The 45,358-nt window shown below is 59.9% G+C and carries 36 protein-coding genes (1 of these 36 only partly in view); 9 read left to right on the forward strand and 27 right to left on the reverse strand.

Annotated elements, in window-relative coordinates; translation table 11 throughout:
- Positions 1 to 3,512, forward strand: the 3' portion of a protein-coding gene (locus DQ393_RS01135; protein ID WP_112339983.1) for a hypothetical protein. It extends 3,235 nt beyond the left edge of the window; only the last 3,512 of its 6,747 coding nucleotides appear in the window; the start codon falls outside the window, past its left edge; its stop codon occupies positions 3,510 to 3,512.
- 139 nt (positions 3,513 to 3,651) lie between these two features.
- On the opposite strand, the gene DQ393_RS01140 is transcribed toward DQ393_RS01135, so the two are convergent.
- From DQ393_RS01140 to DQ393_RS01185, 10 genes are all read right to left on the reverse strand, one after another.
- Complete coding sequence (locus DQ393_RS01140) at positions 3,652 to 3,978, reverse strand: RcnB family protein (RefSeq protein ID WP_112339984.1); 327 nt, start codon at positions 3,976 to 3,978, stop codon at positions 3,652 to 3,654.
- Positions 3,979 to 4,115: 137 nt separating this feature from the next.
- Positions 4,116 to 5,726 (reverse strand): glycoside hydrolase family 43 protein, encoded by a 1,611-nt coding sequence (locus tag DQ393_RS01145; RefSeq protein WP_112339985.1) that lies wholly within the window; start codon positions 5,724 to 5,726, stop codon positions 4,116 to 4,118.
- An 81-nt stretch (positions 5,727 to 5,807) separates the two neighbouring features.
- The gene (gene mgrA / locus DQ393_RS01150; protein ID WP_112339986.1) at positions 5,808 to 6,839 is read right to left on the reverse strand and encodes an L-glyceraldehyde 3-phosphate reductase; all 1,032 of its coding nucleotides are present in this window, start codon (positions 6,837 to 6,839) and stop codon (positions 5,808 to 5,810) included.
- 70 nt (positions 6,840 to 6,909) lie between these two features.
- Positions 6,910 to 8,043 (reverse strand): Gfo/Idh/MocA family protein, encoded by a 1,134-nt coding sequence (locus DQ393_RS01155; protein WP_112339987.1) that lies wholly within the window; start codon positions 8,041 to 8,043, stop codon positions 6,910 to 6,912.
- An 11-nt stretch (positions 8,044 to 8,054) separates the two neighbouring features.
- On the reverse strand, positions 8,055 to 8,816 hold the full coding sequence (locus DQ393_RS01160; RefSeq protein WP_112339988.1) for a sugar phosphate isomerase/epimerase family protein: 762 nt from the start codon (positions 8,814 to 8,816) through the stop codon (positions 8,055 to 8,057).
- Positions 8,817 to 8,895: 79 nt separating this feature from the next.
- On the reverse strand, positions 8,896 to 11,358 hold the full coding sequence (locus tag DQ393_RS01165; protein ID WP_112339989.1) for a beta-mannosidase: 2,463 nt from the start codon (positions 11,356 to 11,358) through the stop codon (positions 8,896 to 8,898).
- Positions 11,359 to 11,415: 57 nt separating this feature from the next.
- Positions 11,416 to 12,507: an ABC transporter ATP-binding protein gene (locus tag DQ393_RS01170; RefSeq protein WP_112339990.1), complete on the reverse strand. Its 1,092-nt coding sequence runs from the start codon at positions 12,505 to 12,507 to the stop codon at positions 11,416 to 11,418.
- Between the two features lie 3 nt (positions 12,508 to 12,510).
- A complete protein-coding gene (locus DQ393_RS01175; protein ID WP_245430230.1) occupies positions 12,511 to 13,440 on the reverse strand; it encodes a carbohydrate ABC transporter permease in 930 nt (309 codons plus the stop codon).
- Between the two features lie 4 nt (positions 13,441 to 13,444).
- Entirely contained in the window at positions 13,445 to 14,350 is a 906-nt protein-coding gene (locus DQ393_RS01180; protein WP_112339992.1) for a carbohydrate ABC transporter permease, read from the reverse strand.
- Between the two features lie 211 nt (positions 14,351 to 14,561).
- The gene (locus tag DQ393_RS01185) at positions 14,562 to 15,797 is read right to left on the reverse strand and encodes an ABC transporter substrate-binding protein (RefSeq protein WP_112339993.1); all 1,236 of its coding nucleotides are present in this window, start codon (positions 15,795 to 15,797) and stop codon (positions 14,562 to 14,564) included.
- Positions 15,798 to 16,257: 460 nt separating this feature from the next.
- Here DQ393_RS01185 and DQ393_RS01190 point away from each other — a divergent pair, with 460 nt between their 5' ends.
- Positions 16,258 to 17,289: a LacI family transcriptional regulator gene (locus tag DQ393_RS01190; RefSeq protein WP_112339994.1), complete on the forward strand. Its 1,032-nt coding sequence runs from the start codon at positions 16,258 to 16,260 to the stop codon at positions 17,287 to 17,289.
- Between the two features lie 61 nt (positions 17,290 to 17,350).
- Here the strand turns inward: DQ393_RS01190 and gndA are convergent, their stop codons facing one another.
- A complete protein-coding gene (gene gndA, locus DQ393_RS01195; protein WP_112339995.1) occupies positions 17,351 to 18,778 on the reverse strand; it encodes an NADP-dependent phosphogluconate dehydrogenase in 1,428 nt (475 codons plus the stop codon).
- A gap of 273 nt (positions 18,779 to 19,051) precedes the next feature.
- Here gndA and DQ393_RS01200 point away from each other — a divergent pair, with 273 nt between their 5' ends.
- Positions 19,052 to 19,450: an SRPBCC family protein gene (locus tag DQ393_RS01200; RefSeq protein WP_112339996.1), complete on the forward strand. Its 399-nt coding sequence runs from the start codon at positions 19,052 to 19,054 to the stop codon at positions 19,448 to 19,450.
- Between the two features lie 124 nt (positions 19,451 to 19,574).
- Here DQ393_RS01200 and DQ393_RS01205 read toward each other — a convergent pair whose 3' ends face one another.
- The 7 genes from DQ393_RS01205 to DQ393_RS01235 form a co-directional block, all read right to left on the reverse strand.
- Positions 19,575 to 20,189 carry an ABC-type transport auxiliary lipoprotein family protein gene (locus DQ393_RS01205; RefSeq protein ID WP_112339997.1) on the reverse strand — a complete coding sequence of 205 codons (615 nt, stop codon included), beginning with the start codon at positions 20,187 to 20,189 and terminating at the stop codon, positions 19,575 to 19,577.
- Between the two features lie 38 nt (positions 20,190 to 20,227).
- Positions 20,228 to 21,598 (reverse strand): MlaD family protein, encoded by a 1,371-nt coding sequence (locus DQ393_RS01210; RefSeq protein WP_112339998.1) that lies wholly within the window; start codon positions 21,596 to 21,598, stop codon positions 20,228 to 20,230.
- A 9-nt stretch (positions 21,599 to 21,607) separates the two neighbouring features.
- Positions 21,608 to 22,471: an ABC transporter ATP-binding protein gene (locus DQ393_RS01215; RefSeq protein ID WP_112339999.1), complete on the reverse strand. Its 864-nt coding sequence runs from the start codon at positions 22,469 to 22,471 to the stop codon at positions 21,608 to 21,610.
- 12 nt (positions 22,472 to 22,483) lie between these two features.
- Entirely contained in the window at positions 22,484 to 23,638 is a 1,155-nt protein-coding gene (locus DQ393_RS01220; protein WP_210260629.1) for an ABC transporter permease, read from the reverse strand.
- Positions 23,639 to 23,794: 156 nt separating this feature from the next.
- Positions 23,795 to 25,012 (reverse strand): MFS transporter, encoded by a 1,218-nt coding sequence (locus tag DQ393_RS01225; RefSeq protein ID WP_112340001.1) that lies wholly within the window; start codon positions 25,010 to 25,012, stop codon positions 23,795 to 23,797.
- A 166-nt stretch (positions 25,013 to 25,178) separates the two neighbouring features.
- Positions 25,179 to 25,985 carry a UDP-2,3-diacylglucosamine diphosphatase gene (locus DQ393_RS01230; RefSeq protein ID WP_112340002.1) on the reverse strand — a complete coding sequence of 269 codons (807 nt, stop codon included), beginning with the start codon at positions 25,983 to 25,985 and terminating at the stop codon, positions 25,179 to 25,181.
- Positions 25,986 to 26,098: 113 nt separating this feature from the next.
- Complete coding sequence (locus tag DQ393_RS01235; RefSeq protein ID WP_162737061.1) at positions 26,099 to 26,854, reverse strand: glycerophosphodiester phosphodiesterase family protein; 756 nt, start codon at positions 26,852 to 26,854, stop codon at positions 26,099 to 26,101.
- A 229-nt stretch (positions 26,855 to 27,083) separates the two neighbouring features.
- Between DQ393_RS01235 and DQ393_RS01240 the strand changes: the two genes are divergently transcribed.
- Together DQ393_RS01240 and DQ393_RS01245 are read left to right on the forward strand one after the other, a co-directional pair.
- The gene (locus DQ393_RS01240) at positions 27,084 to 29,360 is read left to right on the forward strand and encodes an NADP-dependent malic enzyme (protein WP_112340025.1); all 2,277 of its coding nucleotides are present in this window, start codon (positions 27,084 to 27,086) and stop codon (positions 29,358 to 29,360) included.
- Between the two features lie 160 nt (positions 29,361 to 29,520).
- Complete coding sequence (locus DQ393_RS01245) at positions 29,521 to 30,273, forward strand: hypothetical protein (RefSeq protein WP_112340004.1); 753 nt, start codon at positions 29,521 to 29,523, stop codon at positions 30,271 to 30,273.
- Positions 30,274 to 30,311: 38 nt separating this feature from the next.
- On the opposite strand, the gene DQ393_RS01250 is transcribed toward DQ393_RS01245, so the two are convergent.
- The 3 genes from DQ393_RS01250 to DQ393_RS01260 all read right to left on the reverse strand — a co-directional run bounded on the left by DQ393_RS01250 (position 30,312) and on the right by DQ393_RS01260 (position 34,762).
- Positions 30,312 to 32,063: an ankyrin repeat domain-containing protein gene (locus DQ393_RS01250; RefSeq protein ID WP_112340005.1), complete on the reverse strand. Its 1,752-nt coding sequence runs from the start codon at positions 32,061 to 32,063 to the stop codon at positions 30,312 to 30,314.
- Positions 32,064 to 32,227: 164 nt separating this feature from the next.
- Positions 32,228 to 33,055 (reverse strand): TolB family protein, encoded by an 828-nt coding sequence (locus DQ393_RS01255; protein ID WP_112340006.1) that lies wholly within the window; start codon positions 33,053 to 33,055, stop codon positions 32,228 to 32,230.
- A 27-nt stretch (positions 33,056 to 33,082) separates the two neighbouring features.
- A complete protein-coding gene (locus tag DQ393_RS01260; protein WP_112340026.1) occupies positions 33,083 to 34,762 on the reverse strand; it encodes an NAD+ synthase in 1,680 nt (559 codons plus the stop codon).
- A gap of 189 nt (positions 34,763 to 34,951) precedes the next feature.
- Here DQ393_RS01260 and DQ393_RS01265 point away from each other — a divergent pair, with 189 nt between their 5' ends.
- Entirely contained in the window at positions 34,952 to 36,883 is a 1,932-nt protein-coding gene (locus tag DQ393_RS01265; RefSeq protein ID WP_112340007.1) for an LTA synthase family protein, read from the forward strand.
- A 92-nt stretch (positions 36,884 to 36,975) separates the two neighbouring features.
- Positions 36,976 to 37,512, forward strand: coding sequence for a DUF1003 domain-containing protein (locus DQ393_RS01270; protein ID WP_112340027.1), 537 nt, complete (start codon positions 36,976 to 36,978; stop codon positions 37,510 to 37,512).
- A gap of 2 nt (positions 37,513 to 37,514) precedes the next feature.
- Here DQ393_RS01270 and DQ393_RS01275 read toward each other — a convergent pair whose 3' ends face one another.
- The 5 genes from DQ393_RS01275 to rpiA form a co-directional block, all read right to left on the reverse strand.
- On the reverse strand, positions 37,515 to 37,940 hold the full coding sequence (locus tag DQ393_RS01275; protein WP_112340008.1) for a GFA family protein: 426 nt from the start codon (positions 37,938 to 37,940) through the stop codon (positions 37,515 to 37,517).
- 156 nt (positions 37,941 to 38,096) lie between these two features.
- Positions 38,097 to 39,470, reverse strand: a complete 1,374-nt coding sequence (locus tag DQ393_RS01280) for a class II 3-deoxy-7-phosphoheptulonate synthase (protein ID WP_112340009.1) — start codon at positions 39,468 to 39,470, stop codon at positions 38,097 to 38,099.
- A gap of 154 nt (positions 39,471 to 39,624) precedes the next feature.
- The gene (gene gor / locus DQ393_RS01285) at positions 39,625 to 41,010 is read right to left on the reverse strand and encodes a glutathione-disulfide reductase (RefSeq protein WP_112340010.1); all 1,386 of its coding nucleotides are present in this window, start codon (positions 41,008 to 41,010) and stop codon (positions 39,625 to 39,627) included.
- Between the two features lie 181 nt (positions 41,011 to 41,191).
- The gene (locus tag DQ393_RS01290; RefSeq protein WP_112340011.1) at positions 41,192 to 41,749 is read right to left on the reverse strand and encodes a DUF2059 domain-containing protein; all 558 of its coding nucleotides are present in this window, start codon (positions 41,747 to 41,749) and stop codon (positions 41,192 to 41,194) included.
- 13 nt (positions 41,750 to 41,762) lie between these two features.
- Complete coding sequence (gene rpiA / locus DQ393_RS01295) at positions 41,763 to 42,464, reverse strand: ribose-5-phosphate isomerase RpiA (RefSeq protein WP_112340012.1); 702 nt, start codon at positions 42,462 to 42,464, stop codon at positions 41,763 to 41,765.
- Between the two features lie 196 nt (positions 42,465 to 42,660).
- Here rpiA and DQ393_RS01300 point away from each other — a divergent pair, with 196 nt between their 5' ends.
- Positions 42,661 to 43,335 carry an HAD family hydrolase gene (locus DQ393_RS01300; protein ID WP_112340013.1) on the forward strand — a complete coding sequence of 225 codons (675 nt, stop codon included), beginning with the start codon at positions 42,661 to 42,663 and terminating at the stop codon, positions 43,333 to 43,335.
- 177 nt (positions 43,336 to 43,512) lie between these two features.
- A complete protein-coding gene (locus DQ393_RS01305) occupies positions 43,513 to 44,688 on the forward strand; it encodes a TIGR02281 family clan AA aspartic protease (RefSeq protein ID WP_181592265.1) in 1,176 nt (391 codons plus the stop codon).
- 118 nt (positions 44,689 to 44,806) lie between these two features.
- Here DQ393_RS01305 and tnpA read toward each other — a convergent pair whose 3' ends face one another.
- Positions 44,807 to 45,241, reverse strand: a complete 435-nt coding sequence (gene tnpA, locus DQ393_RS01310; protein ID WP_112340015.1) for an IS200/IS605 family transposase — start codon at positions 45,239 to 45,241, stop codon at positions 44,807 to 44,809.
- Positions 45,242 to 45,358: the final 117 nt, after the last annotated feature.

Genomic DNA, 45,358 nt, shown 5'->3' on the forward strand with positions numbered 1-45,358 from the left:
TTGCCCACACCGTCGCCAGCGGCCACGAGGCATTGACCAATACGCTCGATGACAAGAGCATGGCCTTTGCAATCTCGCTCGCCGAAAACCAGAACCGTTTCGAAAGCACTCTGGAAGAGCGCGCCAATGCCCTGCTCGATAGCGTCTCCGGCGCTGAAGCACGGGTTGCCGGCGCCTTCGGCGACAAGGCGGACGCAATCCGTGCCGCCTACAGCGAAAATCAGGATCGTCTCGATCGCTCGCTCGCAGTTCATACAGAAGCCCTGTCCGGCTTGCTCGGGAGCAGCAGCGATCGTATCGAAACCGTTCTCGGCTCCACGACGCGCCAGCTCGAAAATACGCTTGGTGTCGGTCTGTCTCAGATGGACGAGAACCTTGCTTCCGCCTACGAGCGCATGCGCTCGACACTGGAAGATCGCAGCAACGCGATCAGCCTGACTCTGCGGGACGCCCATGAGCAGATCGACAACACGCTTATGGAGCAGACGACAGCCATCGGCACCTCCATCGCCACAAGCGCCAGCATGCTCGAAATGTCGCTGGAGGACCGCGAGGCATCGCTGCGTCGGACCATCGATGCAAGCGCAAGGACATTGGAAGAACGCCTTAACAGCGGCGCGGGCGACGTTGCCGGCCGCATCCAGCAGGCCGCCGGCGACATCCAGCGTTCGGCCGAGACCTTCTCGTCCAACCTCAACCAGACGATCGAGGGCATGACCGGCCGCTTCGCCGAGACCGGCTCCCGCGTCGAGGCGAGCCTGTCGGCTCTTGAGAACCGGATCCACGAAGGCGTCACGGGCGTCACGGCCCAGGTCGACGCGGCCGGCAACCGTCTCTCCGAAACGCTGGCGAGCGGCGCCGCCCAGATCGACAATAGCGGCAGCCAGGCCGCGGCCCGCATCGAAGAGCGCCTGTCGACCATGGATCGCGCCCTCAATGTCGGCCTTGAAGCCGTCAACCGCACGATCGAGGGCAAGGCCGCCAATCTCGCGACAACGCTGCGCACGGCCGTTGCCGATGCAGCCCAGGGCATGGATACGGAGGCAACGCGTACGGCCGAGCTGCTTGCCAATACCGGCCAGCAGTTCGCGGACAACCTCGGCAATCACAGCGACGCGTTCGCACGCGCCATGACCGAGCGCTCCAACGATCTCGTCAATCGCGTCTCGGAAACACAGAACCGCTTGGCGAGCCAGGCCGCGGCTGTCGCCCAGACTTTCTCGGAAGCGGGCAACGCAATCGTCAACAAGGTTGCCGAAGCCGAAGGCCTCGTCAGCAACCAGGTCAACACGATCTCGCAAGCCCTGTCTTCGGCAGAACAGTCGCTGGAAGCGCGTGGCGCGGCCATCCGCAATACGCTGACCGGCGGCAGCGAGCAGATTGCCGCCACGATGGCACAGGTCGAGCGCGCGCTCGACGAGCGCAGCACGGCCATCCGCACCTCCCTGGAAGAGCGTGCCCGCGAGATCGACGCAACCCTTACCGGCGTCGACAACGCGCTGGAAGCCCGCGGCGCATCCATCCGCACATCGCTCGACGAGCGCACCCGCGAGCTCAATTCGATGCTGGCTGGACGCTCCACGGAGCTCTCCCGCCTCATCGACGAAAAAGCCCGTCCGATCGTCGATCGCTACGCGGCAACAGGCCAGGAAGCGGCAGCCCTGATCTCGGCAGCCGCCCAGGAAAGCACGGAACGCCTGCGCGCCGAAAATGCCGCCTTGATCAACGCGATCGCATCGCGCACGGAACATGCGGTCAATACGGTCAGTGCGCTCGAGAACAACCTGCTTGCAAGCGTCAACGGCATCATCGCCCGCCTCGCCGAGAACAATTCCGCGATCGCTGGACTGCTGACCAATGCCGCGACCGAGTTCGCGACCGTTGACGATCGTCTCACCGCGACGTCGACGCGCTTCGCCGAATCCGCGGCGAAAGCCGGCGAGATGGTTTCAGCCTCCAGCCGCCTTCTCGAAGGCAAGGTCGACAAGCTGTCCGAAATCACCGGCCAGACGCTGTCGCAGGTCGGCAGTATCGTCGGCCGCTTCGACGATCACTCCAAGGTTCTGACGCAGGCTTCCCAGCTTCTCGGTGCGGCACAGTCGAACCTCGTCTCGACGCTGGAAGAGCGTGAGACAGCATTGCAGAACCTTGCCGTCGGCCTCGTTCAGCGATCGGAAGAGATCGAGAACACCATGCGCGCCCTCGGCACCATGGTGGAAACCGCCTTCGACCGTGCCGAGCAGCGCTCCAATCAGGTCACCGGCAATCTGCGCCAGAGTGTCCAATCCTCCTTCGCAGACATCGGTCGTGTCCTCTCCGAGACGGAGAAGCGCGCCGAAGATGCCGCGGAGAACATGCGCGCCGCATTGCACAAGGCCGGCGAGGACGCGAGCCAGGCTGTCGAAAGCACCTTCGCCAATACCGAACGCCGCTCCAGCGAACTGACAAACCGTCTGCGCGGCGGCCTCACGGCGTCGCTCTCCGAGGTCGAGCAGATGCTCGCCGATGCCGGCAAGACTTCCGATACGGCCGCACAGCAGCTGCGCGAGACGCTGCGTGTCGCCGTCGATGACGCTATCGGCCGCTTCGCCGGTGCGACGGACGAGATCCGTCGCTCGGCCGGCGATATTCGCCGCGAACTCGACCTTACCCGCAGCGAATTGAAGCGCGGTGCCTTCGACCTTCCGGAAGAAGCGAAGGAAAGCGCTGCTGCCATGCGCCGCGCCGTCGCCGAACAGATCAAGGCGCTGCAGGATATCTCTCAGATCGTTGGCCGCTCGACGCAGCAGCTGGAGATTTCCGAGCCGTCGGCCCGCGCTCTGGCGGATGCACAGCCGGCCCAGCGCCCGCAGCCGGCGGCTCCCGCCCCGGCTCCGGCTGCCGCCGCTCCCCGACCGCAGCAGCCTGCCCCCCAGCAGCCGGTGCCGCAGCAGCCTTCGATTGAGTCCCTGGGTCTGCGCGGCTCCATCCCCGCAGAGCGTCCGGCGGCTCAGCCGCAACGTCCCGTCGAAACGCCGGCCCCTGCCCGCCAGGAAGCAGCCGGCGGCGGCTGGATCAGCGACCTGCTGCGTGGCGCCTCGCGTGACGAAAACGCCGGTCTGCAGCCGGCGCGCCAGGCAACATCGAAAGCACCGGCGGAACCGGCACCCGCCGCACGCAATCCGCGCCATGTCGTGGAATCGCTGAACTCGCTCTCGGTCGATATCGCCCGCGCCATCGATCACGACGCGTCGGTCGACCTGTGGCGCCGCTACCAGCGTGGCGAACGCGATGTGTTCACCCGCCGCCTCTACACGCTCAAGGGCCAGCAGACCTTTGACGAAATCAAGCGCAAGTATGACCGCGAGCCCGAATTCCGCACGGCAGTCGATCGCTACATCGCCGATTTCGAAAAACTGCTCGCCGATGTCCAGCGTACGGACCGCGATCGCACCGTCACGCAATCCTATCTCACGTCGGATACCGGCAAGGTCTACACGATGCTGGCCCACGCAGCCGGCCGCCTGAACTGAGGCAAAGATAAGAAACGAATACTCAATCCCCGGCTCGAGAGCCGGGGTTTTGATTCAATGCCTTCTTCCCATTTGACGGCATGAAAAAGGGCGGTCCCGAAGGCCGCCCCTGCTTCGCCTGCCAATGATTGCGCCCGATTTACCGGGCCTCATGCACCTTCGAAATCAGCCCGCTGGTAATGCCGACAAGCAGGAAGCTGTTCTTGAGGCGAACCCAGTGATAGCCGCGCGGAGGCGTGGACAGCCGGTAGGCGCGGTAGTCGATTTCCGTTGCGCGGCGGCGGTCGGAGGCCGACAGGCGGCGCCCCTTGACCCAACCGCCCTTGCGGATAACGACCTTCTTCTTCACCGCCTCTTTCTGAACGACGGCCTGCTTGCCGGCAGGAGCCGGCTTGACCTGCGCTGTCGCAGCCAGCGGCATCGCCAGAACGGAAGCCGCAAGAAGGGCGGTGAAGATTTTTCTCATTGGTTGTTTCCTCATTTCAGAATCTGCACGCGAACTTACCGTGACAGACATGAAACGAGTCTGACAGTCGAATTACAATTCCGTAATAGAGGCGACGGCAGGCAGGTTTTCCATTGCATTGCCGGAAGTCATCGCCCTCACAGTTCATCGTAGTTGAACCAGTCGAAATCCGCTGTCTTTACCCGGCCGGATGTGTCGAAGGCAAACATGCCGACGAAAGCACCGGTGAAGGAACCGTGCTCGCCGCGCCCGCCCTCATCCGAGATGACGCCGGCATCGAGGACCGGCCCGATAGCCTGCCATGCGCCCATCCCTTCCGCCTGCCAGAAGAACTGTAGGTCGTTGTCGCGCACCTCCATGGCAAGCTGGATCCTTCCATCGGGCACGGCAACCCCGCCCTCGATCGGAAAACTCAGGCGGCCGTTCGGATAATCGCCCGGGCAAGTCATGATGGTGACGCAGCGGCCGAGCTTCTCGTGCAGGGTCACGGCAATGGCATGCAGCTTGAAGCGATTGTAGTAATGCGTCAGGCCAGCGACCTGCTGATAGGTGTCGGGCTCGAAATCGACGACGGTTTCGGCCCGGAAGCTGTGATGCTCCTGCCGGCGGGCGACAAGCGCTTGCTCGAACCAGGAACCGATGCTCTCGCGGGCGATAAGCCGCAAATGGCCAGGACGTTCCGCTACGCTGAAGATGCGTTCAGGCTGCGGTGTGCGCAGCCATTGGAAATCCATCGGCAGTCTGGCCTCATCGAAATTGTAACCGTTGCGGCGCGGCTTTTGGACCGGCACGGCACCGTTCAAGCCTGCGACCTCGACATCTGGAACGCTGGTGCCATTTTCGAGATAGAGCCAGCCATCCTCCTTCCACACGCATTTCTGCAAAGCCGTCTCGCGGCCGAGCGTGCAGCGACGATGCGGCGGCAGAGGCCGCCCGCAAAGATGCGTATGGTAGAATTGCCCGTCATGCGTCTCGACATACTGGCCATGGCCCGCACGTTGCAGCGCCGCCTCCGGATGATCCTTCGAGATAATCAGGTGCTTGTTCGGATGCAGTTCGTACGGCCCGGCAATATCGCTGGATCGGGCCATGGTCACGGCATGATCATAGCCGGTGCCGCCCTCCGCCGTGGTCAGATAGTACCAGCCGTTGCGCTTGAAGAGATGCGGCCCCTCGACCAGCCCCAGTTCCGTACCGGCAAAGATATTCCTGATCGGCCCCTTCAACGATTTCGTCGCCGGGTCCCATTCCTGCAGCAGGATGCCGTCGAAGGCCGGTGTCTTCGGCGAGCCACCATAGCTCTCGGTACGATGGTTCCATTGCATGTTGACGAACCACTTGCGGCCGTCATCGTCATGGAACAGAGACGGGTCGAAACCGGAGGAGTTGACATAGGCCGGTTCGGACCATTCGCCTTCGATGGTCGGCGAGGTCACGATGTAGTTATGGGCGTCCTTGAAGTTTCCGTCATAGCGCTTGACGTCGGTATAGACGAGCCAGAACAGCCCATCCGCGTAAGAGAGGCAGGGCGCCCAGATGCCGCAGCTATCGGGTTCGCCGCGCATGTCGAGTTGCGAAGCGCGCTCCAGCGGCCGCCTCACGAGCGTCCAGTTCACCAGATCGCGGGAGTGATGGATTTGGACGCCCGGATACCATTCGAATGTCGAGGTGGCGATATAGTAGTCCTCGCCGACGCGGCAAATGGACGGGTCGGGATTGAAGCCCGGCAGGATCGGATTGCGGATCATGAAATTCTCTCCTCCGGAGACCGTAACAAGCGGCAATTAAGGTAAAACGCCCGGAAACCGGTTCCGGGCGCCTTGGGATGATCAATCGCGTTCGGCGGATTTGGCCCAGAGATTGATGTCGGCCTCCTTGGCATAGACATCGATCTGCTTCAGCTCTTCGGCCGTGAAGTCGAGATTATCGAGCGCCTTGACACAATCGACGATCTGCGACGAACGGCTGGCGCCGATCAGAGCCGATGTGATGCGGCCGCCCCGCAGAACCCAGGCGATCGCCATCTGCGCCAGCGTCTGGTTGCGCTTCTCTGCGATCTCGTTGAGCTTTCTGATGTTGTCGATAATCGACGGGCGGATGAAGTCGCGCTTCAGGAAGTGGTTCTGCGCCGCGCGGCTGTCGTCCGGAATACCGCCGAGATACTTGGTCGAGAGCATGCCCTGAGCCAGCGGCGAGAAGACGATCGAACCGATACCGAGATCTTCGAGCGTGTCGACCAGACCGTCATCCTCGACCCAGCGATTGAGCATGGAATAGCTCGGCTGATGGATCAGGCATGGCGTGCCGAGGTCCTTGAGGATGGCGGCAGCCTCGCGCGTGCGCTGCGAATTATACGAGGAAATGCCGACATAGAGCGCCCTGCCCGAGCGAACGATATGGTCGAGCGCGCCGCAGGTCTCCTCCAGCGGCGTATCCGGATCGAAACGGTGCGAATAGAAGATATCGACATAGTCGAGGCCCATGCGCTTCAGGCTCTGGTCGCAGGAGGCAATCAGATACTTGCGGCTGCCCCACTCGCCATAGGGACCCGGCCACATGTCATAGCCCGCCTTGGAGGAGATGATCAACTCATCGCGCAAGCCCGCGAAATCGGTGCGAAGAATCTCGCCGAACGCCGTCTCGGCGCTGCCGGGAGGCGGTCCGTAATTGTTGGCGAGGTCGAAATGGGTAATGCCGAGATCGAAGGCCGTGCGGCACATATCGACCTTGCGGTCATGCGGCGTATCGCCGCCGAAATTGTGCCAGAGCCCCAGCGAGACCGCCGGCAGCTTGAGACCGGAACGGCCGGTCCTGTTGTACTTCATTTTTGAATAGCGATCGGATGCCGGTTGCCAGGCCATGATGGAATTCCTTCGAGATGAAAAAGCGCGCGGGGTTGGTCACCCGCGCGCAAACTAGCTCTTCCAGCGCCTACTTCAAGAGCGCCTGAGCCTCTTCGATGCCAAGCGCTGCCGGCTGCGTGCAGGTCGTGCTGAGATCGATGAAACGGCCCTCTTCGCCCGACTTCAGGATCGATGTCATGACATCGACGCCATGCAGCGTGCGATCGAGCGAGCAACGGGCATCACGTCCGTCGATCAGCGAGGCAGCAAGATCGGCGAGGCCGGCCGTGCGATAGTTGGCGCGCGGACCGCTCGGGCTTTCCTGATTGGCGATACCGAAAGGATGCGCCCAATTTTCCAGCGGCTTGATGTCCTTGTCTCGGCCGCTCGCCTCGACGGTGCCGCCGAAGAAGTTCGGATCGGGCACGTAGAGCGAGCCCTCGGTGCCGTAGAGCTCCATATTGGCATGGCGGTGCGACCACACATCCCAGCTCGCCGTCAGCGTGATCCGGGCGCCACTGACGAATTCCAGCAGCGCCTGGATCGTCGTTGGGGTCTTAACCGGAATGATCTCGCCATGACGCGGCTGGCTGGTAATGGTGCGGGTCGGCGATGCCATGGAGGTCATCGCACCAACGCGCTTCACCGGGCCGATCAAGTTGATCAGATTGGCGATATAGTAAGGGCCGAGATCGAGGATCGGGCCGCCGCCGGGCAGGAAGAAGAAGTCCGGGTTCGGATGCCACATTTCCATGCCTGGGCTCATGACATAGCATGCGCCCGAAGTGACACGGCCGATGCCGCCGTCGTCGATGAATTTGCGGGCGAGCTGATGCGCACCGCCGAGGAAGGTATCGGGAGCGCAGCCGACTGCCAGCCCCTTCTCTTTGGCGATGCGGCGCAGCTCCTCGCCCTGCTCCAGCGTCAGCACGAGCGGCTTTTCGGAATAGACATGCTTGCCGGCTTCGAGGATGCGCTTGGAAACGGGGAAATGCGCATCCGGGATGGTCAGGTTGACGATGACGTCGAGCTCGTCATTGGCGAGCAGTTCGTCGATGGTCTGGGCCTTGACCTTGTATTCCTCGGCGCGCAAACGCGCCGCATCCATGTTGATATCCGCGCAGGCCAGCACCTTCAGGCCCTTGAAGAGCGGCGAGAGCGAGAAATAGGTCGTTGAGATGTTGCCGCATCCGATGATGCCGACGCCAAGTTCCTTAGCCATGTGGAAATGCCTCAAAAGCTCTTGAAGGATGCGATGGAGCGCGTGATCAGGCGATCGACATCGCTCGGATTGTCATGTTCGACGACGAAGTGCTTGGCCCTGGTGCCGGCGAGCGCCTTGAGCAGCCTTGCCCATGGAACAGTGCCGTGTCCGACATCGGCCCAGCCGTCTTCATTCTTGTTCTCGCCCGCCGGCGCAATGTCCTTGACGTGAACGGCGGTGATGCGCGGACCGAGCTTTTCGATCCAGGCGAAGGGATCGCCGCCGCCACGGATGACCCAAGCAATATCGGCTTCCCAGGAAATATCCGGAGCGCCTTCGAAGATCTGTTCGATCGGCAGCGAACCGTCGGCCTGCTTGACGAATTCGAAGTCGTGGTTGTGCCAGCCGAATTCGAAGCCCGCATCCTTGTAGGGCTTGCTCATTTCATGCAGGCGCTTGCCGAAGGCGCGCCAGCCGGCGGCATCCTTCGGGCGCTGATCAGCAGCGATATGCGGCGCATAGATCGAATCCATGCCGAGCGTCTTGGCAATGGTCAGCGACTTCTGCACTTCGCCGCCAAGGAAATCCGGGCTGAAATGGCCGCTTGCCATCCGCAGGCCGTTCTTGTCGAGTTCGGCGCGCAGGTTCTTGAGGCCCGCCTCATCGAGATCGGCATAGATGCCGCCGAAGCCTTCAACTTCGGCGTAGCCGGCCTTGCCGAGCTTGACGAAGATCTCCGAATAGGGCTGGAAATTGCGGGCGCTGTAAATCTGAAATCCAAGTTTCGTCATCAATAGTCCTCCAATGGCCTTCGGGCCGTCTATCTTGGGGCTTGGGGCCCCGAAAGCGCCGCCACTGCGACGCGATGGCTCAATCCACCGACTGGCTGGATTGCAAATCGTAGATGCGGAATTCGGGCACGCCGCTTGCGAGCGGCTTGGCTGGCGTGAACACGACGCGGCGGCTTTCGCCGGCGGCAAGATCGAAGGCGTTGTCGGAATAACGCCCTTCCGCCTCGCTCTCGATCATCACGAACAGCGCAAGTCCCTTGGCGGTGACAGTGAGTTCCACTGTCCCGTTTTCCTCTTTCTCCTCCCGCAGCACCGTCAGCCCGGCAGGCTGAAGCTCGAGCGCCTTATAGGTGCCGTGGACATAGTGCCCCTCGCCGCCCATGCCGTTCGATGCGGTGAAGCGCCACGCCAGCAGGCAATCCGCCGGCACTTGATCCGCGTCGATCGATAATGCCGTGACGGCAGCATCCGGCGTGCAGACGGCATGCGCCGTCGTCAGCGGCACACGCTCGCCGTCGAGCTTCAGCAGCGATACCGAAATATCGGCCATGATGTCGGCATTGGTATCGTTGACCAGAGAAAAGCGGATCGTCTTGTTGTCTTCGGAGGGAATTGCCGCGACGGATACGTGCTGGAAGAAGCGCCGCACCAGATAGTGCATCACCTTCCATCGGCCGCCGTAATCCAAGCTGGACCACGAAGCGACAGGCCAGGTGTCGTTGAGCTGCCAGTAGATCGTACCCATGCAATGCGGCTTCAGCGACCGCCAATATTCCACCGCCGTCTTGATGGCGAGGCCCTGCTGGACCTGGCTCAGATAGACGAAATTCGGGAAATCCTTCGGGAAGCGAAAATAGCGGAACATCGTGCCGGCAATCCGCTCGTTGCCGCCGGCGTTCTTCTGGTGCAGCTCCATGACCGGAGAGGCGATATTCATATCCTTCGCCTCGGCATAGGTCTTGATGACGGGCAGTGAGGTGTAGGACTGGAAGCCGAATTCCGAGCAGAATCGCGGCCGCACGGAGCGATAATTGTCGAAGGATTTGTTCTCGTGCCAGACCGACCAATAATGCATGTCGCCGGAGCCATCGGCATGCCAGGCGTCGCCGAAATTGAGATAACCCGAAGCCGGGCTCGACGGCCACCAGATCGCATCCGGCAGGGCCTTCTTCATTGCCGTCTCGATCGTCCTGTTCAGGCGATCGTAGGAGACGAGATAGCGATCCCGATCTTTGCGGGACTCCTCGAACCAGGTGAGCGCGCCCACCAACTCATTATCACCACACCAGAGAACGATGGAGGGATGCGTCGCAAGCCGGCGAACCTGATAGCCAACCTCCTCCTCGACATTCTCAAGGAAATCACCCGTCGACGGGTAGAGATTGCAGGCGAACATGAAATCCTGCCACACCATCAACCCCAGTCGGTCGCAAGTATCATAGAACCAGTCATGCTCGTAGAAGCCGCCGCCCCAGACGCGGATCGCATTCATATTGGCATCGACGGCGGATTGCAGCAGATCCTCGGTCGCGGCCGGGTTGGAGCGGGAAAACAGTGCGTCAGCCGGAATCCAGTTTGCCCCACGGGCAAAGATCTCGCGGCCATTGACCTTCAAGGCAAAACGGCTGCCCGCTTCATCCTCCGTAGTGATCAACTCCACCGTGCGCAGGCCGATCTGGCGGGTGACGGTTTCGAAATTGGTTTCCACCGAAAGCGTATAGAGCGCCTGTTCGCCATTGCCGGCCGGCCACCAGAGCCTCGGCTTGTCGACATGGAAGAAGTGGGTGATTGAGGTTTCGCCGGCATTGACGCCGACGTCGAGGCGCACGCGCTCGTCGCCGAGCGAGAAATAGAGTTGCGCAATCCCCGTTCCCTTGGCAAATAGCGCCACCGTCACCTTGAGATCGACGGAGCCGTCGTCATTATGGATCTGTTGCGTGACGACATTCTCGATACGGGCGATCTCGAGCTTTTTCAGTGCAATGGTGCCGTAAAGGCCGAGCGGCGCAATCGCGATGTTCCAGTCCCAGCCGAAATGGCACTGCGGCTTGCGCAGCATGTTGCCGTTCGGGATCGGCGAATTACCGGTGCTGTAGGGAATGTAGAAGGGCTGCTTCGCCTGCAGGGCGGCTCCGGCAGCGATACTCGAATGCAGGACGATGCGAATGGTGTTCTCACCCGCCCTCAGCGCCTTCGAGACATCGGGACGATAACGCTGGAAGCAATTATCGGCCTCCAGCACCAGCGTATCGTTGACATAGACGCTGGCGACGGTGTCGAGATAATCGATATCGAGATACCAGTCGCCGCCCGCGTCATCCAGCGTGAAGCTGCGTGTCAGCTCCCAATCCTGCTGGGCGACCCACTGCACGACCTCTTCGTTGCGGCCGAAATAGGGATCGGGAATAAGCCCTTCCGCATGTAGGGCCGTGTGGACGTCACCGGGCAGCGACATGGCAAGCGAATGATCGCTGTCGGGAGAGGTCAATCTCCAGGATCCGGCCAGATCGACGGTGAAGTTATCATTGAGCGAAGACGACATCGGACCTCCTCGGACCGCTGTAAGACGGAGGCGGCAAGGCCACCTCCTTGCATGTGATCAGATTCTGAGCTCCGTCTGCGCATCAAAGAGCGATGCGAGAGACATGTCAAAGCCGAGCTTTACGGCCGAACCGGGGCCAAAGCGCCTGGCGCCGTTCACGCGAACCGACATCGTATGGCCGGCATGCTTCAGCCACAGAAGGTTGTCGGCACCCATCGGCTCCTCGATATCGACGGTGGCATCGTGGATCTCGGCGCCGGCCGCGGCCTCTTCATTGACCTTGATGTGCTCGGGACGGACGCCCAGCACGACCTTGCGGCCAGTCTGCAACGCCTCGCCAGCCTTATAGCCATCGAGAGAAAACAGCACGTCATTGGTCGCGAACACAACCTTGCCTTCGCGATTGACCAGCTCGCCCTTGAGGAAGTTCATCGATGGCGATCCGATGAAACCGGCCACGAAGAGATTGCGCGGTTCATTATAGATCGTCGTGGGATCATCGAGCTGCATGATGACGCCGTTCTTCATGATCGCGATGCGGTCGGCGAGCGTCAGCGCCTCGATCTGGTCATGGGTGACATAGATCATCGTGTTCTTCAGCGACTGATGCAGCCGCTTGATTTCGACGCGCAGCTCCGAACGCAGCTTGGCATCGAGGTTCGACAGCGGCTCGTCGAAAAGGAAGACGTCGACATCGCGCACCAGGGCCCGGCCGATCGCGACGCGCTGACGCTGGCCGCCCGAAAGCTCGGCCGGCTTGCGCTTCAATAGCGGCTGGATCTGAAGGATCTCGGCGGCACGCGCGATGCGCTTGTTGATCTCATCCTGCGGCACCTTGGCAACGCGCAGGCCGAAGGACAGGTTCTTTTCGACCGTCATCTGCGGATAGAGGGCATAGGACTGGAACACCATGCCGATGCCACGATCCTTCGGCTCTTCCCAGGTGACGTTCTTGTTCTTGATGAATATCTGCCCCTCGGTGATGTCGAGCAGGCCGGCGATGCAATTGAGCAAGGTCGACTTGCCACAGCCCGACGACCCCAGGAGCACCAGGAATTCGCCGTCATTGATCTCGAGATTGAGGTTCTTCAGAACGGTGACCGAGCCGAAATCGAGCGACAGGTCTTTGATGGAAACGCTGCTGTTCATGGATCACCCCTTCACTGCGCCGGCGGCGATGCCCCGAACGAAAAGCCGTCCGGAGACGAAATAGACGATAAGCGGAACCAGACCCGTCAGGATCGTTGCCGCCATGTTGACGTTGTATTCCTTCACGCCCTGGACGGAATTGACGATATTGTTGAGCTGGACGGTCATCGGATAATATTCCGGCCTGGTGAAGACGACGCCGAACAGGAAGTCGTTCCAGATGCCCGTAATCTGCAGGATCATGGCGACGACAAAGATCGGCAGCGACATGGGCAGCATGATGCGCAGGAAAATCTGCCAGAAGCCGGCGCCATCGATGCGCGCAGCCTTGAAGAGCTCCGCAGGAAGCGACGCGAAATAGTTGCGGAACAGCAAGGTCAAGATCGGCATGCCGAAGATGCTGTGCACCAGGATAAGACCGCTGAGCGTCCCGTAGATCCCGATTTCGCGCAGCACGATGACGATCGGATAGATCATCACCTGATAGGGGATGAACGCGCCGATGATGAGGATCGAGAAGAAGAAATCCGCGCCCTTGAACCGCCAGTTGGCGAGCGCATAACCGTTGACCGAAGCAATCGCGATCGAAAGGATGGTGGACGGCACTGTGATGCGTACGGAATTCCAGAAGCCGCGGGAAAGACCGTCGCAATTGAGACCGGTGCAAGCCGTTGCCCAGGCTTTCACCCATGGTTCGAATGTGATCTCGAGCGGCGGCGAGAATATGTTGCCAAGCCGGATTTCCGGCATTCCCTTCAGGGAGGTGACGATCATCACATACAGCGGCAACAGGTAATAGGTCGCGGCAACGAAGAGCGTGCCGTAGAGCATGATGTTACGGCCGGAAATCACCCGGCGCGGCTTGCGGCCGCTCGGTCCGGAGAGCGTCTTGTCCGTCAAGGCAGCACCGCCGTTCGCATTCTTGAGAGTAATGGTATCAGACACGTTTGCGCCCTCCGCCGAATTCCAGGTAAGCCCAGGGGATGACGACGATCGCCACAGTGACCAGCATCATGGTGGAAGCTGCAAATCCCTGACCGAGGTTCTGCGCCTGGAACATGTAATCGTAGACGTATTTTGCCGGGACTTCCGAAGCGATGCCGGGCCCGCCGCTCGTTTGCGCGACGACGAGGTCATAGACCTTGACGATACCGCTGGCGATGATGACCAGAGTTGTGATGAAAACGGGGCGCATCATCGGAATGATAACGAACAGATAGGTCTTCCACATGGGTATCCCATCCACACGCGCTGCTTTCCAGATGTCCTCGTCGATGCCGCGAAGGCCGGCGAGCATCAGGCACATCACCAGGCCCGTTCCCTGCCAGAGTGCAGCGATCAGCACGCCATAGATGACGATGCTTGGCGTATAGAGCGGATCGAAAGTAAAGGTCGTCCAACCGAGCGAACGCACCACGGACTGAATGCCGAATTCGGGGTTGAGCAGCCACTGCCATACGAGGCCGGTGACGATGAAAGAGAGGGCGAAAGGATAGAGGAAAATCGTACGGAACGTGTTTTCGAACCGGATCTTCTGGTCCATCAGCGCGGCCAGCACGAAGCCGATGACGAGACTGAATATCATGGAAAGAATGCCGTAAACGGCAAGGTTTTCGATGGACACGACCCAGCGCGGCGCTGCCCACAAACGATGGTATTGGTCCAGCCCGACGAAGCTGAGACGTGGCAGCAGCTTTGAATTAGTGAAGGAATATACCACGGTCCAGATTGTGCCGCCCAGGAAGATGACGACGGCCGTCAGGATCATTGGAATGGATGCAATCTTCGAATTGAGATTGCGCAGTAGTTGATTTGGCCGGCCGGCTTTCGCATGACCCGTCATTGTAGCTCCTTCTAAAGCGCTATTGCTTCGACGATCAGGAACTCTGGGATCATGGCCCGGCTCCTGTCGCTCTCTCCTCATTCACGGCCAACGTCACATCTCTATGGGCCGGTCGCCTGAGGCGCCGTAGCCGGCCGGGTCACAGAACGTGTCCCGGCCATGATACCGACCCGCAGCGCGAGGCCGGTATCCTACAGCGAGAAGATAGAGATCAATCAGCAGCGGTGATGATCTCGACGAAGCGCTTCTGGGCGGCTTCCGGCGTCATCGAAGGATTGGCGAAGAACTCGGAGAACAGATCCTCTTTCTGCTTCTGGCTGTCGGCAGAGAGAAGCTGGTCCGTACCCTGGATCACATTACCCTTCTTCAGGATCTCCAGGCCCTTCTTCATGCAGTCGTTGGCTGCTGTGAGGTCCACGTCGCCGCGCACCGGCAGCGAACCCTTCTTCAGGTTGAAGGCAACCTGGGTCTTCGGATCGAGAAGCGTCTTGGCGAGAGCTTCCTGAGCCTTCGACTTGGCCTCATCCTTCAGCAGCGGGAAGTAGAATGCGTCGCCGCCTGTGGAGATGACTTCATTGACACCGAGACCCGGAAGGCAGGTATAGTCCGTGCCTGCCTTCTGGCCTGCCAAGGCGAACTCACCCTGCGCCCAGTCCCCCATGATCTGGCCGCCGGCCTTGCCGGTGATGACCAAATTCGTGGCCTGGTTCCAATCCTGAACGTTGGAGCCCTTCGACATCTTGCGGGCGTCGTCTGCAGCCTTGAAGACCTTGGCGATCTCCGGCCCAGCAGCTACTTTCGCATCCTTGTCCTTGAACACTTTCTCGAAGGTATCCTTGCCGGCGATGGCGACCATCAGGACGTCGAAGGCGCCTGCCGCCTGCCATGGCTGACCGCCGACAGCGAGCGGAACGATGCCTGCCTTTTCCAGCGCAGGAGCGGCGGCAACGAACTCGTCCCAGTTCTTTGGAACCGCGACGCCGGCCTTCTTGAAGGCTGCATTCGAAAGCCAGAGCCACTGCCAGGAATGAATATTGACCGGTGCGCAATAGATCTTGCCGTCGATCGTGCAGGAATCGAGCAAGCTGGATGGACGAACGATATCCTTCCAGTGTTCCTGCGTCGCGACATCGGTCAGGTCGCGCATGAGGCCCGCCTGCACCAGTTCCTCGGCCTGACGTCCGTGGTTGAATTGAGTGGCGCCCATCGGATCACCGCCGGTGATACGGCTGATCATGATCGGACGCGCAGTACCGCCGGAGCCGGCGATCGCGCCATCGACCCAATGATTGCCAGTTGCGTCGAAAGCCTTTGCCAACTCGGCCACGGCGGCTGCTTCACCGCCCGAAGTCCACCAATGGGTTACCTCCAGGTCGGTCGCCTTGGCCGCACCAAGTGGCAATACGACGGAAGCAGCCAGCGCAGCAGCTATCAAACGAATATTCATGAGTTCTCCTCCCTCACTGAAACGTTGCCGGAAAAACGTAGTCGAATCATTTTCGCTGCGCAACCGCCAACTCGAGATTTTTTCGATAATGGACGATTATACAACCTGTGGCTAAATTTTCGTCTACAAAATTAGGCCGAACGCATTGACTTTTCAACAGGCAGACTCAAGGGCCTTTCCACGTAACTATCTGATTATAAAACAATATAATTGTAGGAATCTGTAACCGCCCCCTCGTCCTATGCTACGAATGAAACCCGATCCGTTCGCAGGTTCGAATACAACCGCTGGAAATATTATCGAAGGACGCATCCAAAATAGTGCTCGACATTCGTACTGTATCGTTACAGTTTCTATTCAGAGCGAGGAGGCGCCGCGTTTCGCCCGTGCTTGCGATGCAGGCCTGGGCAATATAAGCGGATTGGCCGCGGGAGGCGGCCGGGAGGCGGGCTTGAACGGAATGGACAATAAGAGAACTTCAGGCGGCGGCACGCAGTCTGGGCCGGAGCGGCCAACACTGAAAACGATCGCCTTCATGACGGGGCTTGGAATTACCACTGTTTCACGCGCGCTGAAGGATGCTCCCGATATCGGTGCCGAGACCAAGGAACGCGTGCGTATGGTCGCCCGCCAACTGGGTTATCAGCCGAACCGGGCCGGCGTGCGCCTCAGAACGGGCAAGACCAATGTCATCGCGCTGGTGCTGAGCATCGACGAAGAAATCATGGGCTTTACCAGCCACATGGTCTTCGGCATTTCCGAGGTCCTTGCCGGCACGCAATATCACCTGGTCATCACGCCGCACTCGCATAGCAAGGATCCGCTGGTGCCGGTGCGCTACATCCTCGACACCGGCTCCGCCGATGGTGTCATCATATCGCGTACAGAGCCGGACGATCCGCGCGTCGAGCTGATGCATGATCGCAACATGCCTTTCGCCACGCACGGGCGGACGGATATGGGCATCATCCATCCCTTCCACGACTTCGACAACGAGGCCTTCGCGCACGAGGCCGTCCGTGCACTGGCTGCAAGAGGGCGGCGTCGCCTGGCCCTGCTGCAGCCATCGAGCAAGCTCACCTACTATTCGCATACCCGCATCGGCTTCCAGACCGGCCTGCATCAATATGGTGCCGAGGAGATTCCGCTCAGGATATCCACCGACAATGCGCTTGCCGATATCAAGGACGCGACCGAAGCACTGATGCGCTCTCCGCATGCGCCCGATGGGATCATCTGTTCCAGCAGCGGCGGTGCTATCGCCGTCAATGCCGGCATCGAGGCGGCAGGCTTCCGTCTCGGCCGCGACATCGACATGGTCTCCAAGCAATCGGCCGATGTCCTGAGCTGGATCAGGCCCGAGATCATCACAGTGTCGGAAGATTTCCGCCATGCCGGCCGGGAACTCGCCAAAGCCGTCATCGCCCGTATCGACGGCGTGGAGCCGGAACTGCTGCAGAGCATCAGCCCACCCGTCTGGCCGAAGAGCTGACAACGAAAGGCCCGCCGGATGTCTCGAGCGGGCCTCTTTGTTTCAGATCCTGGGATTTCTTTTAGCCGTTGGCGCCGCTGCCCCACGGGCCGTGATGAATATCCTTCCCATCGACTCGGTCGAAACCATGCGCGCCGAAAAAGTCGCGCTGCGCCTGGATCAGGTTGGCGGTGCCGCGAGCCTGGCGATAGGCGTCGAAATAGGTCAGCGCCGATGCAAGGGCTGGAACCGGAAGGCCGGCAGCGGTCGCAGCCGAAACGATGCGGCGCAGCGACGGGATCGATTCCTTGACCATCTCGGCAAAGGCCGGCGTGACGATCAGGTTCGCCGCATCCGGGGTCTTGGTGAAGGCGCTGGTGATTTCGTCGAGGAACTGCGAACGGATGATGCAGCCGGCGCGCCAGATCTTGGCGATCACAGGCATTGGCAGCGACCAGTTGAATTCCTTCGAGGCCTCCGCCATGACGGCAAAGCCCTGTGCATAGGCGCCGATCTTGGCTGCAAACAGCGCAAGCTCGAGGTCCTTCAGCAGGTCCGGACCAAAGCTGATCGGGAATTTGTAATCCGGCGTGCCGAAGATCTTCTCGGCAGCTTCACGCTGGCTCTTGATCGCGGACAGGCTGCGGGCCGCAACGGCCGCCTCGATCGCGGTCGCGGGAATGCCCATGTTCTGCGCTTCGATGGCAGACCACTTGCCTGTGCCCTTCTGGCCGGCTTTGTCGAGAATGACATCTGGCATGGCACTGCCGGTCGCCGGGTCCTTGGCGGCCAGAACCTTCTCGGTGATCTCGATCAGGTAGGAATTCAGGCGGCCCTTGTTCCAGTCGCCGAAGATCGAGCTGATTTCAGCGGCGTTCTTACCGAGGCCGTCACGCAGAATGCCGTAGATTTCGGCGATCATCTGCATGTCGGCATATTCGATGCCATTGTGGATGGTCTTGACGAAATGTCCGGCGCCGTCATTGCCAAGCCATGCAACGCATGGATCGTCATTGTATTTGGCGGCAATCGACGTCAGCACCTTTTCGACGCGCTTGTAGGAATCTTCCGTGCCGCCGACCATGATGGAGGGGCCATGACGCGCACCTTCCTCGCCGCCGGATACACCCATGCCGATGAAGGTCAGGCCAGTATCCTTCAGGCGATCGAAACGGGCGATCGTATCGCGGAAATTGGCATTGCCGGCGTCGATCATGATATCGCCCCTGTCGAGATAGGGCTGCAGCGCCGCCATCTGCTGGTCGACCGGCTCGCCCGCCTTGATCATGATGATGATCGGCCGCGGCGGACGGATTGCCTCGACGAATTCCTCGATCGTCTTGCAGGGAATGATCTTGTCCTTGAGCGCGCCCGCATTCGCGTAGAATTCATCCGTTACCTGCGGCGTGCGGTTGAACACGGCGATTTTATTGCCTTTTTCGGCAATGTTGAGCGCCAGATTCGATCCCATTACCGCGAGACCGATCAGCCCGATTTCTGCCTTTTCCACGACAATCCTCCAATGAGTCTTTGACTGCGCCCGGCCCTATCCTGAAGACGCATCAACATCCGATATGACGCAATGCCCTCGACGTGACCTGCGACGGCCCTACGTTCGGCGTTGTTGTTGCACTCCGGACGGAAAACGGCAAGCCTTCGCAAGCCATGAATCGTCCCCTTTGCAGGACTGTGCAAGAATGTTGCTGGATTCGTGATTTATCCATTTCCCGAAGCTGCAATGACCGATCGTCAGCCCATGAGGGATATAGAGGAGGAAGACACCATGTCGACCATGAGTGCGAAGATCGTGCATATCTCCATCGATCGCAACTGGAAGGAAGTCTACGGCTATGCCAGCCGTCCGGAAAACATGCCTTTCTGGGCCTCGGGCCTGGCATCTGGATTGACGCAGGATGGAGACGATTGGATCGCGGAAGGGACGCTCGGTACTGTCCGCGTGCACTTCTCGCCCCGCAACGATTTCGGCGTCATCGACCATCGGGTGACGCTCGAATCCGGCCTGCAGGTGCACAATTCCCTGCGCGTCGTACCGAATGGCGATGGCTGCGAGGTCATGTTCACCCTGCTCCGGCTGCCCGGCATGACCGAAGACCAGTTTGCAGCCGATGCCGCGCACATAATGAGGGATCTGAAGACGTTGAAAGAGCTTATGGAGCGCTGAAGCAATTCCAGGAAAAGTGCGCAGCGGTTTTCCGTCCGGAATTGCGTAAAGCCCTGGACTTGCAAAAACGGAAGGATAGAGCAGCTCGGATATCCCGCGAAGAACTGAACTGCTCCGGGCGCCCTTACAGCGAACGCAACGTCCAATCGACGAGCTCGCCGGCCACGCCTGCAAACGCTGCATCGAGCGCGCGGACGAAATCCGGATTGCTGCCACCGCTGACCGGCACGACCTTGCGGAAGACATTCTGTGCCTTCACCGTACCGGTGCGGTCGTTCAGGATCTTTTCCGAGATTTCGACCGTCGCCGTCTTATGGCCGCCGGAGGCGTTGATCTCGAAGGAGCGGATGTCGGTGACGATCTGATAGTCGATCGCAAGGCCCTGCCCCGGCACGCCGACGCCGCCGAGCTTTCCGGTATTCTCGAAGGCCTCCACCAGCTTCGACTGCACCATCTTGCTCAGCTTGTCGCTCCATTGCGACTTTCCGAGATACTGGATTTCCGAAGGCGAGACGCGGATGACGATCTGGTTGCTGTCCAGTGCCTGCAGCGCCGTCGGCGGCGGGATGAGGATCTGGCGGTTCTTGACCGAGGGCCCGTTTGCCTTCACCGACGCGGAAAGATCGTAGGTGTCATTATTCGAGGCTGTTCCACAGCCTCCGAGCAGGGCTGCGAGCACCGGCAATACGATCACAGCTTTCCACACCTGATGACGCTCACTCGACACGCAACCGACCATATTCCGCTTATCCCCTGGAAATCAGATATCGCTATTCATCAATGCCGCGCGCGGCCATCATATGTCTTGACCGTATCGCCGCCGAAGATCAGTCGCTGCGGATTGCGGTCGAAATTTGTGATTGTAGTATTCAGATTGTCAACCGTGCCCCGCATGTCGTTGATCAGGGTCTGTGCGTCGCGCAGGCCACCGCTTGAGAACTTCTGCAGGTTGTCGGCGATCGGCCCGATGCGGGAGTTGAGATTGTCAGCCGTCTTCTTGAAGGATTCGAGCGTCTCCCTGGCCTGGACAAACAGCGACTGGGTGCTGTCGTTACCGAGCAGGGAATCGACCTTCGTCAGAATGCCGTCGACCTTGCCGGATGCCGTATTGAGCTTGGTGGAGATATCGCGGGCATTGGCAATCGTCTGATCGATATCCCGCTGGTGGGAAGCAACGGAGCTGGCGACATCGCGGATAGAGGCGATGGCTGCGCGCGCCTGCTTCGTCACCTCGGCAACGTCATCGACCGATCCCTTGACCTTTGCCGGATCGATCGATGCAATGATCTGGTCGACGCGCTCAAGCGTCTTCTGCGCCTTCTGGCCGAAAGCATTGTAGGTGTCGGCCGTCTCCTTGAAACTGGCAACGGTCGCCTTCAGATCGGTTGTGGCATCCGCCACGTTCGCCGTGATCTTGTCGGCATTGGCAATGACGTCGTTAACCTTCTGGGCATCGACTGCACGCACCAGCTTCTCGATCGCATCCAGTGTCGAGTCGACGCGGACCGAGACAGTCCTGAAGGTATCGGACAATTGTCCGACGCTTGCCAGGAACTTATCGATATTGTCGGAATTGTCGGCAATGGCCTTGGAGAATTTCTGCGCGTTGCGCACCGTGTCGGTCAAAGGTCCGCGCGAATCCGAAACGAAGCCCTGGATGTCGCCGATCGTGTCGTTGGCACGGTTGAGGATCTTGTCGGCCGTCGTCAGCAGGTTCGTCACGCTCGACTGATCGGCGAGCAGCACCGCGCGCTTGCCGGTATCGACCGAACGCTTCAGGATGTTCTCGTCGCCGTTGCGCCCGCCGGAGAGCTCGATATAGGCAGCACCCGTCAGACCCTGAATTTCCAGGATAGCCTTGGTCGAGGTATAGACCGGCGCATCGGCGCGTACCTGGGTGAAGGCCAGAGAATAATTGGGATCGTCGGCGTCAATCGACAGCCCCTGCACCGAGCCGACCTGAATGCCGTTGAAGCGGACCGGCGAACCGACGCTCAAGCCGTTTGCCGAGCCGGGAATGCGCACCACGAGCTCGACCATCGGGCCGCCGCGGCCGTACTCGGCCATCCAGTAGACGAAACCGAAGGCAGCCGCGATAACCAGCAGCGTGAAGAATCCGACGATCGTATAATTCGCTTTGGTTTCCATTGTCTCCAGTCACTTCTCGCGGCCGTTGGCGACTGCGCCCTTGTCGTCGTTGTGCCCCCTGATGTCTTCCCGCGGCACGATCGAACGTGCGCGCTTGCCCCTGAAGTATGATTGCACCCAGGGGTCATCACAGGCGAGCATGTCCTCAACCGTACCTTCCACCAATACCCGCTTCTGTCCCAGGACAGCAATACGGTCGCAGACGGAAAACAGGCTGTCGAGGTCGTGAGTCACCATATAAACGGTCAGGCCGAGCGTGTCGCGCAGCCTGGCAATCAGCTCGTCGAATTCGCTGGCACCGATCGGATCGAGGCCGGATGTCGGCTCATCGAGGAAAACGAGGTCGGGATCGAGCGCCAGCGCTCTCGCCAGTGCTGCGCGCTTGATCATGCCGCCGGAAAGCTCGGAAGGATATTTGTCGGCAGCATCGGCGGCAAGACCCACCATCCGGATCTTCATCAGCGCCAGTTCGTCCATCATCTCCTGCGGCAGGTCCAGATATTCCCGCATCGGCACCTGAATGTTTTCCTTTACCGTCAGGGACGAAAACAGCGCACCCTGCTGGAAAAGGACGCCGAGCCGCATGTCCAGCTGGTTTCGCTCCGGCTCGGAGAGCGTGTCATAGTCCTCACCGAGGATCTCGATCTTGCCCGAGCGCCGCGGCAACAGCCGCAGCACCGTGCGCAGCAGCACCGACTTGCCCGCGCCTGAAGCCCCGACGAAACCAAGGATCTCACCGCGATAGATATTCAGGTTCAATTTATCCAGTACGACTTTCGATCCGAAAGCGACGGTGACATCCCGCGCCGACAGCACGATATCGCGGCCATGCTCATCTTTCTGCAGCGGAATGTCCGAGTGAAGCGCGCTCATCCCTGCCATTCCTCAGAAGTCGATTGCTGCGTAGAACATGGCAAAGAGCCCGTCCATCAGGATGACGACGAAGATCGACTTCACCACGGACGAGGTCACATGCTGGCCAAGCGATTCGGCGCTGCCTCCGACCTTCAATCCCTCCACCGCCGCGACGATGCCGATGACAAGCGCCATGAACGGCGCCTTGATCATGCCCGAAATGACCGTCGACAGGCTGATGGCCTCGTGCAGGCGCGAGATGAAGGTCGCAAAGGTGATGCCGGAATAGGCCCAGGCGACCATCGCGGCGCCAAAAAGCGAAGCGAAGTTGGCAATGACCGTCAGCAAGGGCAAGGCCACGGTCAGCGCCACCAGCCGCGGGAAAATCAGCACGCCGATAGGGTTCAAACCCATGACCTTCAGCGCGTCGACTTCCTCCCGCATCTTCATCGAGCCGATTTCCGCGGTGATCGCGCTGCCGGAACGGCCGGCGATCATGATCGCGGTCAAAAGCACGCCGATTTCGCGCAATTGCAGGATGCCGACCAGATCGACGACGAAGACTTCGGCGCCGAAATAGCGCAGCTGGAAAGCGCCCTGCTGCGCGATGATGGCGCCGATCAAAGATGACATCAGCAGAATGATCGGAACAGCGCGCACCGCCATGTGATCGATCTGATTGACGATCGAGGCCGGCGAAACGCCGCTGCCGCGCCCGAATTTGAGCTGCGCGCCGCGCACGGCCGAACCCAATATATACATGGCGGCGATAAGATTGCCCCAGATCTCATAGACGCTCTTGCCGATGGGCGCGAGAATCCGCTCCGCCAAGGATGTCTTCGGTTTCGGCTCTCCGGTTTCCGCGTCGGGATCTTCATCGAATGCCGTCAACAATTCGTCGATATGCGGATTGGAGCCTTCGATGGTGACGTGGGCTTTATGTGCTTCCTGGCTTTCCTTGAGCCGGCGGATCAGCAGCGCACCCGCCGTATCGACATCCGAAAGACCGGAAACGTCGATCACGACCTCGCCGCCGGAACTGCGCTTCGACAGCTGCTCGATCTGCCGCAGTACGCCATGCACATTGGCGCTGCGCCAATTGCCTTCCAGCCGATAGCGATGACCCGCACCCTCGGGCGCATCATCGATTCTCGGTGCATCGGACTTTTGTTCGGCCGCTTTCAAATTCACGCGTCTTTCAAATCTGGCACAACATGCGCCGACTCAGAGAGCCTGCATGGTCGATGTTTAATACACCGACTAGGCAGGGAATTTCCATCTCGCGCCGGCGCCAACATATGTCACGGCTTTTTGATATCCAAATGAATTTGTTGCACCGCGTTAGGACACGCCGTGAGCGCCTCCGCCTATCGCCGTCTTTCGGGTCTGCAGCCCATAGGCGAAAATGACCATGCCCAGGCCGAAAGCGGCAATGCCGGCCATGACATAATAGCTTTCAATGTCCAGCCACGCATAGAGATAGCCGGACGCCAGCGTCATCAGGCCGAGGAACATACCGTTATAGAAATAATAAGCGCCCTGAGCCGATGATTCCTGCGTTTCATGGACCGAGGCGACGATGCGTCGCTGGATGCCGGTATGAACGCAGGCATAGGTGCAGGAATGGAAGCACTGCAGCACGAAATAGCCCAGGAAACCGAAATTCATCGGAAACAGAATCCAGCGCAGGATGCACATGGTCGAGCCAAAAAAGATCAGCGTCCACGCGCTGAACCGCCGGCTCAGCTTTTTCGAAAGGAAGAAGACCATCACCTCCGCCGCAACGCCGATACTCCAGAGAACGGCGATCTCCGCACCGGAAAAGCCCAGCTTGCGCCAATAGATCGACGCGAAGGTGTAAAGCATCGCATGGCTCGACTGCTGTATCGATACCCCGATCATGGTGACAAGCAAATGTGGGGAACGCAGGTTTCCGATTGGCGGTTGCAGATTGATCGGCTGGTCGCGGCGGCGCGTCGGCCCGATGCGCGGAGCAAACAGGCCCATCAGAGTCGTCAGGATGAAACCTGCCACCATGACAGGCAATACGGTCGCTCCGCCCCACATGCCGATCAGTTGACCGCCGAGAAGAGTCGACACGATGAATGTGATCGAGCCCCACACGCGCATGGAGCCGTAATCGAAGCCCCAGCGGCGCACCCCCGACATGGCGATCGATTCCACCACCGGCACGTATGGCGCATAGGTTGCGCCCTGGATGCCATAGACCAGGAGCACCGGCCAGAAGTCACTGGTCCAGTAGAGCGCGATCGCCGTCAGAAGCGACAGGGCGCCGGACCACAGCAACACATCGGCACGTTCCGTCATATGATCGGCAAGCACGGCGATGACAGGCGTCACCAGCACGCGCACGACCATGGGGATCGCGATCACGAGACCGATCTCGTGGTCGCTGAAATTCAGCCCCGCCAGCCAGACGGGAAAGAACGGCAGGGCGATTCCGTTCACGAATAATGGCGCGCAATAGGACAAGGCGGTGCGCAGGCGGAAATATGGGGGCGCACCCTCGCCCTGGAAGGATTTGATCGCGGGAATCATGACAGACCTGAAGGGGAACTGATTTGTCCCTATCATGCTATCGAGAGTACGACTACGGCGAGAAATGGCCAAAATCGTAACGTTTCGGATAAATCCGAAGCTTTGGCGGTTCCGCGACGATCAATAATTATGACAGGCCATTATCAAGCCCGTGAAAAGATGTGGATCAGGCCGCCTGGGCACCGAGCGACTGTGGCATTTCCTCGACTGGCGAACCGACCGGCTGCGTATCGAGAATGCTTCGCCAGGTGATGAGTTCGAACGTGCCGTCCTCATGCTCCGCGATCGCCGTGCAGCTTTCCACCCAGTCGCCGGTATTGATATAGCGCACGCCGTCGAGATCCTCGATGACGGCATGGTGGATATGACCGCAGATGACGCCATCGGCATCGTTGCGCTTGGCTTCCTCGGCGACGACACGCTGGAACTCGCCGATGAAGTTGACGGCATGCTTGACCTGCAGCTTCGCCCAGGCCGAGAACGACCAGTAAGGCATGTTCAGGCGACGGCGGACCGCGGCAAGACCGACATTGATCAGGATGGCCATGTCATAGGCCCAGTCGCCGAGATAGGCGAGCAGGCGGGCATTGCGCACGACGACGTCGAATTCGTCGCCATGCAGGATGAGATACTTCTTGCCATCGGCCGTTTCATGCATGGCGCGCTGCGCCACCTCGATGCCGCCGAAATGCATGCCCGGGAAATCACGCAGGAATTCGTCGTGATTGCCGGGAATGTAGACGATCCGCGTGCCCTTGCGCGCCTTGCGCAGGAGCTTTTGCACGACATCGTTACAATCCTGCGGCCAGTACCAGTTGCGCTTGAGGCGCCAGCCGTCGACGATGTCGCCGACCAGGAAGATGGTATCGGCCTCGTGGTGACGGAGGAAGTCGAGCAGGTAGTCCGCCTTGGCGGCCTTCGAGCCCAGGTGCACGTCAGAAATGAACAGCGTTCGGAATCGCCGGGTGTCCATGTTTTCATTCACGAACTTTAACGTCCGTGCCCTATCTACCTTGGCTATTCCAAAACCAGACTCGTGTTTCAGGAAGATGACAAACCCTGTGTCTGCCGCCTAATCGAGACGGATCAGCCGCGTCTGGCCGTGATTGCAAGGTCTGGACGGTCGCTTGTAAAGCTGGCGACACCAAGGCGAAACATGGCGCGCGCCGCCTCCTCGGTATGTGCGGCCCATCCATGTACCTTCATGCCGCCCTTGCGGAAAAACTCCACGATCTCTGCATCCAGCGCATCGGCGCGGATTGCGATCTCCCGCACTCCAGAGCTGCGCAGAGCCGCCATGATCCCATTCCAGCCCAGCTGTGCGGCAGCCTGGGGCGAACAGAGGAAGATGAAGCCGAGCAGTTCGCCGACATTCCAGCCGCGTTCATCAAGCGCCACGGCAAAGGCCTCCAGGCGCGGCAAAGCGAAACTCGTCACCATGGTGCGCGTCAGCATGCCCGTCACTCGCAGCTCATCGACAATTCGGGCTTCCATGCCCTCATAGGGCGAACCATCCGCCTTGGTCTTGATCTCCAGCCGGAGGTCGACGGCGGACGGTCCGAAGATCTCCATGGTTTCCATCAGCGTCGGGATGGTTTCGCCGCCACTTCCGATCACGATATGGCGCATCAGCTTCGCATAGCTGAAATCGGCAATCGCACCCTTACCGTCCGTCATCCGGTCGATCAGCGCGTCGTGGTGAACGACGAGCTTGCCGTCCCGGGTCTGATGGACGTCGAATTCGACGAGATCGATGTCGAGCTTGGCGGTCTCCGAAAAGGCGAGCCTGGTGTTTTCGGGCCACAGATGGGCACCACCGCGATGGGAAGCAATCAAAGTCATGAGAAAATCTCCGCGTGAGAACGTCATAGGCCGCGGTAGTGAACTCCTGATGACGCGGCTGCCGTGGCGCGACCTGCGGCAATCCGTGCTTTGCCACGACAAAAACGCGCGGGAGCATCAATTGCATACTGTGAAGGCGAAGCGATTGATGTATGGAGGGGGCTCTAGCGCAGGCAGGAAATGGAGACGCGAGTTGGATACGAACGACACTTCGAAAGCAGCCAAGAACATGCCGAGCGGCAATTTCGACGATCAGGCGCTTTATTTCCATCGCTATCCCCGCCCCGGCAAGCTTGAAATTCAAGCCACAAAGCCGCTGGGTAATCAGCGCGATCTGGCGCTTGCCTATTCTCCTGGCGTCGCCGCCCCCTGCATCGCCATCCGCGACAATCCCGAGATGGCTGCCGACTATACGTCCCGCGCCAATCTCGTGGCCGTGGTCTCGAACGGCTCCGCAGTGCTCGGTCTCGGCAATATCGGCCCGCTCGCGTCCAAGCCGGTCATGGAAGGCAAGGCCGTCCTCTTCAAGAAATTCGCCGGCATCGACGTCTTCGACATCGAAATCGCAGCGCCGACGGTCGATGAGATGGTCAATACCGTTTCGGCGCTCGAGCCGACCTTCGGCGGCATCAATCTCGAAGACATCAAGGCGCCTGAATGCTTCGACGTCGAGCGCCGTTTGCGCGAGAAGATGGAAATCCCGGTTTTCCACGACGATCAGCACGGCACGGCCATCATCGTCGCCGCCGCCATCCTCAACGGACTGGAACTGGCCGGCAAGAAGATCGAAGAGGTCAAGATCGTCGCCTCAGGCGCAGGTGCCGCTGCCCTCGCCTGCCTCAACCTGCTCGTCATTCTCGGCGCCAAACGCGAAAACATCTGGGTCCACGACATCGAGGGCCTGGTCTACAAGGACCGCAACGTCCTGATGGACGAGTGGAAGTCCGTTTACGCCCAGGACAGCGACAAGCGTGTGCTGGCCGAATCCATCCCAGGCGCCGACGTCTTCCTCGGCCTGTCGGCAGCCGGCGTGCTGAAGCCTGAACTCCTGGCGCAGATGGCCGAAAAGCCGCTGATCATGGCGCTAGCCAACCCGACGCCGGAAATCATGCCGGATCTCGCCCGCGCCGCCCGACCCGACGCGATGATCTGCACCGGCCGCTCGGATTTCCCGAACCAGGTCAACAACGTCCTCTGCTTCCCCTATATCTTCCGCGGCGCGCTCGATTGCGGGGCCAAGACGATCAACGAAGAGATGAAGATGGCGGCCGTGCGCGCCATCGCCGCACTTGCCCGCGAAGAGCCTTCCGATGTTGCCGCGCGCGCTTATTCCGGCGAAACGCCGGTCTTCGGACCCAACTACCTGATCCCCTCGCCCTTCGATCCACGCCTGATCCTGCGCATCGCGCCGGCCGTGGCGAAGGCCGCCGCCGACAGTGGCGTGGCACTGCGTCCGATCACCGATTTCGACGCCTATATGGACGAACTCAACCGCTTCGTCTTCCGCTCAGGCTTCGTCATGAAGCCGATCTTCGCCGCTGCGAAGGTTGCCGAGCGCAAGCGCGTCGTATTCTCCGAAGGTGAAGACGAGCGGGTGCTGCGCGCAGCCCAGGTCCTACTCGAGGAAGGCACTGCCGTCCCGATCCTCATTGGCCGCCCGTCGGTCATCGAAACCCGACTGAAGCGCTACGGCCTGAAGATCCGTCCACATACCGATTTTGCCGTCATCAATCCGGAAGACGATCCGCGCTTCCGCGAATATGTCGATCTCTATTTCTCGCTCGTCGGCCGCGCCGGCGTCATCCCCGAGGCTGCACGCACGATCGTTCGCACCAACGCAACGGTGATCGGCGCGCTTGCCCTGAAGCGCGGCGAAGCCGACGCGCTGATCTGCGGCCTGGAAGGCCGTTATGAGCGCCATCTGCGCATCGTCCGGCAGATCATCGGCAAGCGGCCGGACGTTCGGGATTTTTCGGCACTGAGCCTGCTCATCTCGCAGCGCGGCGCCACCTTCTACACCGATACCTATGTGACGTTTAATCCGACCGCCGAGGAAATCGCGGAATCGGCCATCCTGGCAGCGGAAGAAATCAAGCGTTTCGGCATAGAGCCGCGTGCCGCTCTCGTTTCGCATTCCAACTTCGGCTCGCGGGAATCGGAAAGCGCCACCAAGATGCGCGATGCGCTGGCGCTCGTTCGCGCGGCCGCGCCGGAACTGGAAGTCGACGGCGAAATGCATGGCGACAGCGCCATCTCCGAAAGCCTGCGCCGCCACGTCATGCCGGACAGCACGCTTTCCGGCGAGGCCAACCTGCTCGTTTTCCCGAACCTCGATGCCGCCAATATCACGCTCGGCGTGGTCAAGACCATGACCGACGGCCTGCATGTCGGCCCGATCCTGCTCGGCACCGCGCTTCCGGCCCATATTCTCTCGCCGTCGGTCACCTCCCGCGGCGTGGTCAACATGGCGGCTCTGGCCGTGGTCGAGGCATCCCAGCTCGTCTAACGCCAGATGCTCCAGGTAAGAATTCTCGCAGCCGTCATCGGGCGGCTGCGAGCTATAATTTCATGAAAATCCTCTCGAAATCCATGCGTTTTCATGGATACGTTGTTAAGCTACACCATGTAATCTTCAGCGACTTCAAACCGCTTTCGAGAGCAGAACCGTGAATCGCGGCACCCATCTAGTTTCCTTTGCCCTGCTATCCCTGCTGACGGCCACGCCGAGCCTCGCACAAGTGAATTTCTGCGATGAATTGCGCGGCCGCTATACAGACATCGATGACGTGATCGGCGCGAGCCAGGAAACACGCCAGCTCTCGCGCGCCATCGTGCAGCAGAACCTATTGATCCGCCGGACGATGAGCGATTTGCGTAGGCAAGGCTGCGTCGAGGATGATGACGCGCCATTCGGCGAGGAAAACAATCAGGGCGCCTGCGACGACATGCGAATGTCCTTGAATCAGATGCGGGATGATCTTGCGACGCTGATGGATCGACGCGAGGAAAGCGTCGGCCGCGTCGATGCCGTCGCCATGCAGCGCCGGCAGTTGTTGGATGCGATGCAGCGGAATGGCTGCAGCCTGCCGGCTTCGGCAACGCCGGATATCGTCATCGATACCCACACGAAGCTGAATGCCTACGCACCAAATCAGCAGTCCCTGGCGCAGCCCGACAGCTCCATCACCGTCATCGAAACGCCAAGGCTTCAGAAGGACTCCAGCCTGGAGCACAAGCAGGCCCCCGCAGCAAAAGCGCCGGTGGTGACACAAGCCGCGCCGCAGCAGTTTCCGCCGGACCGGCCCTACGATCCCTCCGAAAAAAAGGTCCGTCAGGTCGGGCCGCAATTTCTCGCGACCGACCAAGGCAGCATCGACCTGAAGCATCCGAAGGCAGCCGGCCCTCAGCCGGCGCAATAAGCAGGCGGGCGTTTTGCATGGCCACCCGCTTCATCTATTTATTGTCTGCCAATTCCGCGCTGACGTAACAGCGAGATAATGACGTCGTCTCCTTCTTCCTCCGCGAGATCACGATAGGACCGTCCGGATGCGTCCCTGACCGACCGATCCGCACCATGCTCCAACAGGAGGCGCACGGCATCGGCGCGCCCGTTAACGATGGCAAAGCCGAGAGGCGTCATCCAATCGCGGTCGAAAGGTTGGCCGCGAGGGTGGAGATCACCAAAGCGGAGATCTCTCACTTCGGGATGTTTGGCGAGATGTTCGGCAAGCTGATCGAGTTGCCCGAAGGCAGCGGCCGCGAAGATATCGAGCGGATAGGTCTTCAGAAACTCGACCATGTCCAGCTTGCCATTGTAGTTCGCCCAGCCGATCGCCGGTGCGTAAAAGTGGGGATCGCGAATGGTGGTATCGGCGCCATGCTCGATCAGCAGTTTCGCCATCTCAATATGGCCATGTAGCGCCGCTTCATGCAGCGGCGTGCGGCTGGTCATCGCGTTGACGTCGAGACCTAAAGCCAGCATCCGGCGGACAGCTTCAAGGTTGTTTTCGCCAGCAGCATCGTGCAGCATGGCGGGGTGAGCCCTGTGCATTGCAGCTGCTATATCGAGATTGCGCCCGCCAGGCATTTGCTGGAAAATTTTCTTGATCTGCTCGGCGTCGATATCCTCGGCCTTTACTTGAATGTAGGCCCAATCCTCAGGCTTCAGGCGAACTGCCACAGCCCCCTTGCGCACTAGATACATCGCCAACTCACGGTCACCGCCAAGGCGAGCCCACTCGAAGGGTGTTCTACCATTCACGACCTTGGCGACATCGGCACCATTTTCCACCAGCAGGCGCACCCGGTTACTCATGCGATGTTCCAGCGCCCATGCGAGCTGATAATCGAAAACGGTCTGCGAGTTCGCAACAAATCTGCCGTCCTCGCGCACCAGCCAATTGTTGGTATCCGTCGCCGACAAGCCGTATTCCAGCAGCAGCTTCAGGCACGTGTCATCGGGCTCGAACATGCGGTTGTAGAGCGCCTGGCTGTCATTGGCTTCGGCGCCTGCATCAAGCAAAAGCCGTGCGAAAGCCTCACAATCCGGATGCGGAGGCTGGCGATCCTTTCCCGCCTCGCCCTCGCCGAAGACGCCTGTCAACACAGTGAATCGGTACTGTCCGCCATCGAGGAAGAAAGCATTGACGTCAGCCCCGCGCCTGACCAGTTCGCGGGCTGCCGGCAAGCTGGAACGACCCGGCACGCGGGCATAGGCGGCGCACATCAGCGGCGTTAGATCATGCGGCCCGCCCTTGCGATCGAGAAGCTGCGGCTGCCGATCGAGCCAGCGAGCTATGCCGTCGGCATCGCCAAGCGCGGCAGCGACATGGATACTGTCTCCGGCAATCCCAGGATTCGCTTCCAGGAGCTCCAGCGCCTCATCGAAGCGTGCAGGATCGGCCGGTATATCGGCAAAATAGGAAACTGTTGCCAGCGACAGGAAGCGGTTGGCGAGCTGATCGGGCGAAACACGCTTTCGATCGCCATTCTCCAGATGCACCTTGAGTTTGGTCCAGCTCGAAAAGCCGAATTCGCGGGCAAGGACCATCTGAATGTCCTGGAGCCCGACGCTGGCTATGTCGGCAAAATAGGGTGCAACGCGGCCGCGTGCCGCAACATCGCCGGCCTGTACGGCCTTGAGGAAAGACTTGGCCTGCTTTTTCAGGGAATCGAGAGTGGCTGTGCTCGCCAAAGAGCGCGTGGTCACGATAGACCTCCTTCCATTTACGTCCGGTATCCGCGCCCACAGACTGAAAAGAGGTGTGGCAGTCTCATTTTACATGCATCAGGTGGGCTCTGCCCTTCCCGCGGATCGGATGCGCCCTGCGAACGCATCCAGATCTATAGCGCCGGTTGCAATCTGTCCAGAGCTCAGGCCGGCTCGTATCGCACATAGGCGAAGGAATCACCATCCGGTGACCAGTTCGGCACGTTGATCGATCCCTGCCCGCCGAAGAGCTCGAACAGCGTCGTGATATTGCCGCCATCCATGTCCATCAGCCGCATGCGGACATTCAGATCGCGCGGATGATCGAATACATCGGGATCGTAGGAGATCAGCACGACCTTGTCGTTCTTAGGCGATGGATGCGCGAACCAGTTGCCGTAATTGTCGTGGGTCACCTGCTGCAGGCCGGTGCCGTCTGGATGGATGCGCCAGATCTGCATCAGGCCGGTACGGCTCGAATTGAAATAGATCCATTGCCCGTCGGCGGAGAAATCCGGCCCGTCATTGCGGCCCTCGCCATGCGTCAGGCGCGTCTCTTCGCCGCCATCGATCGAGATCGTATAGATATCGAAGACGTCGTTGCGGATGCCGCAATAGGAAAAACGCTGTCCATCCGGCGACCATCCGTGCCAGTAGGACGGCAGATTGGTCGTGACCTGCCTCGGCGCGCCGCCCTCGGCCGGCAGAACATAGATGCAGGACTTGCCATGTTCGGTCTTGTCGGAAATGGCAATCAACGAGCCGTCAGGCGAAATCCCGTGGTCGTTGTTGCACCGCGTCGCAAAGCCGGTATCGACGCGGACAACGTCACCGCTGCCATCCAGCGGCAATCGATAAAGCAATCCGTCGCCGTTCAGCAGCAGATAGCGTCCGTCGGGCGCATAGTTGGGCGCCTCGACAAGCTCGTCCGTCTGCCAGACGACGCGATTTTCACCCCTGCGGATGTTGTAGATCTCGACCGAGCTGCGCATTCATCCTCTTCCTGTGCCAGCGTGCGATCAGCGATCGCGGAACCGGTTGGTGATCGGATAGCGGCGATCGCGACCGAAATTCTTCTTGGTGATCTTCACGCCCGGCGCCGACTGGCGGCGCTTGTATTCCGCGAGATAGAGCAGGTGTTCGACGCGATGCACGGTCGCGACATCATGGCCGCGCGCCACGATCTCCTCGACCGACATTTCCTTTTCCACGAGGCATTCGAGGATATCGTCAAGCACCGGATAGGGCGGAAGCGAATCCTGGTCGGTCTGGTTCGGCCTCAGCTCGGCGGAAGGCGCCTTGTCGATGATGTTGTAAGGGATAACCTCACCTGACGGACCGAGCGCACCCGGCGGCACATGCAGGTTGCGCCAGCGCGACAGCGCATAGACCTGCATCTTGTAAAGATCCTTGATCGGGTTGAAGCCGCCGTTCATGTCGCCATAGAGCGTGGCGTAGCCAACGGACATTTCCGACTTGTTGCCTGTCGTCACCACCATCGAACCGAACTTGTTGGAGATCGCCATCAGAATGGTGCCGCGGGCGCGGCTCTGCAGGTTTTCCTCCGTAATGCCGCTTTCTGTGCCTTCGAAGAGATCGGACAGAGCCGAGGTGAAGCCGGTGACGGGATCCTCGATCGGCACGATATCGTAACGGCAGCCAAGCGCCCTGGCGCAATCGGCCGCATCCTTCAAGGAATCCTGCGAGGTATAGCGATAGGGCAGCATGACGGTGCGCACGCGCTCCTCGCCCAATGCATCGACGGCAATCGCGGCACAGATCGCCGAGTCGATGCCACCGGAGAGGCCGAGCACGACCGACTTGAAGCCGTTCTTGTTCACATAGTCGCGGAAACCCAGCAGGCAGGCGCGATAATCGGCCTCCTCGCCTTCCGGGATATGCGCCATCGGACCTTCGGCGCAATGCCAGCCATCGCCATTCTTCTTCCAGGTGGTGACCGCCAGGGCAGTTTCGAACTGACTCATCTGGAAAGCCAGAGTCTTGTCTGCGTTGAAACCGAAGCTTGCGCCATCGAAAACCAGCTCATCCTGGCCGCCGAGCTGAGCGGCATAGATCATCGGCAGGCCCGTCTCGATAACCTGCTTCAGCACCACCTGATGACGCACATCGACCTTGCCGCGATAATAGGGCGAACCGTTCGGCGACAGAAGGATTTCCGCACCGCTCTCAGCCAGTGTCTCGCAGACGCCGAGCTCGCCCCATATATCCTCGCAGATCGGGATACCCAGCCGCACGCCGCGGAAATTGACCGGCCCTGGCATGGCACCTTGGTCGAAGACACGCTTTTCATCGAACTCGCCATAATTGGGCAGGTCTACCTTGTCACGGACCGCGATTACCTTCCCGCCGTCGAGCACGGCAATCGAATTGTAGCGGCCGGTTTCGTCCTGCCGGGGAAAGCCGATGATCACGCCCGGTCCGCCGTCGGCGGTATCTGCAGCGAGAGCTTCCACTGCTTTCCAGCAGGCGCGGATGAAGGCCGGCTTCAGCACGAGATCTTCCGGCGGATAGCCGGAAATGAACAACTCTGTCAGCAGGACGATCTGCGCGCCTTCGCGCGCCGCTTCGGCGCGTGCCTCGCGCGCCTTGGCGAGATTGCCGAAGACGTCACCGACCGTCGGATTGAGCTGCGCGACGGCGATGCGGATGGTGTGGGTGATCGGGCTTTGCTCTGTCATGCCATACATTTAGCGATGGCATCCTCCTTCCGCAACCGACTTCCGCCGCCCGCAGGCATCAAAGATCGCGAAACGCGCATAGGCCGTGTTCCTACACGGAAAAATACTAAGCCTGCCTTGCAGTTCATCCGTCGTTCATGACAGAAGCATGACAATTATATGAAGAGCTTTTAGCATTTGGAGACGGCATTGGTCGCACTGGTCATTGAGTCCGCCCTCGCGGGCAGGCTTGCCCTTTTCCAGAAGATCGGCGCAGCGAGACAAAAGTCCGCAGCTCTGCGCCTGCTTCTGAGCCTCCTGCTGACCCTGCTTTTCTCCTTATCCCTCGTCGTGGCAGTCGAATGGATCGCACGCGGCGAGCTTACGCCGGTCTGGCTTTATCTCATGTCGCCGTCCCGCCCCGGCCTCGCCACGATCGGCCTCGTCATGCTGGCGATGCTGATCCTCGATGCTCTTGCCGGGCGCGCGCATTTGTCGGCCCTGGTTGTCACACCTCTGCTGCTCGTTCCCGCCTTCATCTCCAGCCAGAAGCAGCACTTTCTATCCGATCCGCTCTATCCGTCCGATTTCCTGTTTGCCCGGCAGATTGTGGAGCTTATGCCCGTCATGGTGCGTGATCGTCCCTGGGCCGCCGTGGGGCTTGGCATCGGCATCGTCGTCGGCCTGGCTGCCACAGCCCTGCTCGGGCGCTATGTCTGGAAGCACGCGGCCGCACTTTCCCGTCGAGAGCGCATGGGGCGGCTTTCGGTCTGCCTGCCATTTGCGGCGCTGTTTGTCTCGCAGATGGATCCGACGCAATATTCCTTCATCCGGGAAAAACTGGGTATCATTCCGATCGTCTGGGATCAGACCGAAAACTATAATCACAATGGCTTCGTCATCGCCTTCGCGCTCAACCTGCCGATGGCCGACGTCAAGTCACCGGTCGGTTACGGACCCAATGCGATCGATGCGATACCGGCGCGGAACTACGGCTATCTTTCCGGCCCGCGCGAAAAGCCCGACGTCATCATGCTGATGAGCGAGTCCCTTTGGGATCCGACCCGACTTTCCAACGTCACCTTCACGCCCGATCCGATACCGACCATCCGCGCCAGACAATCGGGCAATGTCTTCTCGCCGGAATTTGGCGGCATGACCGCCAATGTCGAGTTCGAAGCGCTGACGGGCTTTTCCAACGCCTTCCTCCCCTATGGCAGCATTCCCTATCAGCAATATGTGCGCCGGCCGCTGCCGTCGCTTGCCAACTTCTTCCGCGGCGAAGGCTATACGGCACGCGCGCTTCATCCCTTCAGCGGCTGGTTCTGGAACCGCAATGAGGTCTATCGCGCCTTCGGCTTCGAGGAGTTCCACACCGAGGAAACCCTGCCGACCATGGACAAGCGCGGCATGTTCGCCGCCGACGATTCCCTTATGAAGGAGATCATGCGCGAGGGAGACGCGGCCGAACGCCCATTCTTCTTTTTCGCAGTCACCTTGCAGGGACATGGGCCTTACGAAGCCAACCGCTATGCTGAGAATACCGTTCATATCGACGGCAATCTGAGCGAAGACGACCGCGAAACGCTCGCCACCTATGCACAGGGCGTGCGTGAAGCCGATGGCAGCCTGAGAATGCTGATGGACTGGGCCGAAAGACGCGACCGCGAAACGATCATCGTTCTCTGGGGCGATCATCTGCCGCCGCTCGGCAATGTCTATCCGAACACAGGCTACATGCCGCAGCAGGTGGCAGCCCGGAAAGCTCCGCTCGATGTCATGAGGAAGGAACACGAGACGCCGCTGGTCATCTGGTCGAGCAAGAAGGGCCTCCGTGCGGACATCGGCACCATCAGTCCGTCGCAGCTCCCCTACCAGCTGTTGAAAACGGCGGGTTACGAGCATCCTTTCTACACGGGCTTCCTCGGCCGCGTTCAGAAGAAATACAGCATCGTCGACCGCTACCAACTGGCTACACGCGACAATCAGGCTTTCCCCGATTGGGCGCGCAAGGAGCAGGATATCGATCCGATCATACGCGAGTACCGCTATCTGCAATTCGACATGATGTTCGGCCGGCAGCAGGGTTTGGAACGCTTCTTCCCGTCACATGCGCAACTGATCGGCCAAGAGAACAGCTAGACCTATTGTTGATTAAAGCTCTTCCGTCGTTGCATTTTTGCATGTTGGTCGAATAGTTGCGTTCAACGCCATTCAGGATGCCGGAGCTTGCCATGCACAGCCTGCCTAATTTCATTCATCTGCATTTCGACAAAACGGCCGACGAGCTCGGTGACATCGAAAAACGCGTTCTCAAGAAGGCGCATGAACGAAAAATCATATCCACCGATATCAACGCGGCCCTCTCGGCGGAAGCGTCCACGGGGCAGCGCCTGGCGGACGGCATTGCCCGTGTCGGCGGCTCCTGGTCCTTTATCATCGCCTTTCTGGTGTTCCTGGCGTTCTGGTGCATCGTCAACACCATTGTTCTCGCCACGCGGGCCTTCGACCCCTACCCCTTCATCTTCCTGAACCTCGTCCTCTCCATGCTCGCCGCCATCCAGGCGCCGATCATCATGATGTCGCAGAACCGCCAGGCCGAACGCGACCGCTTCGAAGCCGCCAAGGACTATGAAGTCAATCTCAAGGCGGAACTGGAAGTGCTATCCTTGCATCAGAAGATCGATATGCATGTGCTGACGGAGCTTGCGGTCGTGCGCGAAGACATCGCCAAGCTGAGCAAGCTGGTTGCCGAGAAAAGCGGAATCTGAGGTCAGTCGGACGGGCCGGCCGTCAGCAATCCGGGCCGTCCCTGCCGATACTGCGGCAGTCCATCGCCGATCTCATAATAGTCGCCCTTGTCGGCGCAGTAGATGTGATAGGCCAGCTTCAGATCGCTCGGCTGATCGAACAGCCCTGCCATGATCGATATTTCGTCGACGTCATCCGCCGCCCAAAACAGGGCCGAGCCGCAGGTCTTGCAGAAGCCGCGGCGGGCGAATGTGCTGGCGCGATACCAGGTGATCGCGTCTTCCCCTTCGATCGTAAGGTTGGCGATCGGCACGTTGGTCGCGGCATAATAAAGCCCGGTCTGCTTGCGGCACTGCGAACAATGGCAGGCCACCACCTCACGCAATTCGCCGCGTGTTTTGAAACGCACGCCGCCGCAAAGACAGGCTCCGCTGTGTTCGTCTGTCATGGTCGCTCCTCTTTTTCGAGAAGCCTTCCCGAGAACGATCTTCGGGTCAATCTCAAAGAAATGAAGCGTCATTCAACCGAATTGATCCGCCGGCCACAAAAGCAGACGGGCCGGCGATAGGCCGGCCCGTCTGATGAATATCGGCCCTGCGTTCGCTCAGCCGTGCGCGCGCATGCGCTTTTCGTCACGGCCGCCCTTCATCCGCTCGGCGAGCAGGAAGGCAAGCTCGAGCGCCTGGTCGGCATTGAGGCGCGGGTCGCAATGCGTATGGTAGCGATCCTGCAGGTCTTCGGCGCCGACAGCGCGGGCGCCACCCGTGCATTCGGTCACGTCCTTGCCGGTCATCTCGATATGGATGCCGCCCGGATGCGTGCCCTCGGCGCGATGGATCTGGAAGAAGCTTTCCACTTCCGACAGGATGCGTTCGAACGGACGCGTCTTGTAATTGTTGAGCGTGATCGTGTTGCCGTGCATCGGATCGCAGGACCAGACGACCTTGCGGCCTTCCTTCTCGACAGCGCGAATGAGGCGCGGCAGGTTGTCGGCAACCTTGTCGTGGCCAAAGCGGCAGATCAGCGTCAGGCGACCGGCTTCGTTCTGCGGGTTCAGAATGTCGATCAGATTAAGCAGATCGTCCGCCTGCAGCGAAGGACCGCATTTCAGACCGATCGGGTTCTTGATGCCGCGGAAATACTCGACATGGGCATGGTCGGCCTGGCGCGTACGATCGCCGATCCAGAGCATGTGGCCCGAGGTGGCGTACCAGTCGCCGGTCGTGGAATCGACACGCGTGAACGCTTCTTCATAGCCGAGCAGCAGCGCTTCGTGGCTGGTGAAGAAATCGGTTTCGCGCAGGCTCGCATTGCTCTCGGCGGTGATGCCGATCGCGCGCATGAAATCCATGGTCTCGCCGATGCGATCGGCGAGCTTGCGGTAACGCTCGCCCTGCGGGCTGTCCTTGACGAAGCCGAGCATCCATTTCTGCACGTTTTCCAGGTTGGCATAACCGCCCATGGCGAAAGCGCGCAGCAGGTTCAGCGTCGCGGCAGACTGGCGGTAAGCCATCAACTGACGTTCCGGATTGGGAATGCGCGCTTCTTCGGTGAAGTCGATGCCGTTGATGATGTCGCCGCGATAGCTCGGCAGCGAAACGCCGTTCTGCGTTTCGATGTTCGAAGACCGCGGCTTGGCGAACTGGCCGGCGATGCGGCCGACCTTGACGACCGGCAGCTGCGCGCCGAACGTCAGCACGACAGCCATCTGCAGGAAGGCGCGGAAGAAGTCGCGGATCGTATCGGCGCCGTGTTCCGCGAAGCTTTCGGCACAATCGCCGCCCTGCAGCAGAAAACCGTTGCCCTCCGCGACATTGGCAAGATGTGCCTTCAAACGACGAGCTTCACCGGCAAAAACGAGCGGAGGATAACTTGCAAGCTGCGCTTCCGTATCTGCAAGCGCTGCCTTGTCCGGAAAATCCGGCACCTGCTGGATCGGTTTCTGCCGCCAACTGTTCGGTGTCCAATTCTGTGCCATCTCACTCACCTGCTTGTGCGCCCGGTCTCCGCCGGGCGTGCCGTCGTCGTAAATAACGCGCGCTTATAAACCTTTGCCGCCCCCTTGCATAGGCAGGCAAACTACTGTGCTGATCTTTTGTGGTGCAGCCGATATTTGCGTGAAAACGGGCGCGTTACACGCGCTCGCCGTTGCGAATGCGATAGCTCGGCGAATACATCGTCACCAATTCTTCCGCCGCCGTCGGATGCACGGCCATGGTGCGGTCGAAATCATCCTTGGTGCAGCCGGCCTTTATGGGAATGCCAAGAAGCTGCGCCATCTCGCCGGCATCGTGGCCGAGAATGTGCGCGCCAATCACCTTGCGGTCGGCGGCATTGACGATCAGTTTCATGATCATCTTCTCGCTGCGGCCCGAAAGCGTCGCCTTCATCGGCCGGAACTGCGCGCGGTAGACTTCCAGTTCCGGATAACGCTTTGCGGCGTCTTCCTCTGTCAGGCCGACCGTGCCGATCTCCGGCTGCGAAAAGACCGCCGTCGGGATCAGCTCGTGATCCGGGCGGGTGGGATTGTTCTTGTAGACGGTCTCGATGAAGCACATGGCCTCGTGGATCGCCACGGGTGTCAGCTGTACCCGGTCGGTGACGTCGCCGAGCGCATAGATATTCGCAACGGAAGTACGCGAATATTCGTCGACGATAACGGCGCCCTGCTCGTTAATCGCGACGCCAGCAGCCTTAAGCCCGAGATTTTCGGTATTCGGCGTACGGCCGAGCGCCAGCATGACAGTATCGACCGTCAGGAGCTTATCGTTCTTCGTCCGAACGCTGAGCCTGCCCTCTGCCTTCTCGACGTTCTCGATGATGTCATGGCAGAGAATGCGGATGCCCTTTTCCTCCATCGCCTCGTGAAGACCCTTGCGCAGGTCCTGATCGAAGCGCGAAAGGATCTCGGCACCGCGATAGATCAATGTCGTGTCGACGCCGAGACCATGGAAGATATTGGCGAACTCGACGGCGATATAGCCGCCGCCGGCAATCAGGATCGACTTCGGCAATTCTTTGAGATGGAAAGCCTCGTTGGAGGAGATGCAAAGCTCATGCCCCGGCAGGGCGGTATGCAGGTTCGGCCGGCCGCCCGTGGCGATGACGATGGTTTCCGCAGTGACGGTCTGGCCGGTCTTCAAAAGCTTGATCGTATGAGTGTCCACCAGCTCGGCGCGGGTATCGAAGATTTCGGCCTTGGCGTTGTCGAGCCCCTTGCGATAAAGCCCCTCAAGCCGGGCGATCTCCTTGTCCTTCGCCTCGATCAGCTTTTTCCAGTCGAATGTGCTTTCGCCGACCGTCCAGCCGAAACCGGCTGCATCCTCGAAATGCTCGCTATATTGCGAGGCGTAGACGAACAGCTTTTTCGGCACGCAGCCGCGAATGACGCAGGTGCCGCCGTAGCGGTATTCCTCGGCAATACCGACCTTCTTGCCCAATGAGGCCGCGACCCGCGCGCTGCGCACGCCGCCGGAGCCGCCGCCAATCACGAAAAGGTCGAAATCAAACGAAGGCATCGGTGGCTCCAGTCGAAATGAACATGCGCAAAAGCATCATTGAGGGTTCGCACTCATATAGGGAGCCGCGATACAAAAAGAAAAGCCCGGATCTCGCCCGGGCTTCGAATTTGCAATTGCCAACCGATCATTCCGACAACGCAAGACGTCGCGCCGAAAATGGCCGGGCAAGAATTTCTGCTTACTGCTTCGGCGCGGGCTGCGCTGCGGCGGCACCGGCGTCCGGGGCTGCAACGGGCTGCTTGACGACCTTTTGCAGAGCGTCGTTGCTCTGCTTTGCGAGATCGCGCGAAATGCCCTGGCTCCAGATGTCGGCCGCCTTGTAAAGCTCGCGGGTGGCGAGCGGACCATCCTTGAGAAGCTTCTTGCCGGCCGGCGAATTGTAGAAATCGGCAATCGCCTTGAGCTCGTCGGCAGAGAAGGCCTTGGCATAGGTGACGGCCGCTTCGCGCTCGAGATCGGCACGACGCGGAGCAAGCGCCAGAGCGGTCGCGTCGACGGTCGAGTTGATCGCATCACCGAAATTCGGGTTTGCCTGGATCATCGTGCTCTTCAGCTGCTCGGCGAGATTAGGCAGAATATTGTCGAACTGGTTGGTGATGCCGAGAGCGTTGATCGCAGCGCGCGCAGCCTTGATCTGATCTTCGGAGACTTCCTGAGCGTTCACGGAACCGAAGGCAATGCCCGAAAGAAGGATGGTTGCAGCGGCAAGACGGCCAAGACCCGCAAGTTTGATCATGAGATGAGTGCTCCTATGTATTGTTCGCCTGCAACGTACGCGCACCGGCAGGGCCGGCAATGATCGCTAATGTCGCCATATGGATAAAGAGCCCGTGTTCGACAACGCCGGGAATCGAATAGAGCTCGCTCGACAGCGCCTCTGCATCAGGAATGCGGCCGAAAGATGCATCGACGATGTAATGCCCCCCATCGGTGATAAAGAGGCTGTCGCCCGAGCGGCGCATGTTGAGAGCGCCGGAGAGCCCAAGACGCGAGGCCGCCTTCTCGATGAGGATGCGAGTGGAAACGAGACCGAAAGGATTGATCTCGATCGGCAACGGAAAGGCCCCGAGCGTCTCGACGACCTTGCTTTGATCCGCGATGACGATCATGCGGGCCGAGGAAGCAGCAACGATCTTCTCTCGCAGCAGCGCGCCGCCGCCGCCCTTGATCAGCGTCAGCGCGCCATCCAGCTCATCGGCCCCATCGATGGTCAGATCAAGTTCCGGAAGCTCGTCCAGCGATTTTAGCGGCACACCGAGCTCGTTGCAGAGCTTGGCAGTCCTTTCAGACGTCGGAACGCCCTCAATCGAGAGGCCAGCCGCGACCTTTTCCGCGAGCAGGCGAACGAATTCCTCCGCCGTGGTGCCGGTGCCGATCCCGAGCCGCATGCCACTTTCGACATGAGCGAGTGCAGCTCTCGCAGCCTCGATTTTCATCTGGCGGGCGTCCATGCGCCACCTGCTCCCATTGTTACGTTGGTCTGCTGTTTACACGGCTCTCCAGCCAAACGAAAGCCAAAATAACGGCATGATATAGAAATCCCCGCCCCCTCTTCACCGGGGCTTCCGGGGTGCTTCGGTTGCAATTGCCCGCGCGATCTTTTAACTCCGAAAGACGCACTCTTTTCTCTGCAAAGGCCGATTCCTCGTGAAATCCCCCCTTGTCGTATTCGATCTCGACGGCACGCTGCTGGACACGCATGCGGACCTTATCGTCAGCCTGAACCATACGATTGCCGCGCTCGAGCTTCCGCCGGTCAGCTACGACGACGTGACGCATCTTGTCGGCAATGGTGCGCAGGTGATGATCGAGCGGGCCTGCAAGCTGCACGGCTATGCGCTGACGTCCGAAGAATTGCCGGCTCTGCTGCAGCGCTTCATAACCCATTATTCCGAGACGATGCCCGGCGTCACCCAGCCCTATCCCGGGCTTCTGGCCGCGCTTACGACGCTGCGGAACAAAGGCTACAAGCTGGCCGTCTGCACCAACAAGATGGAATCGCTGGCGCGCACGCTTCTCGACCGGCTCGAACTCACCCAATACTTCGAGGCTATCACCGGCGGGGACACCTTCACCGTGCGCAAACCGCATGCCGAACATCTGATCGGCACCGTAGAGCGCGCCGGCGGCGATATCGGCCGAACGGTCATGATCGGCGACAGCATCAACGATATCCTCGTTGCCCGCAACGCCGGCGTACCTTCGGTCGCCGTCCCCTTCGGCTATTCCGACGTGGGCGTAGAAACGCTCGGCCCGAACCGCATCATCTATCACTATGACGAGCTAACGCCGGAACTGGTCGAGGGATTGCTGGCGGCCTGAAAATACCAAAATCCCTGTTGGTTCGGATGGCGTGGTTGTAATGGGCCTTGCACGATTCCCGCGCTTGCGCCACAACCTATCGACGTTCTGCGATCAGCATCGCGGCCGCGCGAGGAAAACGCTCCCTGCGCGATGTTGTCGAGGCGGGACGATCACTCGATAGCGGAGCGCTCCCCCTTGCTCGTAGCAGATCCCGAAGACCGTAATGCCGGTAGATTGCCAAGCCGCAGAGGGTGGTTTGCTCCTATTGTCCGAACGCTGATCATCTGCGCTGCACTATGCGCAGGTATTTGGTTCTACATCTACGGCGACCGTATTATCGGGTACGTCGAGACGGAAACCGGAGCTGGCGCCAAACCCGATCCTGCTCTGACCGCGGTCTATGAGCATTTCGACATCCCGCCTTTGCCGAACATTGTTGCAGGCAGGCCTGCGATGGCAGCCGATCTCGATATGTTGCGGCGAGAGCATTGTGATTGGAATGCGGTCTACAAATTCGCAGACGAACTGGCAAAGCAGGGCTATCGCCGCGAAGCGGCCAAGGTCTTCATTGCCTTTTCCAGCAAATGCAAACCGTCGAATATCGCCTTGAGCTCAGCCGCCCAAATTCTGGACGATCTCAGCGACTTCGACGAAGCGCTGAAAGTCTCGAACCAGGTGATAGCAATGTCACCGGGAATGCCCGATTTCTATTTCCAGCGTGCGCGAATTCGCCAAAATGCCAAGAAATATCGCGACGCCATTGATGACTACTATTCGGTTATCGGCCTTACCGACAATATCGCGATACTGAACAGCGCCGTATTCGAGGGAATCTCCGCCAGCTACCGCGAGCTTGGTGAATATTGCGAGGCGATCGGACCGCTGCAGCTTTGGGTTTCCACCAATCCCGACCGTAACGACACAGCGGTCGTACGTGGGATCATTAAGCTCTATGAAACCATGGGCAAATGCGCCTCGACTTACGCCACCGGCAGCGATCGATTTCCGACGCAGGGCAAGAACGTCATTCTTGCCAAGGTCTTGGTCAACGGTACGGAGGGCATGTTCATCGTCGACACCGGCGCAAGCTTCGTGGCGGTGAGCAAAACCTTTGCCGCACGAGCCAAGCTGCCGGTCGACGGCAACAATGGAATATCTCTTCAAACGGCAAACGGCGTTTCTCAAGCCACGCGCACAACGGCGACTACCGTGAAGGTCGGGCATGTCCAGGCTAGCGATATCACGGCCGTGGTTCTCGACGACAACGCAGCGCTCGGCACGGAAGTCGACGGGCTGCTCGGTCGTTCCTTCCTCTCGCGCTTCGACGTCACCTTCGGCAGCCGGGAGTGGCGGATCGAGGCAAAGAATTGAACTGAATTATCCGCTGACGCCGCGTGACATTCTCATATGACGGGCAAGTCATGACCTCCACCAGAGGTGGAGGTTTGAAACGCTGCGCTTGAACCGCTAGAAGCGGTATTGTTAGCGCTTAGTAGCTACGATTGAAGAGGTCGGCAAAGTCGGAAGCTTTGTCGGCCTTTTCCTGATTACGGATATATTGTCTGACGACCTGCTCGTTATAGCCCGTCGTCGATACGAAATACCCGCGTGCCCAAAAGTGATACCCTTTGTAGCGGCGCTTGCGCGCATATTTGTTCGCTACGTAAAGGGCCGTCTTGCCCTTCAAGAAGCCGACAATATGCGAAACCGAGTATTTCGGCGGGATCGAGATCAACATATGCACATGGTCGGGCATCAGATGACCCTCCTCGATCTGGCAGCCTTTCTGCTGTGCCAGCCGACGCAAGAGTTCTCCCAACTCACGCCGCACGTCCCCGTAAAGTCTTTTCGTGCGGTATTTGCTGCCAAAAACAATGTGATACTTGCAGTCCCACGTCGCATGCGAGAGCGTTTGCTCATCCATAAAACCTCCTTGTTCGAAGTCTGGGCCACCCCAGCGGTTCAAGCAGGAGGTCTCTCAACTACCGTGTAGAACTCGTCCAGTCCTCCACCGTAGGTGGAGGTTTATTTATCGATATAA

This window comes from Martinezella tropici (genome assembly GCF_003287875.1).
GTDB classification, from domain to species: Bacteria; Pseudomonadota; Alphaproteobacteria; order Rhizobiales; family Rhizobiaceae; genus Rhizobium; species Rhizobium tropici_C.

Coding starts and splice junctions, on each gene's coding strand:
- DQ393_RS01200 (WP_112339996.1), top strand. CDS start 19,052: ATGTCGACCATGAGTGCGAAGATCGTGCATATCTCCATCGATCGCAAC.
- DQ393_RS01240 (WP_112340025.1), top strand. CDS start 27,084: ATGCCGAGCGGCAATTTCGACGATCAGGCGCTTTATTTCCATCGCTAT.
- mgrA (WP_112339986.1), bottom strand. CDS start 6,839: ATGGCCTGGCAACCGGCATCCGATCGCTATTCAAAAATGAAGTACAAC.
- DQ393_RS01280 (WP_112340009.1), bottom strand. CDS start 39,470: ATGGCACAGAATTGGACACCGAACAGTTGGCGGCAGAAACCGATCCAG.
- gor (WP_112340010.1), bottom strand. CDS start 41,010: ATGCCTTCGTTTGATTTCGACCTTTTCGTGATTGGCGGCGGCTCCGGC.
- rpiA (WP_112340012.1), bottom strand. CDS start 42,464: ATGGACGCCCGCCAGATGAAAATCGAGGCTGCGAGAGCTGCACTCGCT.
- DQ393_RS01165 (WP_112339989.1), bottom strand. CDS start 11,358: ATGTCGTCTTCGCTCAATGATAACTTCACCGTCGATCTGGCCGGATCC.
- DQ393_RS01270 (WP_112340027.1), top strand. CDS start 36,976: ATGCACAGCCTGCCTAATTTCATTCATCTGCATTTCGACAAAACGGCC.
- DQ393_RS01230 (WP_112340002.1), bottom strand. CDS start 25,985: ATGGACACCCGGCGATTCCGAACGCTGTTCATTTCTGACGTGCACCTG.
- DQ393_RS01215 (WP_112339999.1), bottom strand. CDS start 22,471: ATGAGCGCGCTTCACTCGGACATTCCGCTGCAGAAAGATGAGCATGGC.
- DQ393_RS01225 (WP_112340001.1), bottom strand. CDS start 25,012: ATGATTCCCGCGATCAAATCCTTCCAGGGCGAGGGTGCGCCCCCATAT.
- DQ393_RS01255 (WP_112340006.1), bottom strand. CDS start 33,055: ATGCGCAGCTCGGTCGAGATCTACAACATCCGCAGGGGTGAAAATCGC.
- DQ393_RS01155 (WP_112339987.1), bottom strand. CDS start 8,043: ATGGCTAAGGAACTTGGCGTCGGCATCATCGGATGCGGCAACATCTCA.
- DQ393_RS01275 (WP_112340008.1), bottom strand. CDS start 37,940: ATGACAGACGAACACAGCGGAGCCTGTCTTTGCGGCGGCGTGCGTTTC.
- DQ393_RS01170 (WP_112339990.1), bottom strand. CDS start 12,507: ATGAACAGCAGCGTTTCCATCAAAGACCTGTCGCTCGATTTCGGCTCG.
- DQ393_RS01180 (WP_112339992.1), bottom strand. CDS start 14,350: ATGACGGGTCATGCGAAAGCCGGCCGGCCAAATCAACTACTGCGCAAT.
- DQ393_RS01160 (WP_112339988.1), bottom strand. CDS start 8,816: ATGACGAAACTTGGATTTCAGATTTACAGCGCCCGCAATTTCCAGCCC.
- DQ393_RS01145 (WP_112339985.1), bottom strand. CDS start 5,726: ATGATCCGCAATCCGATCCTGCCGGGCTTCAATCCCGACCCGTCCATT.
- DQ393_RS01260 (WP_112340026.1), bottom strand. CDS start 34,762: ATGACAGAGCAAAGCCCGATCACCCACACCATCCGCATCGCCGTCGCG.
- DQ393_RS01140 (WP_112339984.1), bottom strand. CDS start 3,978: ATGAGAAAAATCTTCACCGCCCTTCTTGCGGCTTCCGTTCTGGCGATG.
- DQ393_RS01210 (WP_112339998.1), bottom strand. CDS start 21,598: ATGGAAACCAAAGCGAATTATACGATCGTCGGATTCTTCACGCTGCTG.
- DQ393_RS01185 (WP_112339993.1), bottom strand. CDS start 15,797: ATGAATATTCGTTTGATAGCTGCTGCGCTGGCTGCTTCCGTCGTATTG.
- DQ393_RS01205 (WP_112339997.1), bottom strand. CDS start 20,189: ATGGTCGGTTGCGTGTCGAGTGAGCGTCATCAGGTGTGGAAAGCTGTG.
- DQ393_RS01190 (WP_112339994.1), top strand. CDS start 16,258: ATGGACAATAAGAGAACTTCAGGCGGCGGCACGCAGTCTGGGCCGGAG.
- tnpA (WP_112340015.1), bottom strand. CDS start 45,241: ATGGATGAGCAAACGCTCTCGCATGCGACGTGGGACTGCAAGTATCAC.
- DQ393_RS01235 (WP_162737061.1), bottom strand. CDS start 26,854: ATGACTTTGATTGCTTCCCATCGCGGTGGTGCCCATCTGTGGCCCGAA.
- DQ393_RS01290 (WP_112340011.1), bottom strand. CDS start 41,749: ATGATCAAACTTGCGGGTCTTGGCCGTCTTGCCGCTGCAACCATCCTT.